Source organism: Nostoc mirabile CHAB5784 (genome assembly GCF_020829645.1).
Lineage (GTDB): Bacteria > Cyanobacteriota > Cyanobacteriia > Cyanobacteriales > Nostocaceae > Nostoc > Nostoc mirabile.
The window spans coordinates 1-41175 of the sequence record NZ_JAIVFS010000072.1 but is presented as its reverse complement, the minus strand read 5'-3'; the positions used below and the strand labels follow the sequence as shown (position 1 = coordinate 41175).

The 41175-nt window shown below is 42.8% G+C and carries 47 protein-coding genes and 4 pseudogenes; 30 read left to right on the top strand and 21 right to left on the bottom strand.

Annotated elements, in window-relative coordinates:
• Positions 1 to 199 precede the first annotated feature (199 nt).
• Positions 200 to 421, bottom strand: coding sequence for an SDR family oxidoreductase (locus LC653_RS31385; protein ID WP_229498529.1), 222 nt, complete (start codon positions 419 to 421; stop codon positions 200 to 202).
• Between the two features lie 155 nt (positions 422 to 576).
• On the opposite strand from LC653_RS31385, the pseudogene LC653_RS31380 reads away from it, so the two are divergent.
• Positions 577 to 1068: pseudogene (locus LC653_RS31380) on the top strand (hypothetical protein); the annotation flags it as partial.
• Here LC653_RS31380 and LC653_RS47010 read toward each other — a convergent pair.
• From LC653_RS47010 to LC653_RS31355, 6 genes are read right to left on the bottom strand one after another with little or no spacing between them, the layout of a single operon-like run.
• On the bottom strand, positions 1030 to 1752 hold the full coding sequence (locus LC653_RS47010; protein ID WP_308189172.1) for a hypothetical protein: 723 nt from the start codon (positions 1750 to 1752) through the stop codon (positions 1030 to 1032). The pseudogene LC653_RS31380 and the gene LC653_RS47010 overlap by 39 nt on opposite strands.
• Positions 1718 to 2212, bottom strand: a complete 495-nt coding sequence (locus tag LC653_RS47005; RefSeq protein ID WP_308189171.1) for a DUF3854 domain-containing protein — start codon at positions 2210 to 2212, stop codon at positions 1718 to 1720. Before LC653_RS47005 ends, LC653_RS47010 begins: the two co-directional genes overlap by 35 nt.
• Positions 2176 to 2616 (bottom strand): alpha-ketoglutarate-dependent dioxygenase AlkB family protein, encoded by a 441-nt coding sequence (locus tag LC653_RS31370; RefSeq protein WP_229498528.1) that lies wholly within the window; start codon positions 2614 to 2616, stop codon positions 2176 to 2178. The genes LC653_RS47005 and LC653_RS31370 overlap by 37 nt, the downstream gene beginning before the upstream one ends.
• 44 nt (positions 2617 to 2660) lie before the next feature.
• The gene (locus tag LC653_RS31365) at positions 2661 to 2873 is read right to left on the bottom strand and encodes a DUF1392 family protein (RefSeq protein ID WP_229498527.1); all 213 of its coding nucleotides are present in this window, start codon (positions 2871 to 2873) and stop codon (positions 2661 to 2663) included.
• Positions 2874 to 2884: 11 nt separating this feature from the next.
• A complete protein-coding gene (locus LC653_RS31360; protein ID WP_308189170.1) occupies positions 2885 to 3187 on the bottom strand; it encodes a hypothetical protein in 303 nt (100 codons plus the stop codon).
• Between the two features lie 38 nt (positions 3188 to 3225).
• The gene (locus tag LC653_RS31355) at positions 3226 to 3432 is read right to left on the bottom strand and encodes a hypothetical protein (protein WP_229498526.1); all 207 of its coding nucleotides are present in this window, start codon (positions 3430 to 3432) and stop codon (positions 3226 to 3228) included.
• Between the two features lie 191 nt (positions 3433 to 3623).
• Between LC653_RS31355 and LC653_RS31350 the strand changes: the two genes are divergently transcribed.
• Positions 3624 to 4613 (top strand): hypothetical protein, encoded by a 990-nt coding sequence (locus tag LC653_RS31350; RefSeq protein WP_229498525.1) that lies wholly within the window; start codon positions 3624 to 3626, stop codon positions 4611 to 4613.
• A gap of 217 nt (positions 4614 to 4830) precedes the next feature.
• Here the strand turns inward: LC653_RS31350 and LC653_RS31345 are convergent, their stop codons facing one another.
• The 7 genes from LC653_RS31345 to LC653_RS31315 all read right to left on the bottom strand — a co-directional run bounded on the left by LC653_RS31345 (position 4831) and on the right by LC653_RS31315 (position 7132).
• Entirely contained in the window at positions 4831 to 5373 is a 543-nt protein-coding gene (locus tag LC653_RS31345; protein WP_229498524.1) for a helix-turn-helix domain-containing protein, read from the bottom strand.
• A gap of 127 nt (positions 5374 to 5500) precedes the next feature.
• A complete protein-coding gene (locus tag LC653_RS31340) occupies positions 5501 to 5695 on the bottom strand; it encodes a hypothetical protein (RefSeq protein WP_229498523.1) in 195 nt (64 codons plus the stop codon).
• A gap of 22 nt (positions 5696 to 5717) precedes the next feature.
• Positions 5718 to 5924, bottom strand: coding sequence for a calcium-binding protein (locus LC653_RS31335; RefSeq protein ID WP_372478251.1), 207 nt, complete (start codon positions 5922 to 5924; stop codon positions 5718 to 5720).
• Complete coding sequence (locus tag LC653_RS31330) at positions 5902 to 6063, bottom strand: hypothetical protein (protein ID WP_229498522.1); 162 nt, start codon at positions 6061 to 6063, stop codon at positions 5902 to 5904. Before LC653_RS31330 ends, LC653_RS31335 begins: the two co-directional genes overlap by 23 nt.
• Positions 6064 to 6375 carry a hypothetical protein gene (locus LC653_RS31325; protein WP_229498521.1) on the bottom strand — a complete coding sequence of 104 codons (312 nt, stop codon included), beginning with the start codon at positions 6373 to 6375 and terminating at the stop codon, positions 6064 to 6066. It lies immediately after the preceding gene.
• 155 nt (positions 6376 to 6530) lie between these two features.
• Positions 6531 to 6926 (bottom strand): hypothetical protein, encoded by a 396-nt coding sequence (locus LC653_RS31320; RefSeq protein WP_229498520.1) that lies wholly within the window; start codon positions 6924 to 6926, stop codon positions 6531 to 6533.
• A 59-nt stretch (positions 6927 to 6985) separates the two neighbouring features.
• Positions 6986 to 7132, bottom strand: coding sequence for a hypothetical protein (locus tag LC653_RS31315; protein WP_229498519.1), 147 nt, complete (start codon positions 7130 to 7132; stop codon positions 6986 to 6988).
• Positions 7133 to 7415: 283 nt separating this feature from the next.
• Here LC653_RS31315 and LC653_RS31310 point away from each other — a divergent pair, with 283 nt between their 5' ends.
• The 4 genes from LC653_RS31310 to LC653_RS31295 all read left to right on the top strand — a co-directional run bounded on the left by LC653_RS31310 (position 7416) and on the right by LC653_RS31295 (position 8979).
• Entirely contained in the window at positions 7416 to 7634 is a 219-nt protein-coding gene (locus tag LC653_RS31310; protein ID WP_229498518.1) for a hypothetical protein, read from the top strand.
• 370 nt (positions 7635 to 8004) lie between these two features.
• Positions 8005 to 8184 carry a hypothetical protein gene (locus LC653_RS31305; protein WP_229498517.1) on the top strand — a complete coding sequence of 60 codons (180 nt, stop codon included), beginning with the start codon at positions 8005 to 8007 and terminating at the stop codon, positions 8182 to 8184.
• A 47-nt stretch (positions 8185 to 8231) separates the two neighbouring features.
• Positions 8232 to 8513, top strand: a complete 282-nt coding sequence (locus LC653_RS31300; RefSeq protein ID WP_229498516.1) for a hypothetical protein — start codon at positions 8232 to 8234, stop codon at positions 8511 to 8513.
• 22 nt (positions 8514 to 8535) lie between these two features.
• Positions 8536 to 8979, top strand: a complete 444-nt coding sequence (locus tag LC653_RS31295) for a hypothetical protein (protein WP_229498515.1) — start codon at positions 8536 to 8538, stop codon at positions 8977 to 8979.
• An 80-nt stretch (positions 8980 to 9059) separates the two neighbouring features.
• Here the strand turns inward: LC653_RS31295 and LC653_RS46460 are convergent, their stop codons facing one another.
• The gene (locus tag LC653_RS46460; protein WP_267923244.1) at positions 9060 to 9182 is read right to left on the bottom strand and encodes a hypothetical protein; all 123 of its coding nucleotides are present in this window, start codon (positions 9180 to 9182) and stop codon (positions 9060 to 9062) included.
• A 110-nt stretch (positions 9183 to 9292) separates the two neighbouring features.
• Positions 9293 to 9526, bottom strand: a pseudogene (locus LC653_RS31290) (Tn3 family transposase); the annotation flags it as partial.
• Between the two features lie 25 nt (positions 9527 to 9551).
• Here LC653_RS31290 and LC653_RS31285 point away from each other — a divergent pair.
• Positions 9552 to 9911 carry an HNH endonuclease gene (locus LC653_RS31285; protein ID WP_229498514.1) on the top strand — a complete coding sequence of 120 codons (360 nt, stop codon included), beginning with the start codon at positions 9552 to 9554 and terminating at the stop codon, positions 9909 to 9911.
• Positions 9912 to 10010: 99 nt separating this feature from the next.
• On the opposite strand, the gene LC653_RS31280 is transcribed toward LC653_RS31285, so the two are convergent.
• On the bottom strand, positions 10011 to 10820 hold the full coding sequence (locus tag LC653_RS31280) for a pentapeptide repeat-containing protein (protein WP_229498513.1): 810 nt from the start codon (positions 10818 to 10820) through the stop codon (positions 10011 to 10013).
• A 348-nt stretch (positions 10821 to 11168) separates the two neighbouring features.
• On the opposite strand from LC653_RS31280, the gene LC653_RS31275 reads away from it, so the two are divergent.
• From LC653_RS31275 to LC653_RS31170, 23 genes and pseudogenes are all read left to right on the top strand, one after another.
• On the top strand, positions 11169 to 12302 hold the full coding sequence (locus LC653_RS31275) for an RRXRR domain-containing protein (protein WP_229498512.1): 1134 nt from the start codon (positions 11169 to 11171) through the stop codon (positions 12300 to 12302).
• A gap of 198 nt (positions 12303 to 12500) precedes the next feature.
• A complete protein-coding gene (locus LC653_RS31270) occupies positions 12501 to 13088 on the top strand; it encodes a phycobiliprotein lyase (RefSeq protein ID WP_229498511.1) in 588 nt (195 codons plus the stop codon).
• A 194-nt stretch (positions 13089 to 13282) separates the two neighbouring features.
• The gene (locus LC653_RS31265; RefSeq protein ID WP_229498510.1) at positions 13283 to 14014 is read left to right on the top strand and encodes a 15,16-dihydrobiliverdin:ferredoxin oxidoreductase; all 732 of its coding nucleotides are present in this window, start codon (positions 13283 to 13285) and stop codon (positions 14012 to 14014) included.
• 90 nt (positions 14015 to 14104) lie between these two features.
• Entirely contained in the window at positions 14105 to 14854 is a 750-nt protein-coding gene (locus LC653_RS31260; RefSeq protein WP_229498509.1) for a phycoerythrobilin:ferredoxin oxidoreductase, read from the top strand.
• 68 nt (positions 14855 to 14922) lie between these two features.
• Positions 14923 to 15201, top strand: coding sequence for a DUF8630 family protein (locus LC653_RS31255; protein WP_229498508.1), 279 nt, complete (start codon positions 14923 to 14925; stop codon positions 15199 to 15201).
• A gap of 99 nt (positions 15202 to 15300) precedes the next feature.
• Entirely contained in the window at positions 15301 to 16452 is a 1152-nt protein-coding gene (locus LC653_RS31250; protein ID WP_229498507.1) for an RNA-guided endonuclease InsQ/TnpB family protein, read from the top strand.
• A gap of 82 nt (positions 16453 to 16534) precedes the next feature.
• Positions 16535 to 17446 (top strand): HEAT repeat domain-containing protein, encoded by a 912-nt coding sequence (locus LC653_RS31245; RefSeq protein WP_229498506.1) that lies wholly within the window; start codon positions 16535 to 16537, stop codon positions 17444 to 17446.
• A 547-nt stretch (positions 17447 to 17993) separates the two neighbouring features.
• Positions 17994 to 18209, top strand: coding sequence for a hypothetical protein (locus LC653_RS47560; protein ID WP_372478250.1), 216 nt, complete (start codon positions 17994 to 17996; stop codon positions 18207 to 18209).
• 225 nt (positions 18210 to 18434) lie between these two features.
• Positions 18435 to 18751 (top strand): annotated as a pseudogene (locus tag LC653_RS31235) (transposase); the annotation flags it as partial.
• Positions 18752 to 20004: 1253 nt separating this feature from the next.
• Positions 20005 to 23082 carry a peptidase domain-containing ABC transporter gene (locus LC653_RS31230; RefSeq protein ID WP_229498505.1) on the top strand — a complete coding sequence of 1026 codons (3078 nt, stop codon included), beginning with the start codon at positions 20005 to 20007 and terminating at the stop codon, positions 23080 to 23082.
• 101 nt (positions 23083 to 23183) lie between these two features.
• Positions 23184 to 24746, top strand: coding sequence for a beta-barrel domain-containing protein (locus tag LC653_RS31225; protein ID WP_229498504.1), 1563 nt, complete (start codon positions 23184 to 23186; stop codon positions 24744 to 24746).
• Between the two features lie 26 nt (positions 24747 to 24772).
• Positions 24773 to 25555: a peptidylprolyl isomerase gene (locus LC653_RS31220; RefSeq protein WP_229498503.1), complete on the top strand. Its 783-nt coding sequence runs from the start codon at positions 24773 to 24775 to the stop codon at positions 25553 to 25555.
• Between the two features lie 944 nt (positions 25556 to 26499).
• Positions 26500 to 26597 (top strand): annotated as a pseudogene (locus tag LC653_RS47985) (IS982 family transposase); the annotation flags it as partial.
• A gap of 479 nt (positions 26598 to 27076) precedes the next feature.
• On the top strand, positions 27077 to 27301 hold the full coding sequence (locus LC653_RS31215; RefSeq protein ID WP_229498502.1) for a hypothetical protein: 225 nt from the start codon (positions 27077 to 27079) through the stop codon (positions 27299 to 27301).
• A gap of 108 nt (positions 27302 to 27409) precedes the next feature.
• On the top strand, positions 27410 to 27703 hold the full coding sequence (locus LC653_RS31210) for a hypothetical protein (RefSeq protein WP_229498501.1): 294 nt from the start codon (positions 27410 to 27412) through the stop codon (positions 27701 to 27703).
• 159 nt (positions 27704 to 27862) lie between these two features.
• Entirely contained in the window at positions 27863 to 28126 is a 264-nt protein-coding gene (locus LC653_RS31205) for a hypothetical protein (protein ID WP_229498500.1), read from the top strand.
• Between the two features lie 783 nt (positions 28127 to 28909).
• Positions 28910 to 29173: a hypothetical protein gene (locus tag LC653_RS31200; RefSeq protein WP_229498499.1), complete on the top strand. Its 264-nt coding sequence runs from the start codon at positions 28910 to 28912 to the stop codon at positions 29171 to 29173.
• Positions 29174 to 29251: 78 nt separating this feature from the next.
• Positions 29252 to 29506 (top strand): hypothetical protein, encoded by a 255-nt coding sequence (locus LC653_RS31195; protein WP_229498498.1) that lies wholly within the window; start codon positions 29252 to 29254, stop codon positions 29504 to 29506.
• Positions 29507 to 29878: 372 nt separating this feature from the next.
• Positions 29879 to 30517, top strand: a complete 639-nt coding sequence (locus tag LC653_RS31190; protein WP_229498497.1) for a hypothetical protein — start codon at positions 29879 to 29881, stop codon at positions 30515 to 30517.
• A 98-nt stretch (positions 30518 to 30615) separates the two neighbouring features.
• Positions 30616 to 31983: an HlyD family secretion protein gene (locus tag LC653_RS31185; protein WP_229498496.1), complete on the top strand. Its 1368-nt coding sequence runs from the start codon at positions 30616 to 30618 to the stop codon at positions 31981 to 31983.
• Between the two features lie 6 nt (positions 31984 to 31989).
• The gene (locus tag LC653_RS31180; protein ID WP_229498495.1) at positions 31990 to 33999 is read left to right on the top strand and encodes an ATP-binding cassette domain-containing protein; all 2010 of its coding nucleotides are present in this window, start codon (positions 31990 to 31992) and stop codon (positions 33997 to 33999) included.
• 24 nt (positions 34000 to 34023) lie between these two features.
• A complete protein-coding gene (locus tag LC653_RS31175) occupies positions 34024 to 35130 on the top strand; it encodes an ABC transporter permease (protein ID WP_229498494.1) in 1107 nt (368 codons plus the stop codon).
• A 156-nt stretch (positions 35131 to 35286) separates the two neighbouring features.
• Complete coding sequence (locus tag LC653_RS31170; protein WP_229498493.1) at positions 35287 to 36405, top strand: ABC transporter permease; 1119 nt, start codon at positions 35287 to 35289, stop codon at positions 36403 to 36405.
• Positions 36406 to 36681: 276 nt separating this feature from the next.
• On the opposite strand, the gene LC653_RS31165 is transcribed toward LC653_RS31170, so the two are convergent.
• The 4 genes from LC653_RS31165 to LC653_RS31155 all read right to left on the bottom strand — a co-directional run bounded on the left by LC653_RS31165 (position 36682) and on the right by LC653_RS31155 (position 40824).
• The gene (locus LC653_RS31165; RefSeq protein ID WP_229498492.1) at positions 36682 to 37545 is read right to left on the bottom strand and encodes a PEP-CTERM sorting domain-containing protein; all 864 of its coding nucleotides are present in this window, start codon (positions 37543 to 37545) and stop codon (positions 36682 to 36684) included.
• Between the two features lie 1147 nt (positions 37546 to 38692).
• Positions 38693 to 38815, bottom strand: a complete 123-nt coding sequence (locus LC653_RS46455) for a hypothetical protein (RefSeq protein ID WP_267923241.1) — start codon at positions 38813 to 38815, stop codon at positions 38693 to 38695.
• A 613-nt stretch (positions 38816 to 39428) separates the two neighbouring features.
• Positions 39429 to 39839 carry a hypothetical protein gene (locus LC653_RS31160; protein ID WP_229498491.1) on the bottom strand — a complete coding sequence of 137 codons (411 nt, stop codon included), beginning with the start codon at positions 39837 to 39839 and terminating at the stop codon, positions 39429 to 39431.
• A 172-nt stretch (positions 39840 to 40011) separates the two neighbouring features.
• Entirely contained in the window at positions 40012 to 40824 is an 813-nt protein-coding gene (locus LC653_RS31155; RefSeq protein ID WP_229498490.1) for a TspO-related membrane protein, read from the bottom strand.
• Between the last annotated feature and the right edge of the window lie 351 nt (positions 40825 to 41175).

The following is a 41175-nucleotide window of genomic DNA, read 5'->3' as shown; positions in this document are numbered from 1 at the left end:
ATATTTGATTACTTCTCAATATTTCCGACATAGCAGCGCCTGTATTGTTCACAGTCTTCAAGGAATTTCAAAAATCTCAGCAAATCAGAGCATTTTTCTCTCACCAGAGACATAAAAGAGCGCTAATCGTCATTATCAGCCGCCGATAACAGTGCAATGTTAGCAAGTGTTGCAACGTGTTGACTTGTGAACAAATCTTTTATAGTTCTTGACGTGTTGGACAGATGATGATTTCATTCACATCAACATCACTGGGCTGCTCAATAGTGTATGCGATCGCACGGACAATAGCGTCTGCATCAATGGCGATCGCATAAAGTTGATTAATTCCCGCTGCTGTGTCTTTATCGGTAATAGTAGTAGTCAACTCAGTGGCAACGGCTCCTGGTGAGATAGCCCTCAGTCCCAGCCGATGACGCATAAGCCAAGATGTAGAATGATTACTCCAATCAGTGCAAATAGCTAATCGCTCCCGTACCGAATACGGCTTAAATTTGAGGTGTGATTAAAATGGGTTGTAAATACAGATAAAATATTATTAATAACTTCAAAGCAATTTCAAATAAACCAAATTGAATGACTCGATTTGTACACGACGAATTTGCTTGCGTATTACCTTGAAGAACTTTTAAAACCTTATGGAGATGTAAAATCATCATCAAAAGTATCAGGAGAGATCAAAGAAATTGATGTGTTATTTACTCCATCAGCACAGCAAACCTCTAATTTAGGATTGTTAGGGCTACTGGGAAGATTTGCAGAATTTCCGGCAATATTAGAACCCTTACGGGTTCGCCAGTCGCTCATGGGGGAAACCCCCATCGCCCTTGGCGTCTCCCAATGTGAGAAGACCGCGCTGGCTCACCATTTCGCAATGCCGCTTCTGGTGATGAAATCTGTGATTGTATTCAAAAATTATTAGAAGTAAAAGCTCTCTTGCGACGAGATGCTAAAGCGAATAAAACAAGACTCCAGGAGTCAGATATTCCGAAACTATGGGTTCTTAGTCCAACTGCATCCCCAGCACTACTATCGAGCTTTAATGTTAATCAGAAAAGCGATCATCTCATTTGTTTGGAAAATCTTTTCTTTGATGCGACGCGCATTGGTTTCGGCGTAACCAAATGGAGGACGAGGAGCCACCCAAACGTGCATGGGGACATCAGGACGATACCGCCATAATTGCTGGGCGCATTCTGTGGCTGACTGACTTACAGCATGAAACACACCAAACACTGCATCAAAATGAGGAGTGCAAATGTCAACTCCCGTACCGAGACTGGGAGTGATTAAAAAAGCATCGATATCAATAATTGCAACGTTAATCTCCCTGATGAAAATGACATTTTCCTCACTGCCACTGTTCTCCGAATGAATAGCCCACACCCGTAACTTGCGGTCTTCGCTGGGTTCCGGTGTTTCATCGCTATCATCTATCGATGTCCCATCATTCAGCGCTCGCTCCAATTTCTTGATAAACCGCTTGCTATCACTCACCATCATCAACTTTTTACCCAACATGAGTTGAGCATGAAACTCGGCAACGATCGCACTGCTGTTTTTCCCCTCGTACCAATAAACCTGACGACCACCGGAACGAGATTCGTTTTTGATGATGTAGGGTTTTTCCCCGTCAGGACGCATCGAGATGAAGAATTCAATGGTCAAATCATCCAAGTGAGCAAATTTGCGACTTTTTTGCGCCATTGGGACTAAATCAGGGTGCAGGTATTCCAAGTCTTCCTTGCCCACTCGACCGTTCCAAATTCCAGGAAGTGCGATGGCGTACCCGCCCACCGTAGGTGATCACAACATATCCCAAAGTCAGCAAGCAACCTGCCTTTTTTTCTACCTCCGTAAGAAATACCGGGATTACGGGGTGAGCCATGACCCAAGTCCAAAAACCTAACGCTTCTCCTTCCGAGGTAACGGTGATATGTTCTGGCATCGGCACGTCATAGCGCAGAGCTATCAACCACCAAATGTGTAGGGGAACTCTCAAGTAAGTAACACGGTTGGGAGTTTTGGGTGGCGATTCATATTTAACTGGCTTTTGGGTTTGTTCAAGGGTTGTCTTGTCCCATTCCAAGCGAGGGCAATCGGGTTTCATCCGTCCCCAGTCCATCGGTAGCCAGGAGTTTCGGGGGTCAAGTCCACTAGCCCACCATGCATTCTTTATGTGGGCATATCGTTGTAAGTAGCCATCACGCAATCGCCCATCGTTACGTCGGGCAGTTTGGGGCAGGGCGTATAAAAGCACTCCAGGCGAGGGACAGGCATTGTTTTACCCGCGATCCTGATTTGATTCTGCTGCCATTCCAGTTTTAAACAGTGCTGGTAGAGTTCATTAGCTTGTTTTGCGATCGCTATATCAGGGATTCCGTCGGTTCTCCACTGGCTCAGGTCGGCGGCTGAAAATCCTTGTAACATAAGCTCTTTGGCTAATTTTGAGGGTGCTAGGTCGGCGCTTGATTTCAAAGCTTTTCTGATAGATTCGTCATCAACTCCAGCTAGTCGTGCAGTGGCTTTGATACTGGCTTTACCATGACCATTAGCGTCAACTTCAATCTCTTGTTTTATCTGTTCGATGATTTCGGCGATTTCAATTTGTGACATAACTTTAGTTGGATAATAATTTTTCGTTGTGTGATTAGAGAGAATTAGACATTTACCCGCATCAAACTTTTTTCACCGACTAGTGAGAAACGATTGGATATAGTCAGTGATTGAGTTAACGTTGGCGACATCAATTCAACAAGGTAAAACCAAGAATTATTCACCAAAGCAATCCCCAAAATCAGCCGTTGCTTTGTTCCCTTATCGTGAGAACAGAGGATGACTCTTTCGCCCAGAACAAAAGCAGGTTTTTGCACAGAGATAGTTTCTAATTCTCTGTCCAACCTTGTGGCATCCCAATCATTGCCTCTACTAGATGTACATTGAGCGATCGCTGTGTATTCATGCCACCTAATAAAATTTGAATGTCACGGATGATTGTTGCCCAATCTAAATCTCTACTCCATTCCCTGTAAATCTTGGTCTTGGTTGCAGCATCGTAAAGATTAGAGAAAACCGTGTTTTCGTCGCCAGCATTCGCAACGATAATCAGTGGCTTAGAAAAATCCTGAACTAATGAGGCAGCAAGAAGAAAGCTTTTTGCGAAATTGGTTTCAATGCCAGTTCTCACTACATAAAGTTCATCAGCACTTACGACAATATCCAGCTTCAGGTTGTCCTTTGGTTGAGTCTTAGCTGTTCTAACGGTTGATCTAAAAAATATTCATCAAAAATGGATTTACCATCAGTAGACACGTCCAGCATCGACAATCGCCAGACTGCTTCCAATGCCGAGTCACATGGCATCTGCTGACATTCCCCAGTACGCATCACCCACCAGCCGCCGTCAGCGCATCCGACTTCACCCAGTTTCACGTCGTTCTTGTATATCCCATCGTCCAGGATTTCAAACCCAAACTTTTCGCATTCATTTCTGTTTTCAGTCCCTGTTCACAAGCTATTGCCAAAGGCACTGCACTTGGCGCAATCGCAATTAAGACCCACACTCAAAATCTATTTGCACTCGATTCTAACCAAATGCCACTAAACCAAAAAGAGGTGGAGTAATGAATAAGCCAACTTCTAGGCGCAAAAAAGCCACCTCTGCTGCATCTAGTAATTCAGAAGCACCCCCTGACTCTGCAAGTGAAGATATCTCCCAGCAAGTAGACCCAGCTTCAGCAACAATTACGGTTACTGCTGTTGAAGTTCCTGAGTTAACCGACCAAGAGCAAAGCGATCGCTTACACTTAGAGCGTAAAGTTGAAAGGGCATTTTTTGAGGCAGGTAAGGCGTTGGCAGAATTGCGCGAACGCAGATTGCACCGTTCCACGCATAAAACCTTCGAGGAATATTGCCGCTCTCGGTTTGGATACACTCACCGCCATGTGAATTATCTAATAGCTGCTTCAAATGTCGTTGACAACATAATAATGGGAACCAATGGTTCCCAAAATGAAATATCGGATGAAATGGGAACCAATGGTTCCCAAAATGAGATACCGGATGAAATGGGAACCAATGGTTCCCAAATTCTGCCTACAAGCGAACGTCAAGTTAGACCTTTGGTTCCAAAGGAACCAAAGTCACAGCGCAGTTGTTGGCAAAAAGCGGTAGAAGTTGCTGGCGGTAAAGTTCCTACAGGTAGAATCGTCAAAGATGTTGTGCAGCGCATAATAGAGAGAACCAAAGTACCGAACACCTACCAAATTGGCGAAGTGTGCCAAATCCTTGCCAAGGACAATCCCGAACTGAGGGGCAAGGGTGGGTGCTGGAGCATCGTCAGCCAAGTGAATGAGTTTAGTTGCACCGTGAGAACCTGGGATGGAGAGTACACTGTTGGGTTGCAGTACCTAAAGTCTTGCAACTACCTACCTGCCGAGTGTGAGCAGATGCGGCAGATTTGCGATCGCATCAGTCGGGTGTACTCCAGTGGGATGGAGGAGACAGCCAAAAATCTGTTGCAGTTGTTGGGTAAGCTGAACCGCCCTTATCTTACTGCTGTGGAAGAGAAATTGCTAAGTGTGATAGAGAAAGAATACGAGATTATAGATTAATGCTATGCAGTTCTCATGTGGACGTGAATGAAAACGAATGCCGCTCGACTACTTGATAAACCGTACTATGTTGAAGTACCTGGGAGAGTTGAAACGCCCGTATTTAACTTGATTAAGTACCGAGCATTGCTAGTTTAAAAAAGCTACCCTCTGTATGATTTGCTAGTAGAGATATTATCTAAAAATAAAATTTCTGATCGGTGCAACAATTTCATATTTACATCGTCTGCCCTGTTTGTTTTTGTAACCTGCATCTAACTACCAAACTGTGATTGTTTACGACATTCAAAATTTGACTAAATTCTATCCAGGGCGAGTTCATCCGGTGAATCACAACATTACACTGCATCGTTTGCGATCGCCATCGCCTTTGGCGCTTATATTTTTCTTGTTCTTTATTATCCCCAGGTCTTTCCCTCACTTGTTCATAGCTATCTACAATTAATTCATAATCTGTAAGTATTTCTTTAACTACCATTAAGTCAGATTCGTTTTTTTTTACTTGTTCAATTAAACTGGATGGTAGCAATTCTCTGAGTATTGGCAACCAATAGTTAAATGTATCATTTGCGGTGGACTCACTCACTCCAAATTGGATACCAAGAAGCTCAAATGTAGTCAGATGCCTGAGATAAACCAACGTTAAAATTATTTGTTCTTTGAGCGATAATTTTGGTTTACGACCTCCACCACCAGCAATAATTCTAACTTTTTTGGATTCTAATAACTCTTGTAACTCAAAAGTGTAGTCGCTCCGCATTTTGAATTAATTGTTGTAACTGTTCATACTCCAGACCAATTAACCGCTTTGTTTTTTTAGGATTCTCTTCAATATGATTCAGTATGTCGCTCATGTTTCTGTGTCAAAAAAGCTATTTTATGTTCTTTTACCACAGAATGTTACTATTTTGGAGATGTCTACCGTTGATGGTATCATTACCAGCATCGCCATAGAGATAGACGTTACCAAGAGTAAATCCTGAAGCATCCAAGATATTGTCACTAATACCACCAGTCAGCGTTACTCGTTCGATACTGGTGAGGGTATCGCTACCTAACCCAGAAAGTTTAGTGTTAGTCAATGTAAAGTTGACATCACTTGATTCATTCTGTTAACGAATCAATGCCATCGCCACCATCGAGGGCATCATCACCCCCACCGCCAAGAAGGTAATCATTGCCATTCTCACCGTATAGGTAATCATTGCCAGCACCACCGTTGATGGTATCATTACCATAACCCCCGTATAGATAGTCATCGCCAGCATTACCGTAGAGGCGATCGCTATCATCTACACCGCTTAAAGGTATCTGCCAGCCCAGCCGTAGCTTTACCTACCACGCTTGTCAGGTTAGAGCCATGCAAGACGATAATTAATGTACCGCCAGACTTAGCGAAGCGAGAAAGTAAATATTGGATCGCCCAGGTGCGATCGCTCTCCTCTAACAATCAGAGTAGCCGCATCGCCTCATCAATCACTAGCAATAAGTTTTTATGGGAGTAAGGATCACTTCCATCTAGACCCTTAAGAAATTTCAATAAATCACGAGCGACGAGTTCATCAGCCCTATCCGCATCTTTCTCAGGGTACTTAAGGGCAGAGGTTAAGTTGCAGGCAAAGGGGTAAACGTCCACCCCGGCTGTAAAGTATTGGGTGTTCAATCCGGGGTCAAGTGCAGTTGATAATGTTGCCAAGATTGCTGCTAAGGTTCCCTTGCCACCTCTCTGAGTACCAGCGATCGCAATGACTTGAGAACTCATCTAGCACGAGTTGAATTCTTAGTCGTCTAAACCCGGATCAAGAAGTGTGGGGTTACTTGCTGTATTTTGTGTCATGATTGTGTTTACTTGGAATTGCATTTTGGTGGCGATTGCATTTGTCTTGGATTGCAACCGCCCTTTCTCACTTTCAGCAACTAAGCTGCTACTGCCGCTCGGACTCCCAACGACGCAATCACCTGTTCTGCACTCGGAGCCACGCGATTGAGTCCATACTGTCTCTTTCTTGCGTACCAACCTTCTGCGTTACATCCAACGAAGCCTACCAAATGCCCATGACGATAGACTTTCGTGCTGAATACTAGATAATCAATCTCTCCGTGGTACAAACCAAAAAGAGTGCAAGCTTCTTTCAACTCGGACTCCAAGCGCTGATTCCGTTCCCGTGGTGTTTCTGGTAGCGTTGCTTTAACTTCTGCAACTCTTGTAGCGAACCAGTTCCTGTCAAAGGCTAATCGTCCGCCATTCTTCAACTGCACCCATACCGTAATCCCGCCTTCTATCCAGATGGTGCGAACTGATTCGGGTTTCACCTGAATAATCTCGCCAATGATGCGACGGTCACGAGATGTCAGGGGGTCTTGGGTTGGGGCTACAGCTTCGCTTGGGCTTCGAGGTGGCTGTATAGTTCAGTTTGGGCTGTGGCTTGCTCGTCTTTGAAGGAAGCATTTGCAAGTGTGACTATTTGATTAGGCTTAAAGCTTGAAGGCGCTTGATGTGTGCAAAGGGATTGCGTCATAATAAGGATCTCCTGCCTCTACATGGGGTTAGGTTTTCACAAAAGGCGATCGCGTAAGTTTCTCAGGCTAGAGCGGTCGTCTTTTGTTTTGCTATCTTTAGTATAGGCTAAAAAATTTCCTTTATCAGCATAAATACAGGCTAGTGTATAGGTAAAATGGGTAAAAGTCCTATTTTATAGGCAAGAACTAGGCTGACGAGTAGAATTAGGTATAGGCTAAAAGCTATGATTGAGCAGAAAAGGACATACTATGCCAAGAAATCTTGCGGAAGGGGAAACCCAAATGAACTTTCGCATCCCAGAAGAAAAGAAAATTGCTTTCTTAAAAAAGGCCAAAGCGAGTGGAACTTCTGCTAGTAGACTTCTACTAGAGTTCATTGACAGTTATTTAGGAATATCGCCAAGAAGTGACGACGAAATTGACAACATCAAGAAGAAAGTTGCAGAGCTTGAGGAGTTTAAGGAACGTGCTGAGAAAATCCTGGGGGAATTAGCAGCCTGAGAAGCGCCTCGGAGCAACTCAGGCTATCACGCGAACGGATTCGCCAGTTTTTAGAATTTGAAGATGAAGAAAAACCCCCTAAAACATAGCTTCGGGGGTTTTGCAGTTAATGAGATCCCTGCCAAACCTTCGGCAGGATTTATCACTATAGGCTAGCCTAGCAACTAGCCTATAAAAATTATATACTAATTATTACTTAATGATTTACTTTGTATAGGCTAAAATGAAACTATATTTAAAAGCTAGGCAAAAAATGAAATGAGAAAATTAAAAACGGATGTTACTCGATTACAAAGTTTTCAGCGAACAATTAGTGCTGCGCTTGACCGTATTAGTCCAGTGTTAGACTACCTTGTGAGGCAGTCTGACAATGGAGCAGGAAACGATCAACCTGAGTAATTATTACCCCTGCTGCTTAGTAAAAGCGATCGCCGCCGACCAAAGCAATGCGATCGCCCGTTCAATTCATTCACCACAAAGTGAACTAATTATAATGCTGACACATTTTTGGAAAAATCCATCTTACAGCTACCCGGTTCACTTTGGCTAATTTGCAACACCACAACTTTTAGGCATTTACCATAGTGGGCAAGAGATATGCTGACACTAGAAAGAGAACAAGCAACAGCGCTTGATTACGGCAACCTCAACATCAGTATCCAGGAAACCTTCACCGCCATCGATAGGTTCGAGTGCTTCGCGGTAGATGAAATCCTCCTGATGCGGGAACAGCAGATTTACCTCCAAGCTGGATATAAAAACTTTGAAGAATACTGCCAGCGTGAATTATACATCTGGGGTGGCTACCGGCGAATCAACCAACTGCTAGGAGCCAAAAATTATTCAATCCGATCAACAATTTGTCAACTACGGCTATGACCTGTTAAGCAATGTTACATCTTTGACAACAGAAGCGGGAACCACTAGCTACGGTTACGATAAACTGAATCGTTTAGATACTGTTAAAGATGGCACGCGACTCCTAGCAGATTATGATTATGATGCTGTTAGCAACTTAATTCAGACTAAGTTGGCTAACGGTTCTGTTGAATCACGGCAGTACGATACACGCGATCGCTTAACCCAAGTGACAACAAAAAACGTCACTCTTACAATATTCTCCGACTTTAAATATACCCTTGATGCAGTCGGCAATCGTAAGAAAGTCGAAGAATATTCTGGTCGCAGTGTTGATTATACTTACGATTCGCTCTATCGCCTGATGTCAGAAAAAATCACTGATGCCACGGCAGTCAACCGCACTCTTGGCTACACAATTGACTTAGCAGGTAATCGTTTAAGCAAAACTGATTCCCTGTTCGGGCTAACTACCTACACGGCGTAGAGCTGGCGAAGCTGTCATGAAGTGCAAACTAAACCGTTTAGTTTAAAAACAGAGCATAACTATAAACGTTTCTCTTTGAGTCAGGCGATCGCTATCGCTTCTTGTGCGATCATGTTAAGAGCGTAACCGCCCGTCGTTGGCGATACCAAAGGGCGATGGCGCTTTTCGCGTGCCTGATGGCGATAGCGTAACCGCCCGCTCAAAGAGCGATGGCGCTTACGCTATCGCTCTTTGAGCGATCGCATTCTAATAGAGGTAATAGACATCGCCCTTTGAAGGACATGAGGCAAGGAGCATGGTTGGATATTCGTGTTCATGCAACTGTCTCAATCAGCAAACGTTCGTTCATATCCAACTTGAAAGTACCATAGGGATTGATATGTAGCTAAATCAAAGGTGAAAGCGCCCGCAAGTCAAGTTTAGTCATTAACTTCATCCATTGCGGTTGTGACAACAGCTGCTGAATCATTAATGTATTAATATACACCAAGTAAATTTGCAGCAGATGTAAGGATAAAATAGCCAACTCCTGATCTTCCAAACGATCAACCAGGCAGGAGGGTAAAAACCCGATGCAGTTACCGTCGGGTAAAAACCCGATGCAGTTACCGTCACACACCGAAACAAAGATTATCCGTCATGTGAAAGTTGAAGGCGATGCCAGTCCCTACGATGGCAACCTAATTTATTGGAGTTCACGAATCGGGAAACATCCCGAAGCGACTATGAGAGTGGCAACGCTCCTAAAGTCACAGGAAGGGAGGTGTACTTACTGCAGAATGTACTTCCGAGACGAAGATGTGCTGGAGATTGACCACATAATCCCCAAAAGTTTGAGAGGCAAAGACGAATATAAAAATCTCCAGATATTACACAGACACTGCCACGATGAAAAGACAACTGAGGATGGTTCAGTTGTGAAGTACACATGACAACGTGCCGAATCATTGAGGAGCCGGGTAATGGGAAACTATTAAGCACGGTTTTGAAGACCAGCGAGTTTCGCGAGGGACTCTCTGAGTTTACTAGTGTCAAGATAGCCTTTCTAGGCTGGCGCGTGTGGTGCGACGGGTTAAAGCATGAGGTGTATCTAGCTCTTGTGCAGGTTGGCTAAGGAGGCGCGATCGCATTTCGTCACTCAGCCCTTGAACATGGGTAAAATCTGCTCCAGCAATGCTTTCGGGATGCTCGAAATCAACGCCAGTCAAATCTGCTGCTCGTAAATCAGCTCCTGCGAGGTTGGCTCCATTTAACCGAGCATTGCGTAAAGATACTCCTGGCAACCAGGCTTTCCGCAAGTCAGCCTGACTTAGCCGCGCTCCCTGAAGATTAGCATGAGTTAAATCAGCCCCCCCCAAATATGCTCCCAACATACTTGCACCTTGCAAATCAGCATGACGCAAGTTGGCTGTATTTAGCTGGGCACCATTCAAATAGGCATTTGGCCCAATCGCCCCAGAGGATTTGTAATTAAAGCCTTCGGGAAACAGGGTTTGGCTATCATATCTTGCCCCTAGCAGCTTGGTGTCGGTCAAAATAGCTCCCCGTAAATCTGCGCTACTCAGATCGACTCGGTACAAACAAGCTGCCTGTAAATTGGCATCCCTTAAAATCGCTTGGCACAGATCGGCTGCCCGTAAATCAGCACCACTGAGATCCGCTGCACTCAGATCGGCTTTGCTGAGATTCGCTCGAATCAAAGTAGCTTGATGCAAATTAGCTCTTTGCAGTTCTAAACCACTGAGGTTGAATTGATATAAATCTTCTTGAGTTAGAGCAAATCCTGCTTTGAGGACAGCCAAAACCTCTTGGGGTGTCTTGTGAGTTTCCCTGCTGATCATGGGTTGAAATTGTGAGATTATTTAGGGGTATTGTACCGCGATCCATCTACAATCATTAGGGTCTAAGAAAGGGTCACAAACCCCGCGTCTAAAGACGCGGGGCTTGCAAAATAAAGACTAACCACCTTTTAAATGCAAGACTAAAACAGTGCGGAGCCGGAGACGCTCCGCCTCCGGTCTAGCTTACAGGCTTAGAGCCTAGACTGAATTGCCTGGGCGTGGTAGCCCACAAAATGTTAAGAATGCTTCCCAAATTTTTAACCTCTTAGGCAAAAAGTAGCGTAAGCGTTGCGGTAGCGACGAAGGAGCGTCTGGGATATACACACCTAGCAATAGGATTTATCGTAAATGTTTGTTCCAGTAGTTGACCAAAATAACCGTGCATTGATGCCAACGACTTGCAGTAGAGCAAAGCGTTGGATTAAATCAGGTAAGGCAACAGGATTTTTTAAAAAAGGAGTATTTTGTGTTCGATTAAATCAAGAGCCAAGTAATAGAAATACTCAACCAATTGCCGTCGGTATTGATCCTGGCAGTAAACGTGAGGGGTTCACTGTTAAGTCTCAGGCGCACACTTACTTAAATATCCAAACTCATGCCGTTGATTGGGTAAAAGAGCATGTAGAAGTTCGTCGTAATATGCGACGCGCTAGGCGATTTCGTAATACCCCTTGCCGACAGAATCGCAAAAATAGACTTGTAAACAAACAAAAATTACCACCATCAACTAAAGCAAGGTGGCAATGGAAGTTGCGAATTTCCAAGTGGTTAACTTTAATGTTCCCTGTCTCAATATTTGTAGTTGAGGATGTCAAGGCTAAAACTTGGAGGGCTGCAAAAAAGTGGAACCTAATGTTTAGCCCTTTGGAGGTTGGGAAAAAGTGGTTCTACTCAGAACTAAAAAGGCTTGCCAACCTGGAAACTGGAACGGGTAATGACACTTACGAGATGCGGCAAGCTTTGGGTTTGAAAAAATCTAAAAATAAATTATCCAACAAATTTGACGCTCACTGTGTTGATTCATGGGTGCTAGCTAACTATTTTGTTGGCGGACATATCAAGCCAGAAAACACAGCATTGGTTGAGGTTGTGCCGTTAGAATTTCATCGTCACCAGCTTCACCGATTACAGCACTCTGCGGGACATATTCGTTCTAGATACGGCAAGACAATTAGCGCTGGATTTAAACGTGGCTCAGTAGTCAAACACCTTAAACATGGATTTTGCTATGTGGGCGGTTGGCAGGAATCGCCAACAAAAAAAGATCCAAGCAGAAAAACAATTAGCTTACACAATTTAAACACAGGTAAACGATTAACACAAAATGCGCTACCAACTGAATGCAAGTTCAAAGCATATTTTTCCTGGAGAACCACAGCAGTTAAAACTGCCGTTCGGATTTCCTCCACAGCAATCAAGTCAAGTGTTTCCATCCGTTTCGGGGATTTTCTTATGAAGGATAAAGGATCAAGGATGAAGTAAAAATTTTTCGGTAACTGTCCCAAGCGTAAGTAGCGTGGACAAGATAAATTTTTTCCTAATTCATGCCCATCCTTTGATATTTCGTAGAATTTCATACTTAATCCTAGCCTGCGGCAAGCCGCTTCTCTACGAGACGCTACGCGAACGCGTCCACATCCTTTATACTTCTTTTCCCCCCTTTTTATTAGAGGATCAGCTATGCCTTTTGTACCACCAATGACCATGATGGAGTTTTTCGGTAAGAGTGAAGGGGTCTGGTTTACCCAGCGCACGGTGCATCACTTTGATACGGTGGCGGATGAGTCCGGAGAATCAAAGCTTTATGTAGGGGCGATCGCACTTGATGACCCACGGGTAAAAGCAATCTGCCAGCCCCAAGGTATCGATCCAGCTAGTGCTAAAGGAGGTGCTAGCTTTATGTGGCAAGAACATGACGACGATCAAGAACCCAATCCGGATCGTGTCGCTGTCTTAATTGATGTACCAGATGATGAAACAGGGCGATCGGGAAAATTGCTTCGTAACCAAGGCTATGTGGAAAAAATTCCGGTAGTTAGCCGTTACTGGTTTGGACAAGATGGTATTTTAACCATCGATACCGAATATGAAACCAACCAAGGTCAAGAACGCTGCTGGTTCATGACCGATGATTTTCGGGTGCGCGTCAGCACAGTGCGGATGATGAATGGAGTCTATTTGATGACCTATTGTTCTGAACGACGCTATTTAACTGAGGCGAATTTAGCACAAATGGTGCAACACAATTTATCTAGAGCATCCCTATAATCATCTGGTCGCTCATAATCTTGAAAGACTTGCTATCAGTTATAGGCAATAATTCTGGCGATCGCCATAACTTAGGCATTGCACCATTACCTAATGCTAACGTTAAGGATCGTTACTTTGTTTAACATATTCGAGACGGCGAATCTGGGAATACCGTATTGTCTGGGATCAAGGCAAATTAGTCTATAAATTTTATGTATAAGTGCTTCCTTGAGCATCTGGAACAATGGCTTTTGCAACGGTTTACATTGGAGAGTCGCCCAATTCCCCCAGGACTAGAGTATCAGGTGAGCGATCGCGGCAGAAATCCCGCCACAATTCAGAGTTGGTGCTATCAGTGCCCACAGTTACGGAAAATCCGCTATACATACATTGATGCAGGCGCAAGTGCCCAGATTTTTAATAGTGTGATTTATCCCAGTCATCACTATGATTTGCCCTTACTCGGCATTGATTTTCTCTCTTTCGGTCAGGTAAAAAACCTGATTGTGATGGATTTTCAGCCTTTATTTCAAGATGAAGCTTACTTGAGGAAATACATACATCCATTGCAGACATTGCATGATTTGTATCCAGACTTGGCACAAGGCTTGGAAATGAAATTTTACGATGCTAATCAGTACTTCTCAAAATATCTCTTATTTGCCAAAACCGATGCAGAAACAGTAAGAACGAGGGTCTTTGAGGCATTCAAAGACTATCTGAATTTGTACTGGCAGATGCTAGCCCAAGCTGAACCTCTGAGCGACGAGTCAGACATTCAACGGATTGTCAAAGCCCAAAAAGACTACGATCAATATAGTGCCGATCGCGATCCTGCATCTGGTTTATTTAGTAGCTACTTTGGACATCAATGGTCAGAGCGATTTTTGCATGAATTTTTGTTTGAGGATGCTGTGCCATTAGTAGCTAGTGCAGCCAAATAGTGATTTAAATCTACATCACCACCACAGAATATGGTGATTGTTAATTTTGAATTTTGAATGCGTGAATTTTGAATTGGGAGCGAAGCGACATTGACTCTCTATCAGCCATTTTTAGATTACGCGATTGCGCTTTTGCAAGAACGTTTGAATTTGCAGCCTTATGCAATTCCTCAAGGGTTTGAGTCGAAGCAAGCAACAGTGGGCAAAGGCAAACATCACCAAGAGGTTTTAACGACTAGCTATGCCTATCAAACTACCAAACTCCGGCAAATTCGAGCCGCCCATGTCCAGGGAGGTAACTCACTTCAGGTATTAAATTTCGTTATTTTCCCCCATCTGAATTACGATTTGCCCTTCTTTGGCGCAGATTTAGTTACCTTGCCAGGAGGGCACTTAATTGCCCTCGATATGCAACCCCTATTTCGGGATGATTTGGGGTATCAGGCGAAGTATACCCAGCCTATCCTGGCAACTTTTCACGCACATCAGCAGCATCTACCTTGGGGGGGCGACTTTCCCGAAGAAGCCCAGCCCTTTTTCTCACCCGCCTTTCTCTGGACGCGCCCCCAGGAAACTGAGGTAGTGGAAACCCATGTGTTTGCAGCGTTCATTGACTATCTACAAGCCTACCTGGATTTTGTTGACCAGGCGCAACCGATAACCGACTCCAAATATTTAGCAGAAATTGAGCAAGCTCAACTGCGTTATCTCCGCTATCGAGCAGAAAAAGACCCAGCACGGGGAATGTTCACCCGTTTTTACGGTGCTGAGTGGACAGAAGAATATATCCACGGGTTTTTATTCGATTTGGAAAGAAAGCTGGCATCAACGATTAGATGAAGTCAAAGGTAGAACCAGGACGATCGAAAAGGTTTGTCCGTTGATGACTGAATCTGAGAAAATCGAACATGGGTATTTTAAATCTACTTTTAGGAAACACAACGGATATGGCTGATACTACAGAACTCACCTCAAGCGCTCAAGCCAGCCCTGAAGAACTGACAGAAGCGATCGCTGAATTAGAAGAATATCGGGAACGCCTGGTTAACGATACCTTGTCAATGGCGCAGCGTGCCAAAATTATGAAGGCACAAGCACTTGCTAGCCTGCAACCTCAGCTTACCCAGCTAGATGCAACTCTTGAGTCACTACGACAGCAGCAATCTACTCTGACATCTGGTAACTAGATCATAGAACCTCACGGGATGCGGGAAACTCAGAGTCTTCAGACCTGAGAGGGAAGCGGCACAAGCGATTTTAATCGCACTCAATATTAATTGCTCTGGATGAGTTATAATACTTTCATGGCTCAATCCATATCTGTTAAATGCAAGCTTATAGTACCCCCTAACTTTTGTGGCGAAATTGACCGCACGATACAGGGGTTTGCCGATGCTTGCAATCAGATTTTGGAAGTAGCAAAACGTGAGAATTGTTGGAACACTACCAAACTTCACCATCTGGTTTACAAGCCAGTGCGTGAAGCAACCGGATTGAAAGCCAACCATGTTTGTCAAGCTATCCGGCGAGTTATTGGCAATGCTAAGGCAGTTAAACAAATCCACAAATTTAGACCCACCTCTCTTGGTTTGGATATTCGCACCTTTGTTTATAAGGAAGAATCTCAATCGGTCGGGGTGACTTTGATGTGTGGGCGAGTTGAATTTAGCTTGTCCATTGGTGGATATCAAATTGCATTGCTGAGGGGTCAGACCCCAACTAGCGCAACCCTGAATAAAACCAAACAGGGTGAATACTTTATCAACTTTGTTGTTGATATCCCAACTCAGCCTACTGGCAAGACTCCCAAAGTAATTGGGGTCGATCTTGGTAGAAGAGATATCGCCACCACTTCTACGGGTAAATCGTGGAGTGGTAGACAGATTCAAAACGTTCGTGACCGTTATAGCAGGGTCAGATCCAATGTTCAATCCAAACGCACTCGGTCGTCTAGGCGACTTTTGAGAAGGCTCTCTGGGAGAGAACGCAGGTTTCAAGAATGGTTGAATCACAATATTTCTAAGCAACTTGAACAAGTTGCTAGAGAACTGAATGCAAGTTTGGCTTTTGAGGATTTGACTAATATTAGACAGTCACTCAATACCAAGTCTAGAAGCAAAGTTGAACGTCGCAGAACTAATAATTGGGCGTTCTATCAACTGCGTTTGTTTGTTGGGTACAAAGCGAACATTGCTGGTGTCCCAGTAATATTTGTGCCACCCGCCTACACAAGTCAAACTTGTTCGCGTTGCGGACATATTCACCCTGCCAAAGGCAAATCTTACCGTAACGGAAAAGTTTTTAAGTGTGGGCATTGTGGATTTGAACATGATGCTGATATAAACGCGGCTAAGAATATTGCTGCTTTGGGGTTGTCTGTAAGCCAGCCCGAAAGTCCGGGGATGACGTGCCAATTGCAAGGACAGATGTCAATGTGAAGGTATATTCGATCTGGGCTAAAGCTCAGTGTCTTTAGACCTGAGTTGCTTACTTAACAATAACGGTGATAGGGAATTTGTCATGAGTCAATCGCTCAACTTTGAAGCTCCAGCAGTGGATGATCCTATCCTGCGAGTGCAAGCTGAAAATGATGATCTCGTTCAGAGGGTAAATGAGCAGATTACACTAGAAACCTTCGATTCTACAGATCAAAAAGTTCTTCAACAACTAGTGGAGGGTTTAGGAGATCCACGGGGAATGGTGCGACTGCGGTTTGCCGAAACCTTGGGTGAAATTGGTGAAGCAGCAACGCCATTTCTCGTAGAAGCACTGGCAAATCATTCCAATGTAGTTGTGCGGCGGGCTGCTGCCAAGACACTCACTATCATATCTGACCCGCGTGCTGTGCCAGACTTGCTTCATGCTTTTCTGAATGATGAAGATAGGGTAGTCAGAAGTTCAGCCGCCGGGGCGTTGGCCAGAACAGGAGAAGCATCTGTACCAGCGTTGCTGGAAATTTTAGCATCAGACGAGCATCCACAGGATATTAAAGGTCTTGCCGCATGGGCGTTGGCGTTTATTGGATCGGAAGCAGCAGACCATTTATATAAAGCATTGAACGCCGCCTCTTTGGATGTCCGATGTGCTGTCATTGGGGCCCTTGGTCATGTGGCGCAAGAGCAGTCAGACGAAAAATCCTGCAACCTTCTGGTTTCTGCTCTGACTGACAAGGAAGCGCTTATCCGCACTGAAGCAGCCGCAGCCTTGGGACAAGTGAATTATCCTCCCTCTGTGCCGCATTTAATTCTGGCAATTCAAGATACCGATTTAGACGTGAGGAAGGCAGCAATCAATTCCCTTGGTAAAATTGGCGATCGCAGTGCATTAAAATCATTACAGCCGCTACTTAATGATGAACAAGAGGTGTTGCGGGTTCTAGCTAAACTAGCGATCGCGCAAATTGAAGGCCAGTCCAAAGCAGATGATTGGTAATGTTCCCGTTCAGCTGCTTGCTGTCTGTTTGAAAAGTATTATTCCTAACATCTAAGCCTCGGAAACCTAACCCCCCTAGCCCCCCTTCCCTACAAGGGAATGGGGGTTTCAAAGCCTCTCTCCGTTTCGGGGAGAGGTTTGGAGAGGGGTTTCTAGTATACTTTGCGACTTTTCAAACATCCTCTAAGAGGGTGTTTATAAATAAAAAATAAAAAGCACCGCAGTCATTTCCCAAAACAGGTATTTTATTGGCTGTGCAATGGAGATTGTTAAACGCTCTGATGACACTTCGATTACAAAGCGTTACCAAATCAACCACTCTTGTAATGGTCATAAAATTACTGACTAGGAAAAATTTGAGAAATTTGTCGAGGTGAATGGGGATAAAACTCAAGTAGAGATGGCTGAACTATGGTCGGGAGAAATTAGCGATGTCTTCTCTTCTTAGGCTTCTCTTTCAGAGACGCTAACGCGAACGCCAACGGCGAGCTTCTCTACGAGACGCTACGCGAACGCTTACGCACAATATCAAGAGCCTTAAATAAAATTGGGTTTACTCGTAAAAAAAACTTATGGTTATCAAGAACGAGATGAAGTTAAACGACAAGAATTTAGAGAAGATATAGCATTATATAAACCAGAGAAAATAGTTTATATAGATGAAGCTGGAATGGATAATAGAGAAGATTATGGCTATGGTTGGAATGCCTTGGGTGAGCGTTTTCATGCACTCATTCATTGGCAGGAGAAAAGGCCGGGTTAATATGATTGCCGCATATTGTAATATCAGGTTCGGTTAAACACTTATAATATTTGTAGGTTGGGGAGCCACTGCGCCCTTGCGGTTTCCCGACTTGAAGCAAGTGGCGTTTGAGGAACGAAACCCAACATTTTATCCTTGTTCATGTTGGGTTTCACTCCCGTTCAACCCAACCTACATTGATAGATTTTATTATAAGTAATCCGACGTACTTGATATAATGGGAATTTATTTGCTCCATTTACTATTGAGGGAGCTTGCAACAGAACGGTATTTGAGACAAGGCTTGTAACTTGTTTAATACCAACGCTAAAGTCAGGACAAATAGTGATTGCAGATAATGCTACATTTCATCGCGGTGGACATATTAAAGAATTAATTGAAGCAGCAGGCTGTCAATTAAAATATTTGCCATCCTATTCACCCGACCAAAACACAAAATTGAGCGGTGCTGGTCATGGTTGAAAAGTCGAATCCGTAAACAGCTAATTCAATTTGACTGCCTTCGGAATGCTATGGAACATGTTCTTCGTGCAGCGTCCTAACCGTATTGGCGGCTGCTATAAATCAACTTTTTTCTAATTTATGGGCCCAATAAGCAGTACCGAGCGATGCCTACGGCGGGCTACGCCTACGCAACGCGCTACGACAAACGCGCTGCAAACTTTCTAGGTGCAATTTATATGGCTGCTTCTGTCATTTAGCTCAATTGATGACACACCCTAGACTTGGTATCGAGGAAAAAGTTTTAGTTACTTTCAGTAGACCGAAAAGTTCTGCGATCGCCACCGGAAAGGGCGGGTACGCAATCGCACTACGGAATGAGGCAAATAGTCATTGTTATTACAGGCATCCTTTCATTTTTTGCACAGCTACTGCCTGATGATCGCTCTTTTTTAGTGTAAAGTCCAGTTTAATATAAACGGAAAATATAAATTTATCATAAAGGTATCTTGACAAATTGTACGTAATTTTACTAAATAAAAGAGGAGCTAATACACGAAAAATTGAGGAGTATTTACTTTGTCTAGATAAACTGCCTTTTAAAGAAATTTTGAATTTAACAGTAGTGTCATGGCGGCAAATGATTTAAGAATCACAGTTAGGTTAATATAAGAGGGAGTAATTACAACACACTTTATAAGACTCCTATTTGATTGCGTGAAAAAACTCGCCCTCAACTCGAAAAGGCTGACTCCCTACTCCCTACTCCCAACCTACGCAAAGAAGTTCAGAAATCAAATCGGATTGCTATATATATCCACTGTTAATTATTTAGCCACAAAAGACGAATAAAGCTTTGTTTAAGGAAGCTTATCAGCACAAGTGTCTTCAGGTTAAACAAGCAGCATATTTGACAGAGTTCAGTTAAATCCTCATAGGTATGCCTTGGAGAGGCTAAAACTTTATCAGAATTTATTCAATCTTCATTAAAGATTTTACGAAGATTATTTAAGTGATTGTGTTGCAGAGGATGACAGCATATCTACCAAAAAGATAGAAGAATACAGTTGTTTATCATGGATACAGCAACAATGAGTTGTACAGAGCATGTCAGGTATACTTACCACTGCTTGCTAACTAGAGTTTGTAGCGTTTCGCCAGCAAATGCATAAATACAAATTTTTATTGATGAAAAAATTTCAAAAGAATGTCATATTGGCGGTTCATTGGACACAACAAGCTTTCAAATTAATCGCAGTAAGTCTAAAAGTGAAGTGACAAGTTTAATTTTCATTTGTCTTTCAATAGTTTCCAGTTCAGTTCAAAAACTGATACTTTGGGTGGAGATGAGGTAATGTCATCAGTATTTTCCCAACAACTGCTAGATCAGCAGATTACCCTTATTTTGGGTGAAAAACTTTCAGAGCAAGAAATCGCTAGCTGCTTAAAACTGGCAGAAATCTTTGAGCCACCAGTGGCAAAGCAGTTTTGGCTAACAACAGCAGCGAACCCAGGAATTTACATCGTTCTGGCGGGAAAAGTTAGAGTGCTGGATAATGAGGAAAACTTAATCACGACCTTGAGTGCAGGGTCATCTTTTGGGGAAGCCACGCTGTTTACACAAGAAGCTTTTCAGCCATATGCAGTTAGAGCCTCGACTAATCTCAAGCTTTGTTATCTCAAACAAGAGATATTGCTTGGGTTGATCGACCACTTTCCTGGGATTCTCGATCGCCTATTTAAACGCGCAGAACTATGGGATTTGATGATGTTATATCGTCAAAACTCGCAACTTCCAAGCAACCCATTGGATGTACCAGGAATACTCAAAGCCTTATCCTTATTTGAGCGGCACAATCTAAGTCTACAGCAGCAAACAATTATACCAAATGATTGCAAGTTATTGCTGTTGCAAAAAGGAGAACTGCGGAATTCTGAAGGTCACACTTTAACACCAGGCAAAATTTATTCAGAGGCAAAACCTGGTGCTTGGCAAGCCACACAACCAGTAGTAGCCTACATTCTCCAAGATTCAAATTGGCAAACAGCTAAAGAGGGCTGGCAGCAACTGTCAGAATTTGTCGAACTCGAAGAGAGAAAAGCTGTTGTTGAGAACCAAAAGACACCTCACAGCAAGTCAAAACCAGAGCGAATAACTTCTTCTGGTAACGTCATTTCTTTTCCCCAACGAGCACCATCGCCAAAACAAAAGCAAAACAAATCTCTGCCTTACTTCCCCAGCCCTAAAGTCAAGGTAAGGCAGGTGTGGGGAAGCCTCACTAAAACCTATCCCTTTTATGCCCAACAAAGTTCCGCAGATTGTGGCGCAGCCTGCTTGGCAATGATTGGTCGCTATTGGGGTAAGCAATTTAGCGTCAATCGCTTACGAGAGCAAGCTAATGTCAGTCGCAGTGGATCTTCTCTAAGAGCTTTAGCCGCAGCAGCAGAAAGCCTTGGTTTTTCAACTCGACCTGTCAAAGCTAGTCTAGATAAATTTGCAGAGCAACCTCTACCTGCGATCGCCCATTGGCAAGGGAAGCATTACATTGTAGTCTATAAAATCACCAATAAACAGGTGATTGTCGCTGATCCAGCCATTGGCCAACTGAGCCTGACCCATGCTCAGTTCAACGAAGGGTGGACTGGTTATGCATTGCTTATGCAACCCACAGCACTTTTTAAACAAGCCGAAGAAGGCGAGGCATCATTGTGGCAGTTTTTTGAGCTAGTCAAACCTTACTCAAAAGTACTGCTAGAAGTTTTCTTGGCTTCGGTACTGATTCAAATATTTGGACTGGTAACGCCCTTATTCACGCAACTGTTGTTAGACAGAGTGATTGTGCAAGGTAGCACAATCACTCTCAACGCTGTCGGGTTTGGGTTGCTGATTTTTGGTCTGTTCCGCATCATTATTAACGGCGTGCGGCAATATCTGCTAGACCATACAGCCAACCGTGTTTCAGTAGCAATGTTGGTAGGTTTTATCAAACATACCTTCGACTTGCCTCTTTCGTTCTTTGAGTCGCGCTACGTGGGGGACATTGTTTCTCGCATCCAAGAAAATCAGAAAATTCAGCGTTTTCTAACAGGCGAAGCACTGTCAATTTGCTTGGACTTGATGACAGTGTTTATTTATGTAGGATTAATGTTTTGGTACAGTTGGCAGATGGCATTGCTCGTGCTATTGATTGTGCCGCCATTTTTCCTGCTAGCACTGTTTTCCACTAGCATTTTGCGTCGTCTTTCCCGAGAGATTTTTACGGCTGGTGCAGAAGAAAATAGCTATTTGATTCAATCCTTAACAGGAATTCGTTCTGTACGGTCAATGGCAATTGAGCAAACAGTGCGCTGGCACTGGGAAGAACTGTTAAACAAACTCATCAAAAAAGGGTTTAGAGCACAAGTTGTTGCCAATCGCCTGCAAATTATCAGTGCAACCATTGAAACATTAATAACTACAGGATTACTTTGGTATGGGGCATCGCTGGTGATTCAAAACCAACTCACCATTGGACAATTAGTCGCTTTCAATATGTTGCTAGGCAACGTCATTCATCCTTTTCAGCGTCTGAGTGTCCTGTGGAATCAGTTGCAGGAAGTCATGATTTCTGCAGAACGCATTAACGACGTGTTGGAAGCGGAACCGGAAGAAGACTTGTTTGCCTCACCTCGTCAGGCTTTGAGAAAATTTTGTGGTCGCATTCGCTTTGAAAATGTGACCTTCCGCTATCACGGAGAAAGCGAGACGAACGTACTAGAAAACCTTAGTTTTGAAATCGAGCCTGAGCAGACTGTTGCGGTGGTAGGAAGGAGCGGTTCTGGGAAAACCACCCTATCTAAATTAATTTTGGGGTTATATCCTCCCACCGAAGGTAAAATTTTAATCGATGATCATGATGTGACAAGTATTTCTCTCAAGTCGCTGCGTTCTCAAATCGGTGTTGTTGATCAAGATACTTTCTTGTTTGGCGGTACAATCCGGAAAAACCTAAGTATTGCTCATCCAGAAGCTTCTTTAGAAGAGATTATTGAGGCGGCGACTCTAGCTGGTGCTAATGAATTTATTCAGAAATTACCGATGGGTTACGAAACCCAAATTGGTGAAGGCGGCGGAATGCTGTCTGGTGGTCAACGGCAACGTTTAGCCATTGCCCGTGCCCTCTTGGGAAATCCTCGTTTCCTCATTTTCGATGAAGCTACCAGCAATCTTGATGCAGAGTCAGAACGGATTATTCAGAACAACTTGAATACTATTCTCAAAAGGCGTACCAGCCTGATAATAGCTCATCGCCTCTCCACGGTACGTAATGCTGACCTCATCCTAGTGTTAGACAGAGGCATTTTAACCGAAAGCGGTACACACGATGAGTTAATTAGCAAAAAAGGTCATTACTACTACCTCAACCAACAGCAACTTGCTCAGGCAGGTTGAGTTGAAGCAAGAAGTTAAGAATCAATACTTTTCTCACGAGTGCTACTTCCGACCTCTCCCTTTTCCCTGCTCCCACACCTCTTCATATTAAAGATGAAGCTATGCCACACCCATCTCTCAATTCATCATCTGGGTTTTCCAAACAGGAACCGGATGAGTATAGAAAATACATCCAGCCAGAAGATAATGCAGAATCTTTTGATCTTCAAAACAAAATAGAGACGCCCAATAAGGCGCAGGATTGGTATTATGGCACTGAAGAACTGCTAGATGCTTTACCACGCCTATGGACGCGCTCTTTGCTGTATGTGCTATTCGGCTTTATTGTTATCATCTTACCTTGGTCAATGCTCTCCAAAGTCGATGAAACAGGGAGCGCTCGAGGGCGCATAGAACCAAAAGGCGCTACCCAAAAATTAGATACTCCAGCTAGTGGGAGTATCACTTTTGTTAGGGTTAAAGAGGGCGAAACCGTAAAAGCAGGACAGGTTCTACTGGAGTTGAATTCAGATGTTCTAAAAACTCAACTCGAACAAGCAAACTTAAAGCTTGAAGGGCTGCAAAATCGGCAAGGTTCTTTAGAAATACTCAAAAACCAATTAATAATTTCTGTGCAGACTCAGAAGCAACAAAACCAAGCTCAACAATTGGCAAAACTTTCTCAAGTTGAGCAGGCACAACAAAATCTGAATACTCTCAAAGCTACTTATAACTTTCAGAACGCGCAACAATTGGCTAAAGTTAACCAGACGCAGCAAGCTCTCGGTTCTGGTAAAGCAGTATATAAAGTAGCCGAGATTAGTTTCCGAGGTGCTCAAGAAAAAGTTCCACGCTATAAAAAAGCCTATGAGGAAGGTGCCATTTCACAAGACCGCTTCAGTGAAATGAAACAGTTAGAAAAAGAAAACTATGAACTTCTTCTCAAAGCTAAAATCGAGATTTCTCAAGCTCAGTCCAGCCTTAAAGAACAACAGAACATCTATCAGAAAACTCTTCTTCAGGCTCAGTCGGAGATCCAACAAGCCTCTCTGCGCTTGCAACAAGAACAACGCAATTATCAAAGCCTAATCCATGCAGGTAAGCTGGCAGAACTTCAAATACAGGAACAACTCAAAGAACTACAAACACAAATAAACTCCCTGAAATCAGAAATTGCTCAAACCAGAAGCCAGATAGTATCCATCAAGATTGAGTTGCGCCAACGAGTGGTGCGATCGCCTATTGATGGTGTGATTTTTGAATTGCCTATCACCAAGGCAGGATCTGTAGTACAAATAGGCCAGAGAATTGCTCAAATAGCACCGGAACATGCTGGCTTAGTACTAAAAGCCAATATGCCCAACACCGAAAGCGGTTTCATGAAAGTGGGAATGCCAGTCAAAATTAAGTTTGATGCCTATCCATTTCAGGAGTATGGCATCGTGGAGGGGAAAGTCAATTGGATTTCTCCTGACTCTAAAACCAGGGAAACACCTCAAGGCAATATAGAAACCTATGAGTTAGAAATCACCCTAAAGCAGCCCTATATCAAAAATGGTGACAAGCATATCCCATTAACTGCTGGACAAACAGCCACTGCTGAAGTCATTGTCCGCCAACGCCGCATGATTGACTACATGTTAGACCCATTTAAGAAATTGCAGAAAAGTGGTTTAGAGCTTTAGTTTACAATCATCAGTGCTTGCTTATCATGTCGAACATTTTGAATATTTCTCAAGAAGATATAATTCACAAGCTTAAACTTTCCTGCCAAATCCCTGGTGTATTGGAAGCTGTTGCTACGGAAAAAATTATCGCCAAAGCAGCCCTAGAAGCAGAAATTACGGTCACACCAGAAGAAATACAGGAGGAAGCAGATAGAATACGGTTTGAGCAAAAACTTGTTAAAGCTGCTGACACCTGGGCATGGCTGAAAAAATATCATCTTTCTCTAGATGATTTTGAAACCTCAATCGAGATCAACATACTCTCTCGAAAGTTGGCACATTTTCTATTTGCAAATAAGGTTGAACACTTCTTTTACCAACACAAACTCAATTATGTTGCTGCCGTTACATATGAAGTCATCTTAGAAGATAGAGATTTAGCTTTGGAACTGTTTTATGCCCTTCAAGAAGGCGAAATCAGCTTTCCAGAAATAGCTCGTTATTACATCCAAAATCCAGAACTTCGTCGTGCGGGAGGATATCAAGGTATTCGACACCGTAGAGATTTTCGACCCGAAATTGCTACTACGGTATTTGCTGCAAATCCACCACAAGTTATCAAACCCATCACTACACAGAAAGGGGTCTATTTGATTTGGGTGGAGGAAATCATTCAACCGCAATTAGACGAACAGATGCGCTTTCAAATACAGCAAGAATTATTTTTTGATTGGTTAAAGGGACAAATCGAGCAACTAGAAATTGTGGTTCAGCTAGGTTCAGATAGCAATTTACAACTATCCCAAGAACGTCTCCCGTCAGCTTAAGCCCATACCAGTTTTCAGTTAACTCTTCGGCTAAACATGTGCAGCCTGGATATTTTGATTCTGAAAGTATTAACAGAGTATAAGAGGATGTCTGAAAAGTTTTTTTGTATACACCTAACCTTTGGAGATCCCCCTAAATCCCCCGTTAACAATTCAAAATTCAAAATGACGCTCTCTACGAGACGCTGCGCGAACGCGGACTCGCTCATAGCGTTGCCATGCCGTTGGCGCAGCCTAAGAAGAGAAGGCTTTACGCTGCGCTAACAAAATTCAAACATTTTAGACATTTTCAGACGAACGCGAATGCGTCTCTAAGAGTTGAGAAGTGCCTTCTCCCAAGGGGAGACGCCAAGGGCGATGCGCGGGTTAAGAGCGTTGTGGCAACTACGTTCGATTTAAACCCCGACTGAAAATGATACTACGTGTAATGGTTGGGGTCTTAACAATACTTGGGTTAAGGATAATTGTAGGTTGGGTGGAACGTAGTGAAACCCAACAAACCCGCGAAAATGTTGGGTTTCGTTCCTCCACCCAACCCAATACGGTTCGGATAAGACTCGATCCCCCCAACCCCCCTTTTTAAGGGGGGCTAAAAATGGCTCTATTTCCCCCTTTTTAAGGGGGACTAAGGGGGATCTTTAAGGCCTATGCACCTTAACCGAACCGTATTGCCACCCAACCTACGCAGTTTATGGTTTTTGGCGCTAACTGAACTGTATTGGGGGTCTTAAACCCTTTGATTTCCGATAAATTGGGGGACTTTAACTAGTTCCGTGGGTTTAAGTCCCCCGGTTCAATAAAAATTTTGTTTTGTGTTGGGGTTAAATCCCCATTACAAAACAAAATTTACGAAAGCGTTGCGGGGCGAACGCGAGTGCGTCTCTAAGAGTTGCCCATTACGAATTACGAATTACGAATTATTAATGATCCTAGATGTGAAGTAAATTATCACAACGGCATTGATTGTAGCAATCTTCTTTAATGGTAATCATAGCAAGGCTTGGCCTATATAAAAGACGATGATTTAATTGTAAAAGTGTTATAAAAATCACAATTTTGTCGTCAATTACATAGAATTTTAATGGGAGCATCCCAATTTTGCACAAAGGTGTAAGTTAAAAGCGAATGAAGCGATAGCGTAGTGTTCGCGCAGCGTGTCGCAGACAAGCAATCGCAAGATATGGGATTGCTTCACTCCACTACGTTGCGTACCCTGCGGGAACGCCTTGGGCGAACGCAATGACAATTCATAACGTGGTTTTGATATAACTTACACATTTGGGATGCTCCCATTTTAATGTTAATCAACGATTTATTTTATCAAATAAAAATGATGTCGATAACCAGCAATTTGCATTAATATAAATTTTATTTTATTGCTTACGGCAATAAAATAAAGTTTATGTAAAACTACTATTTATTGATTTTTAATAGTGTTATTATTCTTTTGTCACAAAAAATAAATTCTAGTGGCACAAAAGCAAACAAGTTAACTTTACTAATTCTTAGAAAAGTAAAATCATGATTATCAATGATCTTTCTCATGTAGAAACCGTTCTTGAAGATAAGAACATTCAAGGTGGATTAGCAATTGCAGAAGCTTTCTCTGGTGGATCTGCTGTTGGTAACTCCTTGGCTGTCACATCGACTTCCACTTTTACCTCTGCTTTTTCAAAGAGCTTCCGCTTCAGAACGTTTAACTCAGCTAGTTCTAGCTCTAGCTCTCAATCAGTTTCTGCGAACTAAATATGCCCTAGTACTACAGTGTAGCACAGTGCATTTAAGATAGAAAAATTGCTGAAAGTTTTTTACAACTTTCAGCGATATATCTGTTTGCCAAGAAGAGCTTTATTTATGGAACGATTAAGAATTTTCGATCTCAGTTTTTGTGAAAATGAAGTTTCCGATCTTAGTCAAGTACAAGGGGGACAACTTGAAACTGGTTTAGCAGTTAGTTTTAATGCTGCTAACAGGAGCAATTTTGATTCAAGCTTCTCAGTTCAGAGGACTGGTTTAACTAGTGCCAATATTTTAGCTAGTGGTGGTGGTAGCGCTAGTGGCGCTGCTGCTGGTGCTGCTGCTGGTGCTGCTGCTTTTGGTGCTGCTGCTATTGGTGTCTTTGCCTCTACATCTGCAACAGCTTTTTAAAGCTTGTATAACCAAATTTTAGGTAGCCTTTATTGGCATCTCCATAAAAGCCGCTTAGTTTAAAATCTATTACCTAGAAGCCACGACGAAGATCATGGTTTTAATTAGTAGATTGTACACAGACAATAATCCTAAATAGGAAGTTAACAAAAGGAAAATATGGTGAAAATTCGTGATTTAGACTGCCAGCAGGGTTACTTAGAATCTCTAAATGATGTGAAAGCCGAAAACTTAGTTGGAGGCGAGGGTGCTGTAATTCTACTATCTACAACTGGAACCTTACTTATTGCCGACTACACAGGACGTAATGAGATACAAGCTAGTAATGCTAGTTTTGCTTCAATTACAGGATCTTTCTCTAATCAAACAGTACAGGGTGGAACTTTGATTCAAGGAACAATAAGACCAGTAAGACCACGTTAGCCTCAAATGCCTTTTTTCAAGTTTAGCAATAAAACTTAACGGAAGTCTTCTGGTCGTTAGAGTATGTTTGTAAATGCAAACATACTCTAAGAGGTTGTTTGAAAAGTCTTCTTGTCGGTATCAAAAGTTTTAGATCCCTCTAAATCCCCCTTAAAAAGGGGGACTTTGACTCCTATACCCCACTTCTTAAGGGGGGTATAGGGGGGATCAATAATTACCTAAAATCACAGCCAAATACTTTTCAAACAACCTCTAACTCTATAGTCAAATAAAATAACAATTCGCTTGTTTGGCACTTTGGCTTGAGAGGATGTTTGAAAAGTCATGATTGATGTATCAAATATTTTTTACCCCACCCTAACCCTCCCCTTATAAAGGGGAGGGAACGGGATTTTCTTGTTTCCCCCCTTGATAAGGGGGGATTAAGGGAGGTAATAATTCGATTAAAATCACAACATACCACTTTTCAAACATCCTCTGAAGTGCTTCTAGACCAATAATGGTGTAAAAAATGCTGGCGTTCAAGATAATTACTGTAACAGTCAATTATCAAGCAGATATAATTTTCATATTAATAATTCTGATAATTAAGAACTAAGACAACAATTTAGGTGGCGTTGTAGTCTACCTAAATTGTTGTTTTTTAGCAAATATATATTAAAGATAAACTTTACAAAAATTAAGGATAAAAGGTCTTGCAAAATTTTTTAAATTGTTTATAGTTATTTTGTTGAACTAAAGCAGTTCAGCTTTCAATTAATCTCTTTTGAATAGATAGAATCTATGGCTACGATAAAAATATCTGAATTGCAGCCAGAAAGCCAATTCGAGAAACTTTCTGATGCCGATTTACGGTTAGTTAATGGAGGCCAAGCGTTCCAATTTACTACAGTTGGATCTACTCTTGTCACAGGTGTAGCTATTGGGGGGGGAAGGATTGAAAACGGTACTCAATCAACTGCTAGCTTAAATGCAGGGGTTGGATCGCCAGTTGTCAATGCTTCTCTTTTTGCTGGTGGTTTCTCACGATCTTTCCCTGGAACTTAAAAATCATCAGGGAAAATTTTAGAAGGATAGTAAATAAGATACGTCAACGTATTACCAAGAAAACTCAAAGAGGAAATTATGGCTAATATCAAAATCGCTGAATTACAATCTAGCTTGCTTGAAGAAGTATCAGCTACAGATTTGGAGGCTGTTCATGGGGGTCAGACACCTGGTGTTCAAGCTGTTGGCTCAAGCTCAGGAGTCGGCGTAGGTTTTTCTAGTGGTGGATCATCGGGTGTCGAGACAGTGAGTCAGAGTTCCCTTGGTGGTACACTAGGAAATTTCACCGTAGTCTTTGGAACAGCAAGCCGGGGTTTTACTTTACCCTTTTAGACAACTTAATGCTTTAGGCATTACCTAAAGCTGCATATTTAGGGCTGGAGTTAAACTTTGACTCTAGCCCTTCATTTTTAACGTCGTACTTGTAATGTCGCTAATGGCGCGATGCAAATGCATATTCATTTCAGTCAAGGCTTTGAAATTTTATTTAGATGTGTTTGCCTTAGAGCTTGTTTGAAAAGTAGTTAGCTGTGATTTTAGGCACTTATTGATCCCCCCTAACCCCCCTTAAAAAGGGGGGAACTGGAATTAAAGTCCCCCTTTTCAAGGGGGATTTAGGGGGATCTAGAACGTTTTGTTACCGAGAAGAGAACTTTTCAAACATCCTCTAAGTTTTCGTTCTCTAAAAATACTAGGAATTAAATTATGGGGGCTATCTTATATCCACTCTATACGGTAGCTAATTTAGTCTTAGCTACATGGAGCATAAGTTTATGGCAACACTCACACCATGCCAACATATTGTTGCTGCTGTTAGTGATAGCTGGAATGACCTATGACAATCTGATTATTTCGCTGGGTCGTTTAATTAATGAAGGTAATTTCCTAAAATTACTTAATCGTCTGCGCTTCTTATTACATGATTTATTGATTCCATTGTTAGTGGTGGTGGCTGTTAAACTAGCTAGTGCTGCTGGTGTGTTGTGGGCAAGTAAACCGATTTTGCTCTCTGGTTCCTGGACGATTACATTTGGTTTGATTGGATTGGCATTGGTGACTAATTTTAAGCACTTGGAACTTGCACCAATAACTTTTGCTGGCAGTTTGCGATATAAACCTAAAAAGAGTCAAGCGCCAATTTTGACAATTTTAATCGCTTTGTTAGTTGGTGTGGCAGGATTCTACATTTGGCGTGAAATCCAATGGCCTTGGATGTTTGTGGGAACAGTGGTAATGTTTTTTGGCAATGCTTTACCTACAAAGATTTTTGGTTCTCTAGTTGGTTCGGCAGTTGATTTTGTATTTATCTTAGCTCTGTTGACAACACAGATTGTATTGTATTAATTAGGGATAATTTCGCCCCTCTATAAGCCCAAACTTTAGTTTAAGGCTTGCTGCAAGATGGGAATCCAATCCATAAATTAGTAATCAAGGGTAATAGCATGGCTCAGACTGTCTCTAAATATACAGAAAGTCTTCCTGCTCCAGTGTCACCAGCAAAGCAGCATCGCACCAAAGCGGTTCCTTTGATATTGGCAACGGTGACGATTTTAGCAGGTATTGGTTATCTATTTTGGAGCTTACAGCCGCAACCTAGAGCAGACATACTCAAGGTAAGTGGACGGATTGAAGGTTATGAGACTGAGATTGGCGTCAAGCATTCGGGACGAATTGAGTCGATCGCAGTACGCGAAGGCGCAGCGGTTAAAAAGGGTGAAAAATTAATAAAATTAGATAACAGCAACGACCAACTGCTGCAAGGACAACTGCAATCTGCAAAGGCACAGGTTGCGTCTGCTCAATCTGATGAACAACAGGCTCGTTCAGATGTAGAGCGGGTACAAGGTGAGATAGAAGAAGTCAACAGCCAAATCCTTGAAGCACAACTTAATTTACAGCAGTCTAGAGGTGATACGGTAGGTCAAGTTAATCAAGCACGAGCTAACACTGCGGCAGCTAGGGCACAAGTGGTGCAAGCGCAGGCGGTACTCAAACAGGCAGCAGCAGAAGTCAAGCTAGCTAAAATAAATCGCGATCGCTATGCTAAATTGTTGAACGATGGAGCAATTACCCAACAGCAATTTGACCAAACACAAACTACCTTCGACACTGCGATCGCAACTTTACAGGCACAACAGGCAGCAGTAAATGCGGCTTCTGAGCAGTTAAGCGCTGCCCAAGCGGGACTGAGCCAAGCACAATCAACTGGTTTCAACCCCGGTATAAGAAACGCGCAGTTAGAAGCGTTAAGGAGAAAGCGTGCTCAAACCTATGCTCAAATGAAATCTGCTTGGGCGCAAGTGAAATCTGCTCAGGCAAAGGTCAAAGTTGCGTTGGCATCAGAGCAACAACTCCTTACCCAAATTAAAGATTCCAATAAAGACCTAAATGTTGTCAGTCCTCTAGACGGTGTTGTAACTGCCCGCAGTGTAGAACCAGGTGCAGTGGTGGATAGCCAAACGAACATTCTGACGGTGATCGATCCCTATACGATTTATTTGAGGGGTTTTATCCCTGAAGGGGATATTGGCAAAGTGCGCCAAGGACAGGTAGCTAAAATCTTATTAGATTCTGCGCCTAATAAACCCCTCAAAGGTAAGGTAATTGCCATCGATCCACAAGCCTCGTTTACACCTGAGAATATCTATTTTCAGAAGGATAGGGTCAAGCAAGTTGTTGGTATTCGCATGAGTGTTGAAAACCCTGCGAGTTGCTTTAACCCTAAAAAACCCTACGCTGGTGCAGATTTACCCTGTGCCAAGATTGGGATGCCAGCTGATGCAGAAATTCTATTGAAGGGTGCAGAGTAATAGGCAATGGATCACACAGTCACAAGTGGCACTCAAATTTTACCCCAAGCCGTAAGTCTTTCAACTGAAAGCATCTACATTCGAGGCTTGCACAAGCACTATGGTCGTTTAGCCGCAGTGCGGGGGATTGATTTGACAGTGCAACAGGGTGAGATGTTTGGGCTGATTGGCCCTGATGGTGCAGGGAAAACCACAACCTTTCATATTCTAGGTGGCGTGATGGAACCCACAGCCGGAGAAGTGCAGGTATTTGGTCAGCTTGCACGGGATGCTCGCTCAATAACGGGGTATTTGACGCAGCAGTTTTCTCTGTACTTGGATCTCAACATTAATGAAAATTTACGTTATGCAGCAGGCTTGCGGCAAGTGCCGGATGATTTGTTTTGGACACGTCGCGATCGCTTGCTACGCTTGATGAACTTGGAGCAGTTTGCCGAGAGGCAGGCTGGAAAACTCTCAGGCGGTATGAAACAAAAACTAGCACTTTGCTGTGTTTTAATTTCACAGCCCCAAGTCTTGTTACTGGATGAACCCACCACAGGTGTTGACCCGGTTTCACGGCGAGAGTTCTGGGATGTGCTAGCGCAACTATCGGCGGAAGGTATGACTATTGTCGTTGCTACACCTTACTTAGATGAAGCAGAACGCTGCCATCGTGTAGCTTTGATGTATGAAGGTCAAATTCAAAAAATTGGTACTCCTGCTTCTTTACGCTCCAGTTTAGCTTTACATCGCCTAGAAGTTCATACGTCAAATCTGCAATTAAGCGAACAAGTCTTATTACAGACTGCACAAGCAAACATTGTAGATGTGCAAACATTTGGCGATCGCCTTGATGTCCTTGTCAAGGATATGACTTTAGGTCATACACAGGTGCATCATCTGCTGCAACAGCAACAATTATCATCCTTTAGTATTGAGTGTAGTAGCCCCACATTAGAAAACGTCTTCGTTACCCATTTACGGCAACAGGGGTTAGCAACACAATTTTTTCCATTTCCGAGAGCCAAGGCAACAAACAAGCAATGGAAAGTGGAGAACTATAGCTTAACCGTAACAGAAGGCGATAGAGAAATTAACTCTAGTTCCTCATCCATTGCCATATATGCTCACAACCTCAACCGCTTTTTTGGCAATTTTCAAGCAGTCAAAAGCGTCAACCTTGAGGTGCGCTACGGCGAAATATTCGGACTCTTAGGTGCGAATGGATCTGGGAAAACCACCACAATCAAAATGTTGTGTGGATTGCTTAAAGCCAGTGGTGGTGTCATTTCTCTTGGAGGCGAAACAAGCAACCTCCGTAGTGCTGAATTGCGGCGGCGTATTGGCTACATGAGCCAGAAATTCACCCTTTACGATGACCTAACAATTTTGGAAAATCTGGAGTTTTATTGCGGTGTTTATGGTGTACCTCGCAAGCTACGCCAAGAGAAAATTGATTGGGTGATTGCCATCTGTGGCTTAGAGGGGCAGGAAAAGATGCTTACCGGGCAGCTACCGGGTGGTTGGAAGCAGCGAGTTGCTTTTGGTGCTTCGGTAATGCACGAACCAGATATTCTATTCCTTGATGAGCCAACATCAGGGGTCGATCCGCTTGCACGCCGCCAGTTTTGGAAGCTGATTAATGACTTTGCCCGCAACGGGACAGCTATTTTGGTGACTACGCACTACCTTGAAGAGGCTGAACAGTGTAATCGCATGAGTTTTATGGTTGCGGGAGAAACCGTCATATCGGGTTCTCCTAGTTCGATTAAAGCCAGTCAACCCGGACAACTTATGGAGGTTATCGTCAACCAAAACCAAGCTGCTGCCGATTTACTCAAACAATACCTTGAGCCTTGGCGTGTCTCCATCTTTGCCGATAGCTTACACGTTGTCCTTGACGATCCCGATCAAGAACTTCCTCGACTCTTAAAGCTGATAGAATCTGCTAAAATCACCATTTACCGTGTCCGCCCCATTTCTTTCTCCCTAGAAGACGCTTTCATCGGTATAGTACAACGAGCGCAAAACTAGAATTTTTTATATTTTTTTATATTTATGAAACGGATTTTTGCTCAGTTTACCAAAGAACTAGTACAGTTTCAGCGCGATCGCCTGACATTAGGGTTGGCATTTCTACTGCCATTTATGACGTTACTAATTTTTGGGTTTGCAATTCGCTTAGAAAGTAAAAATATTCCGTTAATCGTACAAGATTTTAACCGTACAAACATTAGCAGTAGCTATATTGAGCGACTATACGCCACCAATCAGTTTATGCCCACCCAATGGTCGGGAAACGACCCGGTGCGGGATGCCATCGACCGTGGCATTGCTAAGGCAGCAGTCATTATCCCTCCTCAATTCAGCCGAGATGTGCAAGCTGGTAGAAATGCTACGATGCAAGTGTTGATTGATGCTACGGATGTCAATAATGCTCGTGTCATAAAAAACAGCATTCAGAGAGTGACGAATTTTTTTATGCAAGAGCAAGGACTTATGACATTTAATAGCAGCGTCACACCTCGAATTCGTTTATGGTTTAACCCCGGTCGGTTAGAGTCCTTGTATATTGTACCGGGAGTCTACGCTGTGGTTTTGTGGATTTTTCCGTCTTTACTGACAGCGATCTCAATGGTGAGAGAAAAGGAAAAAGGCACCATATTACAACTTTACGCTTCTAGTATAAGTGCAACTGAACTGTTACTTGGTAAAGGACTGGCTTACCTGCTGATAGCTATCCTTCAAGCATTCATAGTGATGGGGCTAGGGTCGCTAATTTTCCAGGTTCGCTTAGTAGGCGATTCTATCACCTTGTTAATAGGAACCCTCCTCTTTCTCACAGACAGTGTTTTGTTTGGTTTGCTATTTGGGGTACGAAGCAGTAACCAAAATGCTGCTGTACAAAGTGTCTCTGTGATCGGTTTTGTTACCTCTCTATTACTGTCTGGTTTTATTTATCCTATTAGCAACATTCCCTTTCCCATATCACTTATGCCTAACATAGTTCCCGCCCGCTATTTTATAGATATCACTCGTGATGCATTTGTCAGGGGTACCGGATGGGCAGGAGTTTGGTTTGATATAGTCATGCTGATTGTTTTTGGATTGGTGTTTTTTAATATAACGCGTCGTGCTTTAGGTAGGATGCAATTGCCTTATTAAACTGTTACTTGCTAATTATTGATTCCTAATTATTTTAAGCTGTTGCGCCTAAAAGTTGCACTCTTTGTAGCGTAGATTCCTTACATTAAAGGCATTGCACACACAAATTATATAACCTAAAGCTTACTACCCTCCAACCTCTAACTACTAACCAATATGTTTTTTTCACGACTATTTAATAGTTCATTTTGGGCATTACTTCGCAAAGAAATCAATCAAATTTTGCGAGATAAGCAGTTAATTATTCTGCTGATTGTGCCACCAACGATGCAATTATTACTTTATGGATTTGCACTTAATCCTGATGTACATAATTTGAAATTGGGTGTTATTGATTATGCGAATGTAGGTGCTAGTCGAGAACTGGTTCAGGCAATGACCTCTAATGGCATTTTTAGCATAGAATCTGTACCAACAACTGAGAAAGATTTAAGCCGTCAAGTAGAAGAAGGCAAACTGAATGTGGGGGTGCTCATTCCACCAGAATTCCCCAGAAAGCTGGCAAAAAAAGAAGCTGAGATTCAAATATTCATTGATGGAGTGGATGCAAACGCAGCAGGCATTGCCAGTGGCTACATGACTCAGATTATTCAAAATTATAATCGTAACTTTGGGCAAACCCAGCTGAATCCTCCAGTATCACTCCAAGTGGTGTTTTTGTATAATCCAGGGCTAATAAGTAGCTGGTATTTTGTGCCGGGAGTCATGGGTCTAGTGTTAACGCTTGTTGGAACACTAGTTTCATCAGTCGCTGTTGTGCGAGAGAAAGATAGCGGAACTTTGGAGCAATTACTTATGACACCAGCCGCAAACTGGGAAATTTTGCTTGCCAAAATTTTGCCCTTAGCGTTTTTGCTCATGGGAGATATTCTGCTAGCTTTGACTTTAGGACAATTGGTCTTTGGTTTGCCGTTGCGTGGAAATTTTCTACTATTTTTTGGGCTGTCAATTATATATCTGCTTGTTGGGATCAGTATAGGTCTTATGTTGGCGATGTTTTCAAGCTCGCAACAACAGGTGGTACTGATGTCATTTTTCGTCAATATGCCGATATTGCAGACTTCTGGGGTGCTTGCCCCTATCGAAGCCATGCCCCCCTTTTTTCAAGTCCTATCTCTGCTGAATCCCTTACGTCATTACATTGCCATTGTTCGAGGCATTTTACTTAAAGGGGTTGGTTTAGAAGTGTTATGGATGCATATTCTGGCATTGCTTAGTATTGCTGTTGTGTTATTAACTATTAGTCTTAGCAAGTTTCGCAATCAATTAAGTTAGAGGATGTCTGATAAGCTGTTGCGCCTTCAATTTGCACTAATATTTTTTTCAATATGATTGTGGGGTGGGCAACATGAGCGCCCTGATAATGCAAGTTGTATACGTAACAGCTTACCAATTCTTTATGGGGGCTAACCAGAATACGTGGTGCGTGAAAACAAAAAAATTATTTTCAACGATCGCTAAAACTTACAGCAGTTTTCATATATTTGAACCACATTTATCGTAGGGGCACAGCATTGCTGTGCCCTTACTGCTTCCCCCGGTGCAAATGTACTAAACTCCAGTTAAATCCTTATTAACCAACAACGCAGCCGAAGAAGCTTTTTTAAGCTTGCGTATCGAGGCAGCACCAAGCATAGTGCAACTAAACAGTGAACCTAGAATTGTTGAGGGTTCTGGGACAGTATAGACGTTCACCTGATTACTTTTAGATTCTACTAAGGTTAAACGAGTTGACTGCTCGAAAGTACGGGAATATTTACCCTTAAAGCTAGTCGAAGCATATTCCTGTTTTCCGCCAAAAGATTTATCAATAGAAGGCTGACCTAAATCAAAAGTTATGTTATCACTCGGTTCAAATGCAAAAGCATCATTGTTACCTAGAGTTGATAAATTTCCATAAATATTGAAAGAGTCCAAAAGCTCATTACTATCCCTGTCGTATAACTGATATGAAAACAATCCATAAGCATTTGCACTTTCAGTTAATGCATCATCAATGGATGTTTGAAGCTTAAAGAAGCCACTGAAATCAAAAGAAAACTCTTTGTCTTTGTCTACTGTAAAGTCATAACCGATAATCCCAGCCAAGCTTTCCGCCGACCCTGTATAGCCATAACCCTGACCTTCAGCTTGGCTGAAGGACCAATTGGAGGCAGAGTTGTTTACATCGACATTAAACTTAGCCTCAGCTTTAGCATCAGCACTTACTTGACCACCTGTGCTAATTGTTTCAGTCACAGTATCAGTCAGAGTCTTAACACTTAAAGGGCTGCTACTAAAGTTGTTTATGTTGAATTTTGACTCAGAATATGCAATGGTAGCAGCTTGGCTCGGCGAGGTTGCCAATATCGAAGTAGCGATCGCTGGAGTAGCCAGTGCCAAAAAACGCATTACAAATTTAATGTATTGTTTCATACAATTCCTTCTTTTTTCTTTTACGAGGCTAGTGTTGTAAATTTGTCATGCTTAATGACTTGCCTTACTAGTGAGCAGGCAATACCGTTGAGTTAAGGAATTTCTTGGTTGAGGCAGGTAGGGGAGGCTCTTGAAAAAGAAGCAGGGGAGCTTTCTAGCAAAGGGGATAGAACAGAAAGGGGATTCGACACTTCTCTACCAGAGGCTGCGCGTAGCAAGATCCCCGTAGGGGTACGACAGAGCTACGTGACCACCCCGCCTGTTGCGTTAGCTTCCCGTAGGGTACGAGAGCCACGCTGTTGTGGAGGATTCAGACCCATATTGCCCCCTTCATTCCACGGCAGTTCTTGAAGAGGTCATTTCCCCCAGCAAGAATTGCCTCTTCGTTGAGGAAAGAGGGTTATTGTTCAGTAATTCTTCTCTCCCCCCTGCTTCCCCTGCTCAAACCGTATTGAGTGAGCAGGAGCAAAATATAGGCAAGCAGGATGGACAGCTTGGGAAATTCTCAAGCCGCTTTTGCCTTATGCAGAAGAAATCTTCTATTTAATAATGAATGCTTTTTTACCGCTTTAGCACCATAAATTTAGTAATAACCGCATCAGTGATTTTGTCATGAACCCTGGATCGCAGATAATTAGTTACATACTTATGCTAATCGTGCATCCGTTCATTTCTTGTAAAGTTTGAGTAAAATAAAGTGTTTATTAATTGGTATTTAGGTAAAAATTCAGGAAGGCAGGAGATAACAATCACAATCTCGTAGGTTTTCCATAGAGTGGGACTTTCATCTTTAGACTTGTCCGAGAATTGAAAAAGCAGTCTGTGCCAGGGCTATTTCATTCTCAAAAGTAACGCTGAATGATATAATTAAAGGTTGATTATTTGCCAGCAATTTGACTAATGTCTGAACCAGCCATCTTCAAAGCATTTGCAGACTTACCAGACCCGCGTCAAAGTAGTGGTCAACGTCATACACAGTGTCTTAGTGTAAAAAAGGCAAAATGCAGGTATGCTAAATCTATAACAATGCAATAAGTGTGTGGGTTTATAACCTCAGATTTATCTCGTAGCGATCGCAAAAGCTTACCAGCTTCTCCTGTTGCTTTTGCACTCCATTCACTAATCGAGGACTTAACTTGCTCTAATTCTAAAATTCTCGCTGTTGTTGAATCGTAACGATCGCCTGCTCGACAATGATTTCCACCAGTTGTTCCAAAGCCAACTGTATAAGGGTTTCACGGTCTAGTTTCAGAGGCAGGTTTTTTTGCATCAATGTGATATTCCACCTCAGATGTCACACTTGTCAATACCTCCTGACCTGAATCCTTACGGCAAAACAGAAAAAGACAATAATAGTTGGCTTAATCTTTTAATCCCTAAACCTATACGGGAGTATTTGTGATTTGAACCATAATTTAGCCAAACGGTCACGAAATAGTTCAAAAGTAATTAGGACAAGATATGCTTCATACTTGAGATGTGAGTTGTAATAATGATAATCGTATAGTTGGGGGAGACAGGGGTGAGCAAGGCTCACCCCTGTCTCATTAATAAATAAACAGAATGGGAAGAAGCTGCCGTAGGCAGCTTCTTCCCCCACCCAAATGATTATCATTCTTATGTAGGTGACTGTGACTCATGCCCAACAGTGTCTCGCTTGGGTTTGCGTTGTCCAACTCGTGTGCCTGACTTTTTCTGGTGACTCTTATCTGTTTGCTGTTGCGTGTCCTGGGTTATCGTCTGAACGTCAGTACTGGAATTACTAAGTGGCGTTTCAGTAATTTCAAGATCAGGAGTAGATGTAGTTTTCTTGCGAGTCTGCTTCTTTTTAGGGGCGCCTGTCGCTTGTCTTGGTGTTTCAAAATGCTCTTTAATAAATTTATCTAATAATTCACTTGAATCTGTAGGCGATTTTGGTTGGCGATTCCCTTGCTGATGTGTGCGTGGTAATAACCCGACATAACCGCAACCATAACTCGCTTCTGCTTCACGGAACTGTTGTACCCATCGACCAGGTAAGCCAGAACTGATTGTGTAACATCTGTTGTCAAATTTGATTTAAATCCCAGGTAATCTGACAAAAACATTAAGTTCTGGGTAAAAATGGGATTCAATTCGGCATCAGTACGAACGCAGTATTTTAGACCAAATTGTGATGCGTGTGCTTCTCCTGGTGGGCAACGCCAATGACCGGATGCTGTTTTTTGATAACGCCCAGGATATTTTTGTGCTAATTTCTCTAATTCATTAACTGTTTTCCACTCCTCCCAGCACGCACCATCATGACGCAACACAAAAAATTAGAAAGTGAATCGGGCGCAGTAAAGCTAGAAGCAGATAAATCTTATAAACTTGCGCCTGGTCGAGTACGTCACCTAGAGAAGGCTCCGCGAAAGCGCTTGCCAGACATAAGCGAGGAAATGTGAGATATGCCTGGAGCGATGGTAGGCGGGTACGCCATCGCACTTAAATATGTTCTTGTTGGGGGCGTAAGCTGTTAATCGTAGCGGTCAAAACTAGGACAATTGCCAAAACCAACGCGGCATTTCTGAGCATTGAATTATCAGAGTGCTTGAGTGCGTTCGTCGCAGACGTTGGCGCAGCCATCGCTACCAATGCCCAGAGTATTACTCCTGTATAAGCGATGTCTCGACGCTGGATGACAAAAAATGCTGCAACTGCTGTTGCTATCGATACCATGATCAGAGTCCAGATTACAGCAGAAATCCCCCAACCGTTCCACCCGTGAAAATACAAGGCACACGCTACGTTGACAATAGTCGCCACGCTAATCCAGCCTAGATAAATGCTAATCGGAAAGTGAACACACCATTTTTTCAGCCGAGGTACACGCGATTTGCCAATTTCTAACTGCACATAAACACCAATCAGGGGCAACAGAATCAAGAGCATTGCAATTACAGAAAGAGCAAAAAGCCGAGACAAAAACAGATACACCCAGATACTTTGAGCAACACAGGCAATCACCAATAGATAACCTGTCTTACGTAAATCAGGCTCATCTCGTTGAGAAGGCAACGCTTGGTATACCCCAAAAGCAAACAACCCAAGGTAAATCAGCCCCCAGATAGCAAAAGCGTAATTGGCAGGGATAATCAGGACATTTTTAAACAAAGTATTGGAAATTTCCCCTATGCTGAGTCCATTGAGCGGAAAAATGTTCGATACTACGTTGATAACAAAAGCACCAAAGATTGCAGCCAAAGTAACAAGCTGCCGCGAAAAATCCTGGTAATTGCCTCTTGTGGGCTGGTGCATAGGATGTTAACTCATATCTTTTGTGCTTTTAGCTTACATCTGAAAAAGAGTGATGCATATAAACCACGAGTCTTGCAGTGCAAGTTAATGAGGAACCAGAGCGATCGCTTGTCTCAACTGGGGTGTGAGCCTACGGTGGGCAGATACGCCGGGATCACTCTGCTACTTCATCAGGGAGTAATGGAGTGCGATCACCTACGGTGGGCGGGTACGCCATCGCACTTTTTTGCGTATTCAAATATTTGAATACGCAAAAACTTAAATACTAGTCTAATTTGGCACCTGGATGACCATTCTCAACAACAAAGGAAGCAAAAGTGTATACAGGCGCATCTGGACGACTCACAGTTG

Bases quoted from the DNA above. Each gene is read 5' to 3' on its own strand.
- LC653_RS31385 (WP_229498529.1), bottom strand. From the start codon at position 421: ATGCGTCATCGGCTGGGACTGAGGGCTATCTCACCAGGAGCCGTTGCC.
- LC653_RS31370 (WP_229498528.1), bottom strand. From the start codon at position 2,616: ATGTCACAAATTGAAATCGCCGAAATCATCGAACAGATAAAACAAGAG.
- LC653_RS31350 (WP_229498525.1), top strand. From the start codon at position 3,624: ATGAATAAGCCAACTTCTAGGCGCAAAAAAGCCACCTCTGCTGCATCT.
- LC653_RS31345 (WP_229498524.1), bottom strand. From the start codon at position 5,373: ATGCGGAGCGACTACACTTTTGAGTTACAAGAGTTATTAGAATCCAAA.
- LC653_RS31325 (WP_229498521.1), bottom strand. From the start codon at position 6,375: ATGAGTTCTCAAGTCATTGCGATCGCTGGTACTCAGAGAGGTGGCAAG.
- LC653_RS31315 (WP_229498519.1), bottom strand. From the start codon at position 7,132: ATGACGCAATCCCTTTGCACACATCAAGCGCCTTCAAGCTTTAAGCCT.
- LC653_RS31310 (WP_229498518.1), top strand. From the start codon at position 7,416: ATGAACTTTCGCATCCCAGAAGAAAAGAAAATTGCTTTCTTAAAAAAG.
- LC653_RS31305 (WP_229498517.1), top strand. From the start codon at position 8,005: ATGGAGCAGGAAACGATCAACCTGAGTAATTATTACCCCTGCTGCTTA.
- LC653_RS31300 (WP_229498516.1), top strand. From the start codon at position 8,232: ATGCTGACACTAGAAAGAGAACAAGCAACAGCGCTTGATTACGGCAAC.
- LC653_RS31285 (WP_229498514.1), top strand. From the start codon at position 9,552: ATGCAGTTACCGTCGGGTAAAAACCCGATGCAGTTACCGTCACACACC.
- LC653_RS31280 (WP_229498513.1), bottom strand. From the start codon at position 10,820: ATGATCAGCAGGGAAACTCACAAGACACCCCAAGAGGTTTTGGCTGTC.
- LC653_RS31275 (WP_229498512.1), top strand. From the start codon at position 11,169: ATGTTTGTTCCAGTAGTTGACCAAAATAACCGTGCATTGATGCCAACG.
- LC653_RS31270 (WP_229498511.1), top strand. From the start codon at position 12,501: ATGCCTTTTGTACCACCAATGACCATGATGGAGTTTTTCGGTAAGAGT.
- LC653_RS31265 (WP_229498510.1), top strand. From the start codon at position 13,283: ATGTATAAGTGCTTCCTTGAGCATCTGGAACAATGGCTTTTGCAACGG.
- LC653_RS31255 (WP_229498508.1), top strand. From the start codon at position 14,923: ATGGGTATTTTAAATCTACTTTTAGGAAACACAACGGATATGGCTGAT.
- LC653_RS31250 (WP_229498507.1), top strand. From the start codon at position 15,301: ATGAGTTATAATACTTTCATGGCTCAATCCATATCTGTTAAATGCAAG.
- LC653_RS31245 (WP_229498506.1), top strand. From the start codon at position 16,535: ATGAGTCAATCGCTCAACTTTGAAGCTCCAGCAGTGGATGATCCTATC.
- LC653_RS31230 (WP_229498505.1), top strand. From the start codon at position 20,005: ATGTCATCAGTATTTTCCCAACAACTGCTAGATCAGCAGATTACCCTT.
- LC653_RS31225 (WP_229498504.1), top strand. From the start codon at position 23,184: ATGCCACACCCATCTCTCAATTCATCATCTGGGTTTTCCAAACAGGAA.
- LC653_RS31220 (WP_229498503.1), top strand. From the start codon at position 24,773: ATGTCGAACATTTTGAATATTTCTCAAGAAGATATAATTCACAAGCTT.
- LC653_RS31215 (WP_229498502.1), top strand. From the start codon at position 27,077: ATGATTATCAATGATCTTTCTCATGTAGAAACCGTTCTTGAAGATAAG.
- LC653_RS31210 (WP_229498501.1), top strand. From the start codon at position 27,410: ATGGAACGATTAAGAATTTTCGATCTCAGTTTTTGTGAAAATGAAGTT.
- LC653_RS31205 (WP_229498500.1), top strand. From the start codon at position 27,863: ATGGTGAAAATTCGTGATTTAGACTGCCAGCAGGGTTACTTAGAATCT.
- LC653_RS31200 (WP_229498499.1), top strand. From the start codon at position 28,910: ATGGCTACGATAAAAATATCTGAATTGCAGCCAGAAAGCCAATTCGAG.
- LC653_RS31195 (WP_229498498.1), top strand. From the start codon at position 29,252: ATGGCTAATATCAAAATCGCTGAATTACAATCTAGCTTGCTTGAAGAA.
- LC653_RS31190 (WP_229498497.1), top strand. From the start codon at position 29,879: ATGGGGGCTATCTTATATCCACTCTATACGGTAGCTAATTTAGTCTTA.
- LC653_RS31185 (WP_229498496.1), top strand. From the start codon at position 30,616: ATGGCTCAGACTGTCTCTAAATATACAGAAAGTCTTCCTGCTCCAGTG.
- LC653_RS31180 (WP_229498495.1), top strand. From the start codon at position 31,990: ATGGATCACACAGTCACAAGTGGCACTCAAATTTTACCCCAAGCCGTA.
- LC653_RS31175 (WP_229498494.1), top strand. From the start codon at position 34,024: ATGAAACGGATTTTTGCTCAGTTTACCAAAGAACTAGTACAGTTTCAG.
- LC653_RS31170 (WP_229498493.1), top strand. From the start codon at position 35,287: ATGTTTTTTTCACGACTATTTAATAGTTCATTTTGGGCATTACTTCGC.
- LC653_RS31165 (WP_229498492.1), bottom strand. From the start codon at position 37,545: ATGAAACAATACATTAAATTTGTAATGCGTTTTTTGGCACTGGCTACT.
- LC653_RS46455 (WP_267923241.1), bottom strand. From the start codon at position 38,815: ATGCAAAAAAACCTGCCTCTGAAACTAGACCGTGAAACCCTTATACAG.
- LC653_RS31155 (WP_229498490.1), bottom strand. From the start codon at position 40,824: ATGCACCAGCCCACAAGAGGCAATTACCAGGATTTTTCGCGGCAGCTT.